The sequence below is a fragment of the Pseudorhodoplanes sp. genome, assembly GCF_059499825.1.
Genome location: NZ_JCABZI010000011.1, coordinates 110,924 through 166,923, shown reverse-complemented (window position 1 = coordinate 166,923; position 56,000 = coordinate 110,924). Strand labels below are relative to the sequence as shown.

The 56,000-nt window shown below is 63.9% G+C and carries 55 protein-coding genes and 1 tRNA gene (2 of these 56 running past the window's edge); 43 read left to right on the top strand and 13 right to left on the bottom strand.

Annotated elements, in window-relative coordinates:
- Both AC5I5I_RS16905 and AC5I5I_RS16900 read left to right on the top strand, forming a co-directional pair.
- Positions 1-610: the end of an efflux RND transporter permease subunit gene (locus tag AC5I5I_RS16905; RefSeq protein ID WP_495975088.1), read on the top strand. Its footprint begins 2,528 nt before the window's first position; only the last 610 of its 3,138 coding nucleotides appear in the window; the start codon falls outside the window, past its left edge; the stop codon is at positions 608-610.
- A gap of 97 nt (positions 611-707) precedes the next feature.
- On the top strand, positions 708-1,670 hold the full coding sequence (locus tag AC5I5I_RS16900; protein WP_495975086.1) for a Bug family tripartite tricarboxylate transporter substrate binding protein: 963 nt from the start codon (positions 708-710) through the stop codon (positions 1,668-1,670).
- A gap of 44 nt (positions 1,671-1,714) precedes the next feature.
- Here the strand turns inward: AC5I5I_RS16900 and erpA are convergent, their stop codons facing one another.
- Positions 1,715-2,062, bottom strand: coding sequence for an iron-sulfur cluster insertion protein ErpA (gene erpA, locus AC5I5I_RS16895; RefSeq protein ID WP_495975084.1), 348 nt, complete (start codon positions 2,060-2,062; stop codon positions 1,715-1,717).
- Between the two features lie 119 nt (positions 2,063-2,181).
- Between erpA and AC5I5I_RS16890 the strand changes: the two genes are divergently transcribed.
- The 14 genes from AC5I5I_RS16890 (at position 2,182) to AC5I5I_RS16825 (ending at position 17,410) form a co-directional block, all read left to right on the top strand.
- Positions 2,182-3,387: a deoxyguanosinetriphosphate triphosphohydrolase gene (locus tag AC5I5I_RS16890; RefSeq protein WP_495975082.1), complete on the top strand. Its 1,206-nt coding sequence runs from the start codon at positions 2,182-2,184 to the stop codon at positions 3,385-3,387.
- 51 nt (positions 3,388-3,438) lie between these two features.
- Complete coding sequence (gene argS, locus AC5I5I_RS16885) at positions 3,439-5,229, top strand: arginine--tRNA ligase (protein WP_495975080.1); 1,791 nt, start codon at positions 3,439-3,441, stop codon at positions 5,227-5,229.
- A gap of 141 nt (positions 5,230-5,370) precedes the next feature.
- A complete protein-coding gene (locus AC5I5I_RS16880; protein ID WP_495975078.1) occupies positions 5,371-7,143 on the top strand; it encodes an SPOR domain-containing protein in 1,773 nt (590 codons plus the stop codon).
- Between the two features lie 85 nt (positions 7,144-7,228).
- On the top strand, positions 7,229-8,257 hold the full coding sequence (gene nagZ / locus AC5I5I_RS16875; RefSeq protein ID WP_495975077.1) for a beta-N-acetylhexosaminidase: 1,029 nt from the start codon (positions 7,229-7,231) through the stop codon (positions 8,255-8,257).
- Positions 8,257-9,072 (top strand): segregation and condensation protein A, encoded by an 816-nt coding sequence (locus AC5I5I_RS16870; RefSeq protein ID WP_495975076.1) that lies wholly within the window; start codon positions 8,257-8,259, stop codon positions 9,070-9,072. The genes nagZ and AC5I5I_RS16870 overlap by 1 nt, the downstream gene beginning before the upstream one ends.
- Positions 9,073-9,172: 100 nt before the next feature.
- A complete protein-coding gene (gene scpB, locus AC5I5I_RS16865; protein ID WP_495975075.1) occupies positions 9,173-9,955 on the top strand; it encodes an SMC-Scp complex subunit ScpB in 783 nt (260 codons plus the stop codon).
- Positions 9,956-11,053, top strand: coding sequence for an ABC transporter ATP-binding protein (locus tag AC5I5I_RS16860; RefSeq protein ID WP_495975074.1), 1,098 nt, complete (start codon positions 9,956-9,958; stop codon positions 11,051-11,053).
- 80 nt (positions 11,054-11,133) lie between these two features.
- Entirely contained in the window at positions 11,134-11,385 is a 252-nt protein-coding gene (locus AC5I5I_RS16855; RefSeq protein WP_495975073.1) for a twin-arginine translocase TatA/TatE family subunit, read from the top strand.
- Between the two features lie 80 nt (positions 11,386-11,465).
- Positions 11,466-11,957: a Sec-independent protein translocase protein TatB gene (tatB, locus tag AC5I5I_RS16850; RefSeq protein ID WP_495975072.1), complete on the top strand. Its 492-nt coding sequence runs from the start codon at positions 11,466-11,468 to the stop codon at positions 11,955-11,957.
- Positions 11,954-12,775 carry a twin-arginine translocase subunit TatC gene (tatC, locus tag AC5I5I_RS16845; protein ID WP_495975071.1) on the top strand — a complete coding sequence of 274 codons (822 nt, stop codon included), beginning with the start codon at positions 11,954-11,956 and terminating at the stop codon, positions 12,773-12,775. Before tatB ends, tatC begins: the two co-directional genes overlap by 4 nt.
- A 172-nt stretch (positions 12,776-12,947) precedes the next feature.
- Entirely contained in the window at positions 12,948-14,315 is a 1,368-nt protein-coding gene (serS, locus tag AC5I5I_RS16840) for a serine--tRNA ligase (protein WP_495975070.1), read from the top strand.
- Between the two features lie 18 nt (positions 14,316-14,333).
- Positions 14,334-15,098, top strand: a complete 765-nt coding sequence (surE, locus tag AC5I5I_RS16835) for a 5'/3'-nucleotidase SurE (protein WP_495975069.1) — start codon at positions 14,334-14,336, stop codon at positions 15,096-15,098.
- A 116-nt stretch (positions 15,099-15,214) separates the two neighbouring features.
- Positions 15,215-15,868, top strand: a complete 654-nt coding sequence (locus AC5I5I_RS16830; RefSeq protein WP_495975068.1) for a protein-L-isoaspartate(D-aspartate) O-methyltransferase — start codon at positions 15,215-15,217, stop codon at positions 15,866-15,868.
- Positions 15,869-16,012: 144 nt separating this feature from the next.
- Entirely contained in the window at positions 16,013-17,410 is a 1,398-nt protein-coding gene (locus AC5I5I_RS16825) for a peptidoglycan DD-metalloendopeptidase family protein (RefSeq protein ID WP_495975067.1), read from the top strand.
- Positions 17,411-17,446: 36 nt separating this feature from the next.
- Here AC5I5I_RS16825 and AC5I5I_RS16820 read toward each other — a convergent pair whose 3' ends face one another.
- Positions 17,447-18,376: an ATP-binding protein gene (locus AC5I5I_RS16820; protein ID WP_495975066.1), complete on the bottom strand. Its 930-nt coding sequence runs from the start codon at positions 18,374-18,376 to the stop codon at positions 17,447-17,449.
- 202 nt (positions 18,377-18,578) lie between these two features.
- Here AC5I5I_RS16820 and yajC point away from each other — a divergent pair, with 202 nt between their 5' ends.
- The 5 genes from yajC to AC5I5I_RS16795 all read left to right on the top strand — a co-directional run bounded on the left by yajC (position 18,579) and on the right by AC5I5I_RS16795 (position 22,729).
- A complete protein-coding gene (yajC, locus tag AC5I5I_RS16815) occupies positions 18,579-18,911 on the top strand; it encodes a preprotein translocase subunit YajC (protein ID WP_495975065.1) in 333 nt (110 codons plus the stop codon).
- A gap of 69 nt (positions 18,912-18,980) precedes the next feature.
- Positions 18,981-20,588 carry a protein translocase subunit SecD gene (gene secD / locus AC5I5I_RS16810; RefSeq protein WP_495975064.1) on the top strand — a complete coding sequence of 536 codons (1,608 nt, stop codon included), beginning with the start codon at positions 18,981-18,983 and terminating at the stop codon, positions 20,586-20,588.
- 67 nt (positions 20,589-20,655) lie between these two features.
- Positions 20,656-21,627, top strand: a complete 972-nt coding sequence (gene secF / locus AC5I5I_RS16805; protein ID WP_495975328.1) for a protein translocase subunit SecF — start codon at positions 20,656-20,658, stop codon at positions 21,625-21,627.
- Between the two features lie 2 nt (positions 21,628-21,629).
- Positions 21,630-22,013, top strand: coding sequence for an Mth938-like domain-containing protein (locus AC5I5I_RS16800; protein ID WP_495975063.1), 384 nt, complete (start codon positions 21,630-21,632; stop codon positions 22,011-22,013).
- Between the two features lie 23 nt (positions 22,014-22,036).
- On the top strand, positions 22,037-22,729 hold the full coding sequence (locus AC5I5I_RS16795; protein ID WP_495975062.1) for a phytoene/squalene synthase family protein: 693 nt from the start codon (positions 22,037-22,039) through the stop codon (positions 22,727-22,729).
- A gap of 24 nt (positions 22,730-22,753) precedes the next feature.
- Here AC5I5I_RS16795 and AC5I5I_RS16790 read toward each other — a convergent pair whose 3' ends face one another.
- The 4 genes from AC5I5I_RS16790 to AC5I5I_RS16775 form a co-directional block, all read right to left on the bottom strand.
- Positions 22,754-23,827 carry an AMP-binding enzyme gene (locus AC5I5I_RS16790; protein ID WP_495975061.1) on the bottom strand — a complete coding sequence of 358 codons (1,074 nt, stop codon included), beginning with the start codon at positions 23,825-23,827 and terminating at the stop codon, positions 22,754-22,756.
- A gap of 60 nt (positions 23,828-23,887) precedes the next feature.
- Entirely contained in the window at positions 23,888-25,303 is a 1,416-nt protein-coding gene (trmFO, locus tag AC5I5I_RS16785) for a methylenetetrahydrofolate--tRNA-(uracil(54)-C(5))-methyltransferase (FADH(2)-oxidizing) TrmFO (protein ID WP_495975060.1), read from the bottom strand.
- Positions 25,304-25,458: 155 nt separating this feature from the next.
- Positions 25,459-25,620 carry a DUF1127 domain-containing protein gene (locus AC5I5I_RS16780; protein ID WP_495975059.1) on the bottom strand — a complete coding sequence of 54 codons (162 nt, stop codon included), beginning with the start codon at positions 25,618-25,620 and terminating at the stop codon, positions 25,459-25,461.
- A gap of 289 nt (positions 25,621-25,909) precedes the next feature.
- A complete protein-coding gene (locus AC5I5I_RS16775; RefSeq protein WP_495975058.1) occupies positions 25,910-26,932 on the bottom strand; it encodes a PAS domain-containing protein in 1,023 nt (340 codons plus the stop codon).
- A 178-nt stretch (positions 26,933-27,110) separates the two neighbouring features.
- On the opposite strand from AC5I5I_RS16775, the gene AC5I5I_RS16770 reads away from it, so the two are divergent.
- The 5 genes from AC5I5I_RS16770 to gatB all read left to right on the top strand — a co-directional run bounded on the left by AC5I5I_RS16770 (position 27,111) and on the right by gatB (position 31,405).
- A complete protein-coding gene (locus AC5I5I_RS16770; protein WP_495975057.1) occupies positions 27,111-27,812 on the top strand; it encodes a haloacid dehalogenase type II in 702 nt (233 codons plus the stop codon).
- Between the two features lie 105 nt (positions 27,813-27,917).
- Positions 27,918-28,205: an Asp-tRNA(Asn)/Glu-tRNA(Gln) amidotransferase subunit GatC gene (gene gatC / locus AC5I5I_RS16765; RefSeq protein WP_495975056.1), complete on the top strand. Its 288-nt coding sequence runs from the start codon at positions 27,918-27,920 to the stop codon at positions 28,203-28,205.
- A 13-nt stretch (positions 28,206-28,218) separates the two neighbouring features.
- A complete protein-coding gene (locus tag AC5I5I_RS16760) occupies positions 28,219-28,464 on the top strand; it encodes a hypothetical protein (protein WP_495975055.1) in 246 nt (81 codons plus the stop codon).
- A complete protein-coding gene (gatA, locus tag AC5I5I_RS16755; protein WP_495975054.1) occupies positions 28,461-29,936 on the top strand; it encodes an Asp-tRNA(Asn)/Glu-tRNA(Gln) amidotransferase subunit GatA in 1,476 nt (491 codons plus the stop codon). The genes AC5I5I_RS16760 and gatA overlap by 4 nt, the downstream gene beginning before the upstream one ends.
- Complete coding sequence (gene gatB / locus AC5I5I_RS16750; protein ID WP_495975053.1) at positions 29,936-31,405, top strand: Asp-tRNA(Asn)/Glu-tRNA(Gln) amidotransferase subunit GatB; 1,470 nt, start codon at positions 29,936-29,938, stop codon at positions 31,403-31,405. The genes gatA and gatB overlap by 1 nt, the downstream gene beginning before the upstream one ends.
- A 1,018-nt stretch (positions 31,406-32,423) precedes the next feature.
- Here gatB and AC5I5I_RS16745 read toward each other — a convergent pair.
- Positions 32,424-32,804, bottom strand: a complete 381-nt coding sequence (locus tag AC5I5I_RS16745; protein ID WP_495975052.1) for a hypothetical protein — start codon at positions 32,802-32,804, stop codon at positions 32,424-32,426.
- A 141-nt stretch (positions 32,805-32,945) separates the two neighbouring features.
- Between AC5I5I_RS16745 and AC5I5I_RS16740 the strand changes: the two genes are divergently transcribed.
- From AC5I5I_RS16740 to AC5I5I_RS16720, 5 genes are all read left to right on the top strand, one after another.
- Positions 32,946-33,794 carry a glutathione S-transferase N-terminal domain-containing protein gene (locus tag AC5I5I_RS16740; RefSeq protein ID WP_495975051.1) on the top strand — a complete coding sequence of 283 codons (849 nt, stop codon included), beginning with the start codon at positions 32,946-32,948 and terminating at the stop codon, positions 33,792-33,794.
- Positions 33,795-34,206: 412 nt separating this feature from the next.
- Positions 34,207-34,476: an SEL1-like repeat protein gene (locus AC5I5I_RS16735; protein ID WP_495975050.1), complete on the top strand. Its 270-nt coding sequence runs from the start codon at positions 34,207-34,209 to the stop codon at positions 34,474-34,476.
- 65 nt (positions 34,477-34,541) lie between these two features.
- Positions 34,542-34,632, top strand: a tRNA-Ser gene (locus AC5I5I_RS16730).
- Positions 34,633-35,100: 468 nt separating this feature from the next.
- A complete protein-coding gene (locus tag AC5I5I_RS16725) occupies positions 35,101-36,663 on the top strand; it encodes a porin (RefSeq protein WP_495975049.1) in 1,563 nt (520 codons plus the stop codon).
- A gap of 263 nt (positions 36,664-36,926) precedes the next feature.
- Positions 36,927-37,658 (top strand): superoxide dismutase, encoded by a 732-nt coding sequence (locus AC5I5I_RS16720; protein ID WP_495975048.1) that lies wholly within the window; start codon positions 36,927-36,929, stop codon positions 37,656-37,658.
- Between the two features lie 57 nt (positions 37,659-37,715).
- On the opposite strand, the gene smpB is transcribed toward AC5I5I_RS16720, so the two are convergent.
- On the bottom strand, positions 37,716-38,189 hold the full coding sequence (smpB, locus tag AC5I5I_RS16715) for an SsrA-binding protein SmpB (protein ID WP_495975047.1): 474 nt from the start codon (positions 38,187-38,189) through the stop codon (positions 37,716-37,718).
- Positions 38,190-38,197: 8 nt separating this feature from the next.
- Positions 38,198-39,088 carry a 4-hydroxy-tetrahydrodipicolinate synthase gene (gene dapA, locus AC5I5I_RS16710; protein WP_495975046.1) on the bottom strand — a complete coding sequence of 297 codons (891 nt, stop codon included), beginning with the start codon at positions 39,086-39,088 and terminating at the stop codon, positions 38,198-38,200.
- A 275-nt stretch (positions 39,089-39,363) separates the two neighbouring features.
- Here dapA and AC5I5I_RS16705 point away from each other — a divergent pair, with 275 nt between their 5' ends.
- Positions 39,364-41,733: a transglycosylase SLT domain-containing protein gene (locus AC5I5I_RS16705; protein WP_495975044.1), complete on the top strand. Its 2,370-nt coding sequence runs from the start codon at positions 39,364-39,366 to the stop codon at positions 41,731-41,733.
- A 46-nt stretch (positions 41,734-41,779) separates the two neighbouring features.
- On the top strand, positions 41,780-42,688 hold the full coding sequence (locus tag AC5I5I_RS16700; RefSeq protein ID WP_495975042.1) for an alpha/beta fold hydrolase: 909 nt from the start codon (positions 41,780-41,782) through the stop codon (positions 42,686-42,688).
- 225 nt (positions 42,689-42,913) lie between these two features.
- On the opposite strand, the gene AC5I5I_RS16695 is transcribed toward AC5I5I_RS16700, so the two are convergent.
- Positions 42,914-44,353, bottom strand: coding sequence for a porin (locus tag AC5I5I_RS16695; RefSeq protein WP_495975040.1), 1,440 nt, complete (start codon positions 44,351-44,353; stop codon positions 42,914-42,916).
- A 419-nt stretch (positions 44,354-44,772) separates the two neighbouring features.
- Entirely contained in the window at positions 44,773-45,993 is a 1,221-nt protein-coding gene (locus tag AC5I5I_RS16690) for a tyrosine-type recombinase/integrase (RefSeq protein ID WP_495975038.1), read from the bottom strand.
- Between the two features lie 173 nt (positions 45,994-46,166).
- On the opposite strand from AC5I5I_RS16690, the gene AC5I5I_RS16685 reads away from it, so the two are divergent.
- Positions 46,167-46,487, top strand: coding sequence for a helix-turn-helix domain-containing protein (locus AC5I5I_RS16685; RefSeq protein ID WP_495975036.1), 321 nt, complete (start codon positions 46,167-46,169; stop codon positions 46,485-46,487).
- 21 nt (positions 46,488-46,508) lie between these two features.
- Here AC5I5I_RS16685 and AC5I5I_RS16680 read toward each other — a convergent pair whose 3' ends face one another.
- The gene (locus AC5I5I_RS16680) at positions 46,509-47,201 is read right to left on the bottom strand and encodes a uracil-DNA glycosylase (RefSeq protein WP_495975034.1); all 693 of its coding nucleotides are present in this window, start codon (positions 47,199-47,201) and stop codon (positions 46,509-46,511) included.
- Complete coding sequence (locus AC5I5I_RS16675; protein WP_495975032.1) at positions 47,179-47,826, bottom strand: LabA-like NYN domain-containing protein; 648 nt, start codon at positions 47,824-47,826, stop codon at positions 47,179-47,181. Before AC5I5I_RS16675 ends, AC5I5I_RS16680 begins: the two co-directional genes overlap by 23 nt.
- 333 nt (positions 47,827-48,159) lie before the next feature.
- On the opposite strand from AC5I5I_RS16675, the gene rpoZ reads away from it, so the two are divergent.
- The 9 genes from rpoZ to recO form a co-directional block, all read left to right on the top strand.
- Positions 48,160-48,546: a DNA-directed RNA polymerase subunit omega gene (gene rpoZ, locus AC5I5I_RS16670; protein ID WP_325611148.1), complete on the top strand. Its 387-nt coding sequence runs from the start codon at positions 48,160-48,162 to the stop codon at positions 48,544-48,546.
- A gap of 169 nt (positions 48,547-48,715) precedes the next feature.
- Complete coding sequence (locus tag AC5I5I_RS16665) at positions 48,716-51,010, top strand: RelA/SpoT family protein (RefSeq protein ID WP_495975327.1); 2,295 nt, start codon at positions 48,716-48,718, stop codon at positions 51,008-51,010.
- A 13-nt stretch (positions 51,011-51,023) separates the two neighbouring features.
- On the top strand, positions 51,024-51,785 hold the full coding sequence (locus AC5I5I_RS16660; RefSeq protein ID WP_495975030.1) for a pyridoxine 5'-phosphate synthase: 762 nt from the start codon (positions 51,024-51,026) through the stop codon (positions 51,783-51,785).
- 7 nt (positions 51,786-51,792) lie between these two features.
- Positions 51,793-52,227 (top strand): holo-ACP synthase, encoded by a 435-nt coding sequence (acpS, locus tag AC5I5I_RS16655; protein WP_495975029.1) that lies wholly within the window; start codon positions 51,793-51,795, stop codon positions 52,225-52,227.
- Between the two features lie 102 nt (positions 52,228-52,329).
- Positions 52,330-53,082: a signal peptidase I gene (lepB, locus tag AC5I5I_RS16650; RefSeq protein ID WP_495975027.1), complete on the top strand. Its 753-nt coding sequence runs from the start codon at positions 52,330-52,332 to the stop codon at positions 53,080-53,082.
- Entirely contained in the window at positions 53,079-53,930 is an 852-nt protein-coding gene (gene rnc, locus AC5I5I_RS16645) for a ribonuclease III (RefSeq protein ID WP_495975025.1), read from the top strand. Before lepB ends, rnc begins: the two co-directional genes overlap by 4 nt.
- Positions 53,923-54,852, top strand: coding sequence for a GTPase Era (era, locus tag AC5I5I_RS16640; protein WP_495975023.1), 930 nt, complete (start codon positions 53,923-53,925; stop codon positions 54,850-54,852). Before rnc ends, era begins: the two co-directional genes overlap by 8 nt.
- Positions 54,853-54,872: 20 nt before the next feature.
- Positions 54,873-55,643 (top strand): exodeoxyribonuclease III, encoded by a 771-nt coding sequence (locus AC5I5I_RS16635; protein WP_495975021.1) that lies wholly within the window; start codon positions 54,873-54,875, stop codon positions 55,641-55,643.
- A gap of 47 nt (positions 55,644-55,690) precedes the next feature.
- Positions 55,691-56,000, top strand: the beginning of a protein-coding gene (gene recO / locus AC5I5I_RS16630; protein WP_495975019.1) for a DNA repair protein RecO. Its footprint extends 425 nt past the window's final position; 310 of the gene's 735 nt are visible here — the first part of the coding sequence; the start codon lies at positions 55,691-55,693; the stop codon falls past the right edge of the window.

Genomic DNA, 56,000 nt, shown 5'->3' with positions numbered 1-56,000 from the left:
GTCGAGCTGGCAGGGTGCGACGCAGGTGTTCGAAGACGTGAAGAAGGGGCAGGGCCTGCTGATTCTCGCAGCCGTGTTCGCCGCCTATGTGGTGCTCGGCATCCTGTATGAAAGCTTCATTCACCCGATCACCATCATTTCGGGTCTGCCGTCCGCCGGCATCGGCGCGATCCTGACGCTGTGGCTGTTCGGCATGGACCTGTCGGTGATTGCGATCATCGGCATCATCATGCTGGTCGGTATCGTGAAGAAGAACGCGATCATGATGATCGACTTCGCGATCGATCGGCGGCGCGTCGGACTTTCAGCCGAAGCCGCGATCCGCGAAGCCGCGCTGCTGCGTTTTCGTCCGATCATGATGACGACACTGGCCGCGATTTTCGGCGCGCTGCCGATTGCGCTCGGCGCCGGCGCCGGTGCGGAGCTTCGTCAGCCGCTCGGCATCGCGGTGGTCGGCGGACTGTGCCTGTCGCAATTGCTGACGCTCTACATCACGCCGGTGATCTACATCTATCTCGACCGCTTCGACCGCATGCTCAAGCATCGGCTGGAGCCGCAACTGGTCGAGGTGCCCGACGTGGAGCGACCGCGCGCGGTCGCCGCGGAGTAGGCCGCGCGATCGTCGTCGGCTCGTTGTTGACCCGCGCAATGCGGGCGCGACGGCATGGTTCTTGCTGTCATGTCTCCGAACCCTTCGGAGACAATGCATGCGTCGCTATCCGCTTTTTGCCCTGCTCATTTTGCTGGCAGCACCGCCCTCGGCCTTTGCAGATTCGTGGCCGTCGAAGCCGATCAAGGCGGTGGTGCCGTTCGGCGCCGGCTCCGCGACCGATATCATCCCGCGCATCGTGTTCGAACAATTGCAGGCCCAGCTCGGCCAGTCGATCGTGGTGGAGAACCGCGGCGGGGCCGGCGGCACCATCGGCGCGGCGCAGGTCGTGAAGTCAGACCCCGACGGCTATACGTGGCTGGTGCACTCCTCGGCGCATACCGTTGCGCCCGCGCTTTACCCCAATCTGCCGTTCAAGGCGGACAGCGATCTCGTTCCGATGTCGATGATCGGCAGCGTGCCCAATGTGCTGATCATCTCGCCTGAAAAGGGCATCAAGACGATTCAGGACTTCGTCGCCTACGGCAAAGCCAATCCGGGCAAGCTGAACTTCGCCTCGCTGGGCGTCGGCTCGGCCGTTCACATGAGCGCGGAGCGTTTCCGCGCCAGTGCGGGCTATGACGCCGTGCATATTCCGTTCAAGGGGGGCGCCGAGGCGCTGTCAGAGGTAATCGCCGGTCGGGTCGATTACTATTTCTGCCCGATTGCGACGGCGCTGCCGCACATCCAGTCGGGCAAGCTGCTCGCGTTGGCGGTGAGCTCCAAGTCGCGTGCCCCGCTGTTGCCCGACGTGCCCACGACGCTTGAAGCCGGTTTTCCCGATTCGGATTACACGCTGTGGGTTGGCATTCTCGGACCGACCGGCACCCCGAAGGGCGTGACCGAGAAGCTGAATGGCGAAATGACGAAGGCGCTGGCTGCGCCCGCCTTGCGCGAGAAGCTCGACAAGATCGGTGTGCAGACGATGCCGATGTCTCCGGAAGAGTTCGGAGCCCTGATCAACGCGGAGATAAAGACCTACGGTGACTTCGTGAAGAAAAGCGGGATCAAGGTGAACTGAGGTGTCTTCATCCGGGCGCGCCTGACCGGCGCGGCCCGGACCCGCTACAGCGAGAAGCTGGTGCCGCAACCGCAGGACGACTTGGCGTTCGGATTGTTAATCTTGAACGCGGCGCCGATCAGGTCGTCGACGAAATCGATCTCCGAGCCGGCCAGAAACCCGACCGAAACAGGGTCGATCAGGATCGTCGCATTCTCCCGCCCGAGCGCGAGATCGTCGTCGGCGCGCTCGCGCTCGACGTCGAACTTGTACTGAAAGCCCGAACAGCCGCCGCCCTCGACGCTGACTCGCAACATCGCGCCCGCCGGTTCCTTCGACAGGATCTTTGCGATCTTCGAAACGGCGCGTTCGGTGACGGAGACGCTTCCAGCGGTCATGGTGGCTTCGGTCATACCCGATAGTTAGGTGCGCCGGCCGGTTCCGTCAATTCGCGCAAGGCTGCTCCAGCCGGGCGCCGGGCCGTAACGGGGATGGGCCTTGCGCCCGGCGCATGCGGGCGTAAACCAGCCGCATGGCGATCCAGTCCGCTCCGCGTGCGCACTATGCCTCCGACCCGGCGTTGAGCCGGGGCCGGATCGTCGCGGAGCCGTCGAGCCCCAGCCGTAACGATTTCCGGCGAGATTGCGACCGCATCATTCATTCCGCCGCCTTCCGCCGGCTGAAATACAAGACCCAGGTGTTCGTGTTCCACGAGGGCGACCATTACCGCACCCGGCTCACCCACACCCTGGAAGTGCAGCAGATTGCCCGCTCGCTGGCCCGGGTGCTCGGTCTCGACGAGGATCTCGCCGAGGCGCTGTCGCTCGCCCATGACCTCGGCCATCCGCCATTCGGGCATATCGGCGAACGTGCGCTGGATGAAGAGCTCGCGCCCTATGGCGGCTTCGACCACAACGCGCAGGCGCTGCGGATCGTGACCGCGTTGGAGCGCCGCTATGCCGATTTCGACGGCCTCAATCTCACCTGGGAAACGCTGGAGGGCTTGGTCAAGCATAACGGCCCGCTGACCGACCGCAGCGGCAAGGCGACCGGCCGCTATCGCGAGCGGGGCGTGCCGCAAACGATCCGAGATTTCCAGGCGATCTGTGACCTGCAACTGTGGAGCTATGCCAGCGCCGAGGCGCAGGTCGCCGCCATCTCCGACGACATCGCCTATGACGCCCACGACATCGACGACGGCCTGCGGGCCGGCCTGTTCACGATCGACGACCTCGATCAGGTGCCGTTCGCCGGCGGCATCGTGCGCGAGATTCGCAGGCTTTATCCGGGACTGGAACCGGCGCGCTTCGCGCATGAACTGATCCGCCGGCTGATCACCTGGATGATCGAGGACGTCGCGGCGGAATCCGCGCGCCGGCTGGACGCACTGGCGCCGATGTCCGCCGACGACCTCCGCAACGCGCCGGATGCCGTCATCGCCTTTTCCGCCGCGATGGCCGAGGCCGAACGCGGGATCAAGGATTTCCTGTTCCCGCGCATGTATCGTCATGAGCGGGTCATGCGGGTCATGGATGAGGCCGCGATCGTCGTGCGCGACCTGTTCCGGCATTTCACGGAGCGGCCGGGCGACATGCCGGACGAATGGCGCAGCGGACTTGCCGGGGCTGACGCGGCTGTGCGCGCGCGTCGCGTCGGCGACTTCATCGCCGGCATGACCGACCGCTTCGCGCTTCAGGAGCACCGGCGCTTCTTTGACTTGACCCCGGAACTGCGTTAGTCCGCGCCCGCTCATCCGACCCTTGCGTCGGTCCGACCTTTGCGAAAGCCGATGGCGAACCACATCCATTACGACAATCTGTTTGCCACCATGCTTGGCCGCGTCGTTGCCGCGAACGAGGCGTTGATCGCGGCCGGCGTATTGCCCGGCGGCATTGACCTCTCGCGCATCGCGGTCGAACCGCCGCGCGATCCGAGCCATGGCGACATGGCGACTAACGCAGCGATGGTGCTGGCCAAGGATGCCGGCCGGAAGCCACGCGAACTCGCCGACGCGCTGGCCGAAAAGCTGCGCGTCGATCCGCTGATCGAGAAGGTCGACATCGCGGGGCCCGGCTTCATCAACATGACCTTGAAGCATGCGACCTGGCTCGGCGCGTTGCGCGCGGCGATCGCGGCCGGCACCGATTTCGGCCAGAGCCGCATCGGTCGGCGCAACAAGGTCAACGTGGAATATGTGTCGGCCAATCCAACCGGGCCGATGCATGTCGGTCATTGCCGGGGCGCGGTATTTGGCGACGCGCTGGCGAGCCTGCTGGCCTTTGCCGAATACGACGTCACCCGCGAATTCTACATCAACGATGCCGGCGCGCAGGTCGATGTGCTCGCGCGCTCCGCTTATCTCCGTTACCGCGAGGCGCTGGGCGAAGACATCGGCGCGATCCCGGAGGGGCTTTATCCGGGTGACTATCTGAAGCCGGTCGGCGTGGCGCTCGCCGAAACATACGGTCGCGATCTCAACCAGAAACCGGAAAGCGATTGGCTGCCGATCGTGCGCCAGACCGCGATCGACATGATGATGACGATGATCCGGGAGGATCTCGCGGCGCTGAACGTCAAGCACGACGTGTTCTTCTCGGAGCGCTCGCTCATCACCGGTGAAGACAAGGTCGGCGCCGTCATCGCGCAGTTGCAAAGCGAAGGCGAAGTCTATGAAGGCCGGCTGCCGCCGCCGAAAGGCGCACCCGCCGACGATTACGAAGACCGCGAACAGACGTTGTTCCGCTCCACCGATTTCGGCGACGACGTCGATCGTCCGCTGAAGAAATCGGACGGCAGCTACACCTATTTCGCCTCCGACATTGCCTATCACAAATCCAAGTTCGACCGCGGCTTCCGCGACATGATCGACGTCTGGGGCGCCGATCATGGCGGCTATATCAAGCGCATGCAGGCGGCGGTAAAGGCGATCAGCAAGGGCGAGGCGGCGCTCGACGTCAAGATCGTGCAACTGGTGAAGCTGTTGCGCGGCGGCGAGCCCGTGAAAATGTCCAAGCGCTCGGGCGAGTTCGTGACCTTGCGGGAAGTCGTGGACGAGGTCGGCTCCGACGCCGTGCGCTTCATGATGCTCTATCGCAAGAACGACGCCCCGCTCGATTTCGACATGGCCAAGGTCAAGGAACAGTCGAAGGACAATCCGGTCTTCTATGTGCAGTACGGCCATGCCCGCGGACATTCGATCTTCCGCCAGGCGCGCGAGGCGTTCCCGACCCTGCCCGACAACGCCGAGGGGCGGCTGGCGCTGCTCTCGGGTGCAGCGATCGAGCGGCTGACCGATGCCGGGGAAATGTCGATCATCCGCAAGATCGCGCTCTATCCGCGGCTGATCGAAACCGCCGCCCAAGCCCATGAGCCGCACCGAATCGCTTTCTATCTTTATGAATTGGCAAGCGATTTCCATGCCCATTTTACCCAGGGAAAAGGCTTGCCTCATTTACGCTTCATTAGACAAGATGATGAACAGTTAACCGTGGCGCGTCTGGCATTGGTCCAGGCCGTCATCACCGTGTTTGCCTCGGGTCTCGGACTGCTTGGCGTGGGGGCGCCGGAGGAGATGCGGTGAGGTCGCGTGTTGCGGCGGGTTCTTGTGGGGCAATCGCTTTTTGATTGAGAGCCTCGTGGGGCGTGCCGCTGTGTAACGTCGAAGTGGATGCAGCTAGAGGGACGGCTGCATCGAACCGGCCCGGTCGAAGAAGGTCGCAGAATGGCGGATAACGATCGTACGCGCGGTTATCGCGACAACGAAACAATCCGACGGCCGAGGCCGTCATCGGATCAGCCGGCAGGCGATCCGCTCGCCGAACTCGCGCGGCTGATCGGTCAGCAGAACGAGTCGGACCCGTATCCACAGCAGACGCGCGCGCCTGCGCCCCAGGTCGGACGGCCAGTCTCCGATCAGGATTTCGCCGCGCCGGATCCGTATGAGCATCAGCCGAACCAGCGTGCTCCGCACTGGCGTCCGTCCTATGCGGCGGATCAGGGCGGGACAGCCGTGGTCTATGGCGACAGCCGCTACGATCCGCGCCGCGCTACCGGTGCGCAACAGGCCCAACCGTCGGCCGAGGCCTATTCGTCGGATCAGGCCTATCCGTCCGATCAACCTTATTCGCCCGACCTCGATGCCGCGTCCTATGCCGATCCGCGTCAGGCGACGACAGCCTATCCGGGTCAGTACGACGATCCACGCTACGGCGATCAGCCTTACGCGGCCGATCCTCGCTATGCCGAACCCGATTATGACGACCCGCGCTACGCAGCGCCGCGCTATGGCGATCAGTCATATGGCGCCGCTCAGGGCTATTCCGATCGAGGCTATACCGATCAGGATTATGGCGATGCGCGTTACGCCAACGGGGCCGGGCACGGCTATGCCGATCCGCGTTATCCCGATCCGCATTTCGGGGCGCAGGATCATGCGCCGTCCTATCCGAAGGCCCCGGATGGATATGCGCCATTCGCCGCCGATCAGGGCTATCCGGCTTACGCCGATCGGGCCGGCGGGCTGCCCCACGGCCAGCCTTATGCCAATGCCCATTTCGGTGCGCCGCCTCCGCCCGCTGCCATGGCGGAAGCCGGTAGCGGTTATTCGCGGGCGAAGCGGCACGGCGGGATGGTCACCGTTCTGGCTGTGCTGGCGCTGGCGGTGGTCGGAACTGCCGCTGCCTTTGGCTATCGGGCGGTGTTCAGCGGGGCGGGCAATGTGGCTCCGCCGCCGGTGATCAAGGCCGATGTCCGGCCCTCGAAAGTGGTTCCGGCGACCGATCCGAACAACAAGCCGATCCAGGACCGGATCGGCGTGAAGACCGAAAAGATCGTTCCGCGTCAGGAAGAGCCGGTGCAGCAGGCCGCGCCCGGACAGCCCCGTGTCATCTCCCCGTTCCTGGCCGGTCAGAACCCGCAGGCTTTCCCGCCGGCGAGTGCGAATGTGGCGCCGACCGGCGGTACCGCGCCCTCCGGCGCCGAGCCCAAGCGGATCCGTACGGTGCCGATCAAGCCGCAGCAGGGCAGCGAAGCGCCCGCGCAGCGCAACACCCGTAGCGCCAGCCCGGCGGCTCAGCAGGATACCGCGGATCAGGCGCCGATGGCGCTCGCCCCCACGGGTTCGGTGTCGCCGCAGCGCCCGGGCGCGCGGGAGGCCCATGCGGCCCTGACCCCGCGCGATACTGGAGCCAGCGGCGGATCGCCGTTCCCGACGCCCTTGCCGGGCAGTCCGGCCAGCGCGCCGGCTAGCGGTCCTTTTGCCGTGCAGGTGACGTCCCAGCGCAGTGAGGCCGATGCGCAGGCTTCCTTCAAGTCGCTGCAGCAGCAATTCCCCTCCGTCCTGGGCAATCGTCAGCCTCTGATCCGGCGGGCCGATCTGGGCGATCGCGGAACTTATTACCGGGCTCAGATCCCGTTCTCGAGCCAGAGTGCGGCCAACGAATTCTGCTCGAGCCTGAAGGCGGCCGGCGGCCAGTGCGTCGTCGCACGGAACTAAATCTCCATTGGATAGCGGCCGTCTGCCGGACGAAGAGCCAGGTGGTTGCTTGACCCCTGAGTCCCGCAGCGGCTAAGCCGCGCCGATGACCGCGCGCGCATTCATTTCCGGCCTGGCCGGCACGGCGATCGGCGCCGATGAGATCGAATTCTTCCGGGAGGCCAGCCCGTGGGGATTGATCCTGTTCAAGCGCAACATCGACAACCCGGCTCAAGTCAAAGCGCTGACCGCTCATTTCCGGGATATCGTCGGTTGGGACGCTCCTGTTCTGGTGGATCAGGAGGGTGGCCGTGTACAGCGACTGGGACCGCCGCATTGGCCGGTTTATCCGCCCGGCGCCGCCTATGCGGCGCTCTATGAACGCGACCGGGCCACTGGCCTTGAGGGCGCGCGGTTGGGCGGCCGGCTGATCGCCGAGGATCTCGTGGCGCTTGGCATCGACGTCGATTGTGTGCCGGTTGCCGATGTTCCGGTCGCCGGCGCTGACCGGGTGATTGGCGATCGGGCCTTCGGCGATACGCCGGAGCAGGTCGCAACGCTTGCGGGCGCACAGGCCGAGGGGCTGATGGCCGCAGGCGTGTTGCCGGTGCTGAAGCATCTGCCGGGCCATGGGCGCGCAACCGCCGACAGCCATCTCGACCTGCCGGTGGTGCATACCGATCGCGCCACGCTGGAAGCGACCGACTTTGCGGCTTTCAGGCCGCTGTCAAGGCTCCCCCTTGGCATGACCGCACATGTTGTGTTCAGCGCCATCGACAAGGCCCAACCGGCGACCACATCGGCGATAATGATCGGCAACGTGATTCGCGGATGGATCGGTTTCGAAGGACTGCTGATGAGCGACGATGTGTCGATGGGAGCCTTGTCCGGCAGCCTGGCCGAACGCAGCCATGCTGCGCTCGCGGCCGGCTGCGATCTCGTGCTTCACTGCAACGGCAATCTCGACGAGATGCGGCAGGTGGCCGGCGCCTCTCGGTTGCTTGAAGGCGAAGCCGCCGCGCGAGCGGATCGCGCACTGGCGCTGCGGCGCAATCGTGTCGACATCGATGTTGCCGCGGCGCGGGCGCGCTTTGCCGAACTCATGAACCAGCCTGCGGCGGGAGCGATTGTCTGATGACCGCCGAGATCATTCCCTTCAATCCCGACCTCGCCGAACGCGCGCCCGACGAGCCCGCGCTGGTGGTCGATGTCGAGGGCTTCGAAGGCCCGCTCGATCTACTGCTCACGCTCGCCCGCCAGCAGAAGGTCGATCTCGCGAAGATTTCCATTCTGGCGCTGGCCGACCAGTATCTCACCTTCATCGAACACGCCCGCAAGCTTCGGCTCGAGCTGGCGGCCGATTATCTGGTGATGGCGGCATGGCTCGCCTATCTAAAGTCGCGCCTGCTGCTGCCGGACGAGAAACAGACCGAAGGCCAGAGCGCCGAGGACATGGCGACCGCGCTGGCCTTCCGGCTGAAGCGGCTTGAGGCATTCCGTGTGGTGGCGCAGAAGCTGATGGATCTGCCGCAGCTTGAGCGCGACACCTTCAGCCGCGGTGCGCCCGAGCCGATCAAGAACGTCAAGCATCCGCAATGGACCGCAAGCCTCTACGATCTGCTGTCGGCTTACTCCGTGCAGCGTCAGAAGACCGCGCTGAACCAGGTCCGGTTCAAGAAGCGGCAGGTCTGGACATTGGCCGAGGCGCGGCAACAGATCGAGCGCCTGATCGGCACGACCGAGGACTGGAGCAGGCTCGATCAGTTCCTGATTTCCTATCTGGTCGAACCGTCCATGGTCGCGACTGTCACGGCGTCGAGTTTTGCCTCCGCGCTCGAACTGGTGCGCGAAGGCGCAATCGAATTGCAGCAGCACGCAGCCTTTGCGCCGCTCTATATCCGCAAGAGCAAGGGCAAGGCTCCGGAGAATTCCGGCGCGGCGGCGCATTAGCGTCCGCGCCTGATGGTGATGGTCCCGGGAATGCCCCGGACAAGGCAGACAGGCTTTTCTATCGAACGGTTCTCCGGTCGGAGAGGGGAGTGACAGAAGGATGCAAGGCTTGGCCCGCAAACTGATGGACGACGAGGAGGAGACTCCCGAGGCGATCCGCCAGCCGCAAGTACGGCCGGACGAATTGCGCATTCTCGAAGCGCTGCTGTTCGCCTCCAAGGAGCCGCTCGACGAGAAGACGCTGGCGGAGCGCATGCCGGAGGGCGTCGACCTCGCGCAGACGCTGGCGATGCTCAAGGACGAATACGCGCCGCGCGGCGTCAATCTGGTGAAGGTCAACGGCAAATGGACCTTCCGCACCGCCAATGACCTGGCCTGGCTGCTCACCCGCGAAGCGATCCAGCCGCGCAAGCTGTCGCGCGCGGCGATCGAGACGCTGGCGGTCATCGCCTATCACCAGCCGGTCACGCGCGCCGAGGTGGAAGACATCCGCGGCGTCACCATGTCGAAGGGCACCATCGACGTGCTGCTCGAAACCGGTTGGATCCGGCCGCGCGGACGCCGCAAGGTGCCGGGCCGCCCGATCACCTACGGGACCACGGAGGCCTTCATCTCGCATTTCGGGCTCGAGCAATTGACCGACCTGCCGGGCCTCGATGAACTGAAGGGCTCCGGCATGCTGGACGGGCATCTGCCGCCGAATTTCTCGGTGCCGATCCCGAGCGACGATCCGGCGTTGCGCGAGGACGAGGACCCGCTGGAGCCGGGCGATCTTGACCTGGGGCTCGCGCCGCGTGCTGAATCCGAGCAGACACAGGAGCAGCCGGCAGACTCTTCGGCTGACGTCCCCGCCGGGGAGCCTGAGGGCCGGCCAGAGGAGTAGATGGCGGCACCCGCCAGTGAGCGTATAGACGCCGGCAGCACGCCAGCCTCGATTGCGGCAAAGCTGTCCTTCGATCATGTGACGCATCGCTACGGCGATGTCGTCGCCGTGCGCGATGTCTCGCTGGACGTCGAGCCGGGCGAGATCATGTGCCTGCTCGGGCGTTCCGGCTGCGGCAAGACCACGCTGCTGCGGCTTGCCGCCGGCGTCGAGGAGCCAAGCCAGGGCCGCATCCTGATCAACGATCGTCCGGTCTCGGAAGGCCCGACTTTCCTGCCGCCCGAGCGTCGCGGCGTCGGCCTGATGTTCCAGGATTTCGCGCTATTCCCGCATCTCACCAATCTCGCCAATGTCATGTTCGGCCTCAAATCGCTCAAGCGGTCGGAGGCCGAGCGGGAGGCGATGCGCGCGCTCGACCGCGTCGGGCTTGCCGCACACGCAGCGTCCTATCCGCACATGCTGTCGGGCGGCGAACAGCAGCGCGTCGCGTTGGCGCGCGCCGTTGCGCCACGGCCGAGCGTGCTGCTGATGGACGAGCCGTTTTCGGGCCTTGATCGCAGGCTGCGCGACGAGGTGCGCGACGACACCATGAATGTGCTGCGCGAAGCCCGTGTCACCTGCATCGTCGTCACCCACGATCCGGAAGAGGCGTTGCGGATGGGCGACCGGATCGCGCTGATGAACCGGGGATCGGTGGTCCAGAGCGGCAGCCCGGAACAGCTCTACACGCAGCCGCGGGACCTGTTCGTCGCGCGCTTCTTCTGCGAATTGAACGAGATTGCCGGAATTGTGCGCGGCGGGATGGTCGAGACCCAGGTCGGTCGCTTTGCCGCACCGGGTCTGGCCGAGGGTTCGGCTGCGGCGGTGGCGATCCGGCCGCAGGCCTTGCGCCTCAGGGCTGGTGGGGCGGGGGCGAGGGCGCGCATCCAGCATCGCCAGTTTCTGGGCCATGTTGACCTGGTTGAAGTGGCGGTTGAGGGGCTTGATTTTCCGCTCAAGGGCCGTCTTTTGCGCGATGCCATCCCGCAGATTAACGATGATCTGCGTCTGGAATGCGACCCAGCCGAAGTCCTTGTTTTTGCCGCCTCTCAAGCCTAGTTTCCGGACATGTCCCGGCGCGTCCCGCCTTGTTGCGGAACAAGGCGCGCCTTCCGGCGATCACGCGGAGGTTTCGCGCTATGGGTTCACTCAGCATCTGGCACTGGATCGTCGTCTTGGTTGTGGTGCTGCTCCTGTTCGGGCGCGGCAAGATTTCCGAATTGATGGGCGACATGGCGCAGGGCATCAAGGCCTTCAAGAAGGGCATGTCGGAGGACGACACGGTCGCCAAGACCGACGACAAGTCCGGCGAGTCGATGAAGACCATCAATGCCGGCACCGACATGAAGCAGCAGGCGGAAACCCAGAAGAAATTCGAGGGTACGGTCTAAGGCAGGACGGCACCGTCGACGCTCGCGGTGTGAAGGGGCGCCATCCGAAAGGGTTGGGCGCCCCTTGGAGTTGAAGGTCCATGTTCGACTTAAGCTGGGGCGAGCTTCTCATCATCGGCATGGTTGCGCTGATCGCCATCGGGCCAAAGGAATTGCCCGGCGTGCTGCGCGGGATCGGCCATTGGATGGGCAAGGTGCGGCGCATGGCGTCGGATTTCCAGGACCAGTTCCGGGAAGCGATGCGCGAGGCCGAGGTCGCGGATCTGAAGAAGCAATTTGACGAGGCCAGCGCCAAGGCGACGTCGGCTTTCACCAACCCGCTTGAGACGGCTCACAAAGAGGTTGAAGCCGCGCTCGGCAGCGAACCCAAAGCCACTGACCGCGCCGCCGTATCGTCATCGGTCTCGACCGCCGACCCCGGCGCCATCGAGCCTTCGGCCAGTACGCCGGCGCCTGAGCCGGATCGTCCATCCATTCAAGACCTCGCGATCCCCGAGCCGGCAGCGGCCGCAGCCGACGCGCGACCCTTGGACATCACGCCAGACAGCGCAAAGCCCGGCGGTGCCGCATGAGCAACCGCGAGCCCGAGGACGAAGACGAGATCGAGCAGAGCAAGGCCCCGCTGCTCGACCATCTGATCGAATTGCGCTCGCGCCTGATCAAGGCGGTGATCGCTTTCGCCATTGCGTTCGTCTTCTGCTTCGCCTTCGCCAAGCAGATCTACAACATCCTGGTCTGGCCGTTCGTCTGGGTAGCCGGCGTCGAGAATTCGAAATTCATCTACACGGCGCTGCTCGAATACTTCCTGACCCAGCTCAAGATCGCGATGTTCGGTGCGGCGTTCATCGCCTTCCCGGTGATCGCCACGCAGATTTACATGTTCGTCGCGCCCGGCCTTTACCGCAACGAGCGCCAGGCCTTCGTGCCGTATCTGATTGCGACCCCGATCTTCTTCTTCCTCGGCTCGATGGTCGTCTACTTTGTCGTGATGCCGCTCTTGGTGCGGTTCTCGCTTGGCATGCAGCAGACCGGAGAGGGGCAGGCCGAGATCGCGCTATTGCCCAAGGTCGGCGAATATCTGTCGCTGATGATGACGCTGGTATTTGCTTTCGGCGCCGCCTTCCAGTTGCCGGTCATCCTGACCCTGCTGGCACGCATCGGCGTCATCACCTCGCAGCAGTTGCGCGAGAAGCGCCGCTATTTCATTGTCGGCGCCTTCGTACTCGCAGCGGTGCTGACGCCGCCCGACGTGATCAGCCAGCTCTCGCTCGCGATCCCGCTGATGCTGCTCTACGAGGGCGCGATCTGGTCGTCGCGGCTGGTGGAGAGGAAGGCGCAGCCGCCGCAGGCAGCCGCCGAGGCGACACCGGCCGAAGGCGCGGGCGGGTAGGCAGTCATATGCGCGGCGTGTTGGCGAACAGCCTGAATTAATGATACGCCGCAGTCTTTCCACCGTCATGGCCTGGCTTGACCCGGCCATCCACGTCTTCTTCGATGAAGCTCCGCAAGACGTGGATGCCCGGCACAAGGCCGGGCATGATGAATCGAGATAACGGTTCGCCATGCACGACATCAAATGGATCCGCGACAACCCGGCCGAGTTCGACCGGCGTCTGATGCGCCGGAACACCGACTTCAAGGGCACGGCGCAACGCCTGATCGATCTTGACGAAACGCGCCGCAAAGCCATCACCGACGCCGAGACCGCGCAGGCCCGGCGCAATGCGGCGTCCAAGGAGATCGGCGGCGCCAAGAAGGCCGGCCGCAACGACATTGCCGATGCGCTGATGGCCGAGGTCAACGCGCTGAAGGAGACGCAGCCGAAGCTCGAGGCCGACGCCAAGGCCGCCGACGAGGCGCTGCAGAAGGCGCTGGCCGAACTGCCGAACCTGCCGCTGGACGAAGCGCCGGACGGCGCCGACGAGCACGGCAATGTCGAGCATCATAAATTCGGAGCCAAACGCGACTACAGGGACTCGCAGGGCAACGACTTCACGCCGAAGCAGCATTTCGAACTGGGCGAAGCGCTCGGCATGATGGATTTCGAACTGGCCGCCAAGCTCTCAGGCGCGCGCTTCGTGGTGCTGACCGGCGGCCTTGCGCGCCTTGAGCGCGCTTTGGGTCAGTTCATGCTCGATCTGCACACCCAGGAACATGGCTATACCGAGGTCAATCCGCCGATCCTGGTGCGCGACGAAGCGATGTTCGGCACGGCGCAGTTGCCGAAGTTTGCGGACGACCAGTTTGCTGTGTACGCGGGCCTTGCGGGTAGGCATCTCAAGCAAGGGATGACACTGACTGACGAAGAGGCAATCAGCGGAAACTTATGGTTGGTACCGACCGCCGAAGTCCCGCTGACCAATCTCGTCCGCGAGGACATCACCGACGAAGCGAAACTGCCGATGCGGCTCACCGCCTGCACGCCTTGCTTCCGCGCCGAAGCGGGAGCGGCGGGACGCGACACCCGCGGCATGATCCGCCAGCATCAATTCACCAAGGTCGAACTCGTCTCCATCACCACGCCCGAACAGGCGATGGACGAACACGAGCGCATGACCGCATCGGCGGAGGAAGTGCTGCGCCGGCTCGGCCTGCATTATCGCGTGGTCACGCTCTGCACCGGCGACATGGGCTTCGCCTCGCAGAAGACCTACGACATCGAGGTCTGGCTGCCGGGCCAGAACATGTTCCGCGAAATCTCGTCCTGCTCGGTCTGCGGCGACTTCCAGGCGCGGCGCATGAACGCGCGCTACAAGGGCGCGGACGGCAAGTCGAAGGGTTTCGTCGCGACGCTGAACGGTTCCGGCGTCGCGGTCGGCCGCGCGCTGATTGCGGTGATGGAAACCTACCAGCAGGCCGACGGCTCGATTGTGGTGCCGGACGCGCTCAAGCCCTATATGGGCGGCATGACAGTCATTGAGAAGAAATAGGGACGGGGCAGGTCTGGAATGAGAATCCTCGTCACCAACGACGACGGCATCCATGCCGAAGGGCTGAAAGTCTGCGAGGACATCGCCCGCGCGCTGTCCGAAGATGTCTGGGTGGTCGCGCCCGAAACCGACAATTCCGGCGTCTCGCATTCGCTGTCGCTGAACGATCCGCTGCGGCTGCGCGAGGTGGGTCCGCGGCATTTCGCGGTCAAGGGCACGCCGACCGATTGTGTGATCATGGCGGTCCGCCACATCATCGCCGACCACAAGCCGGATCTGATCCTGTCCGGCGTCAATCGCGGCCAGAATGTCGCGGAGGATGTGGGCTATTCCGGCACCGTCGCCGGCGCGCTGGAAGGCACCGTGCTCAACATCCCGTCGATCGCGCTGTCGCAGGCCTACGGCCCTGGCAATCGCGACAATCTTCACTGGAACACCGGCCGCAAATTCGGGCCGGACGTGGTGCGGAAGATCCTGGCGACCGGTATCCCGAAGGGTTCGCTGGTCAACGTGAATTTCCCCGATTGCCACGCCGACAGCGTGCAGGGGCTCTCGGTGACCGCGCAGGGCCGTCGCGACCAGGAATTGCTGAGGATCGAGCCGCGCTTCGATGGCCGCACCAATCCGTATTTCTGGATCGCGTTTGCGCGCAAGGGCAAACCGGTGCCTGTCGACGGCACCGACCTCTCGGCGCTCGATCAGAACCGTATTTCGGTGACGCCGCTGCGGCTCGACCAGACCGACACGGCGTTCATGACGAAGCTTGCGGAAGAGTTTGACTAAGACGCTTTACGTTTGCGGCGCGTCGCCACACTCTATCCGCCGCGAAAGCGGGGACCCAGAGCCACGGACGCTGGATTCCCGCTTCGCGGGAATGGAGCGGCGGAGAGAGATGGGTCATGTGGCCATCGAAGAACAAGAATATCGATCGCATGGAATTCCTGCTGACGCTGCGGCGTCGCGGAATTACCGACGGCGCGGTGCTGCGCGCGATGGACGAGGTGCCGCGCGAGATGTTCGTGTCCGAGGACACCAAGGCGCAGGCCTATCAGGATCACGCGCTGCCGATCGAGTGCGGCCAGACCATCAGCCAGCCCTATGTCGTCGCCTATATGACCGAGTTGCTGGAACTGGCCTCGCACCATCGCGTGCTGGAGATCGGCACCGGCTCCGGCTATCAGGCGGCGGTGCTGTCGCGGATCGCCGCCCATGTGGTGTCGATCGAACGCTACCGCACGCTGGCGGAGAAGGCGCGCAAGGCCTTCGACCGTATCGGCTACACCAATATCGATGTTATCCTCGGCGACGGCTTCGAAGGCGCGCCGCAGCTTGCACCGTTCGACCGCATCATCGTCACCGCCGCCGCCGAAACGATCCCCGACGCGCTGGTCGGACAACTGGCCGATGGCGGCGTCATGGTGCTGCCGGTCGGACCGCGCAACGCGCCGCAGCATATCGTACGGCTGCGCAAGAGCGGCGAGGGGATCGAGCGCGAGGACCTGATCGCGGTGCGCTTCGTCCCGCTGGTGGAAGGGCAGGCGAAGGAATTGTGACGACAAGTAATTGGTAACGCTGTTTGTTCACCGCGGATCGTGCGGTCCATTAAGGTTTACGCATACCCTTCGCTTAAAGCCTTATTTACCCCGTGGGTGTTTAACTCAACTCGCTGTTCCGTTGCGTTCGAGTGAGTTGTAAACATGCGTTTTGCTGAGCCCGTTCGCTCGCCCGCCGTGTCGCGTCTGGCTGTCTGCGCAGCTCTCGCCCTTGCGACCGCCGCGTGCTCGAGCGATGCCAATCGCATCGATCAGCCGTTCACCAATCCGTTCACGCCGACGCCGACAACCACCGGATCGGTCGCTCCGCAGCAGCCTGCGCCCGCTCCGGCCTATGGCCAGGTCCAGAGCCAGCCGCTGCCGCCGCAATATTCGCAAGCCTCCCCGCAATATCAGCAGCCGTCGCAGCCTTATCGGCCGGCGCCCGCCTATCAGGCGCCGCAGGCCGCCGTGCAGCCGGCCGCCTATCGTCCGCAGACCGATGCGACCGCTTCATCGTCGCAGAAGAACTGGGACTGGAACGGCGGTACGCCGATCACGGTCGGGCAGAATGAGACGATCCAGACGGTGTCGCGCCGCTATGGCGTTCCGGCGATCGTGATCGCCGAAGCCAACGGCATGACGACCGGCACGCCGATCTATCCGGGCCAGCGCCTTGTCATCCCGAAATACGGCGATGCAGGCCGTTCGGCGCCGCAAGTCGCGGCTGCTCCCGCCGTCACCGGCAGCGTCCGGCAATCGCCGCCCACGCGACCGCTCGCGACACAGGGGCAGGTGCATACCGTCGGTCCGGGCGAGACCATGTTCAGCATCGGCCGGCGGTATAATGTCAGCCCGCTCACGCTGGCTCAGGCCAACCAGCTGCCGCCACACCACAAGCTGCGGATGGGCGAGCGACTCACCATCCCGGGGACGGTCGCGCGCACGCAGCCTCAACCGCAGATCCCGTCGCAGCCGCAGCGTTCGGCGCAGGTCGCGCAGAACCCGGCACCGGCTCCTGTCATGGCGCCGGCTCCTGCGATGGCGCCGGCCCAGCGCGTCGCCGAGGCCCATTCCCAGCCGATGCCGAGCGCTCGCGCCATTACGCCGGCAAAGGAGACTCCGAGCCCAATCGAGCAGGCCAAGGAGGACAAGGAAGAGCAGGTTGCGTCCAACAATGCCGCCGGCTTCCGCTGGCCGGTGCGTGGCCGCATCATCGCCGGTTTCGGCCCGAAGCCGACCGGGCAGCAGAATGACGGCATCAATATCGCGGTTCCGGAAGGCACCCCGGTCAGGGCGTCGGACGACGGCGTCGTCGCCTATTCGGGCAACGAGCTGAAGGGATACGGCAATCTCGTCCTGGTGCGCCATGCCAATGGCCATGTCACGGCCTATGCGCATGCGAGCGAATTGCTGGTGAAGCGCGGCGATACCGTCAAGCGCGGGCAGACGATCGCCAAGTCCGGCCAGACCGGCAACGTGTCCTCGCCACAGCTGCATTTCGAAATCCGCAAGGGCGCGACCCCGGTCGACCCGATGCAGTTCCTGACCGGCGCGAGCTGAGTCCCGTCGGTCCGGCCGGCTGCCAGCGAAGGAGCGTCAGGACAACCTGACGCCTTTCCGTCCGGCGTAATCCTGGATGAACTGCCAGGCCACCCGGCCCGAGCGCGAGCCGCGGGTGGTCGACCATTCCAGCGCCTCGCGCCGCAGGTCCTCGGGATCGCCGGGGACGTCGAAGTGCTTCACATAGCCTTCCACCATCGCCAGGAACTCGTCCTGGCTGCACTTGTGGAAGCCGAGCCAGAGTCCGAACCGGTCCGACAGCGAGACCTTCTCCTCGACCGCTTCGCCCGGATTGATGGCGGTGGAACGCTCGTTCTCCATCATGTCGCGCGACATCAGGTGGCGGCGGTTGGAGGTGGCGTAGAGGATCACGTTCTCGGGCCGCCCCTCGATACCGCCCTCGAGTACCGCCTTGAGCGATTTGTAGGTGGTATCGTCGCCATCGAAGGAGAGGTCGTCGCAGAAGACGATGAAGCGGTAGGGCGCCTCGCGCAGCATCGCCATCAGGACCGGCAGGCTTTCGATATCCTCGCGGTGGATTTCGATCAGCTTAAGCTGGCCGCGCTTGCCGGACGCAGCGTTCACATCCGCATGGGCGGCTTTGACCAGTGAGGACTTTCCCATCCCGCGCGCGCCCCAGAGCAGGGCATTGTTGGCCGGCAGCCCCTTCGCAAATCGCTCGGTATTCTCGATCAGGGTATCGCGCATCCGGTCGATCCCCTTGAGCAGGCCGAGATCGACGCGATTGACCCGCTTCACCGGCACCAGAACGCCGCCGCGATCGGCATGCCAGACGAACGCGTCGGCTGCGCCGAAATCGGGTTTTGCGCCTGCGGCCGGCGACAGCCGCTCGAGTGCCGCGGCGATTCGGTCGAGCGTATCGGGGGCAGCTGCGGCGGTCTGCCGACGTGCCGGCGCGGCGGCGGGCCGCTTGACGCGTTTGGCGGGCTTTCTGACGTTGCGCATGCGGTCGCGCGTCCTCTTGCATTGACTTGCCGCACCCCTTAGCTGGGCCTAAAAAGGCCTGCAAGGCCAGTGATTTGCCGGCGGCTTGCGGCATCTTGGCTTAAACTGGCCGCAACATTGCAATTGGGCGGGCGGCAGCTATAGTCCGCGCCGTTTTGGGCGCGGTGTTCGCGCCGGACGACACGCTCAAAGAGGCCGTTCGATGCTGATTTCGCCCGCTTATGCGCAGGCCGCCGGTGGTGATGCCAACTCGATGCTGGTGTCCCTCCTGCCGTTCGTTTTGATTTTTGTGATCATGTATTTTCTGATCCTTCGCCCGCAGCAGAAGCGGGTGAAGATGCATCAGGAGATGGTCAAGAACGTACGCCGCGGCGATACCGTCGTCACCTCGGGCGGGCTGATCGGGAAGGTGACCAAGGTCATCGATGACGACCAGCTCGAGGTCGAGCTTGCCGATGGCGTCCGTATCCGGCAGGTGCGCCAGATGATCAGCGACGTGCGCGCCAAAGGCGAACCGGTGAAGGACGAGAGCTGAAGGCAGTTTCCGGCGTACAGGGGCGCGCCTGACTATTCCGCCACAACGACGCCATAACGGACCAGGTTGATGCTTTACATTTCGCGCTGGAAGATGCTGGCGATCATCGTGATTACGCTGATCGTATGCAGCTTCGCGATTCCCAATTTCTTCCCGAAGGACGTCGTCGAGTCCTGGCCGAAATGGGCGCAGCGGCACATCGTGCTCGGGCTCGATCTGCAGGGCGGCTCGCACATCCTGCTCGAGGTCGATGCCGGCGCCGTGCGCAAGGAAAAGGTGGAAGCGCTGCGTGACGATGTCCGGCGCGTGGTGCGCGAGAACCGTCTGGGCAGCCCGGCGTCGGTGACGGTGCGCGGCAACACGGTTGAGTTCCGCGTGCGCGACGGCGCCGATCAGAAAGTTGCAGCGCAGAAGTTCCAGGAATTGTCGCAGCCGCTCGGCGGACTGCTTCAGGCGACCGGCCAGCGCAGCATCGACGTGGTCGATGCCGGCGGCGGTCTGTTCCGCCTGACCGTGACCGAGCCCGCCATGCTCGAGCGCATCCGCCAGTCGGTCGATCAGTCGATCCAGATCATCGAGCGGCGCGTCAATGAACTCGGAACGGTCGAGCCTTCGATCGCCCGCCAGGGCGTCGACCGGGTGCTGGTCCAGGTACCGGGCCTGCAGGATCCGCAGCGCCTGAAGGACCTGCTCGGCAAGACCGCCAAGCTCTCGTTCCGGATGGTCGACATGACCACCACGCCGGATCAGGCCGAGACCGGCAAGCTTCCGCCCGATTCCGAATTGTTGCGCGGCAGCCAGAGCGAGAACAGGCAGCCTTATGTCATTGAGAAGCGCGTCGTGGTCTCGGGCGAAGACCTGGTCGATGCGCAGCCCGGCTTCGATCAGCGCACCAGCGAGCCGGTCGTCAATTTCCGCTTCAACAACAACGGCGCCCGGCGCTTCGCGGAAGCGACGCAGGCCAATGTCGGGCGGCCGTTCGCGATCGTGCTCGACAACGAGGTGATCTCGGCGCCGGTGATCCGCGAGCCGATCATCGGTGGCTCGGGCCAGATCTCCGGCAGCTTCACGGTGCAGGCGGCGAACGATCTCGCGATCCTGCTGCGCGCCGGCGCGCTGCCGGCGCCACTCACCATCATCGAGGAACGCACCGTCGGTCCCGGCCTGGGTCAGGATTCGATTGAAAACGGGGTGCGCGCGGCCTGGATCGGCTCGCTCGCCGTCGTGGTCTTCATGTTCGCGACTTACGGGCTGTTCGGGCTGTTCGCCAATATCGCGGTGGCGATCAACGTCGCGATGATCTTCGGCATCCTGTCGCTGCTCAATGCCACCCTGACGCTGCCCGGCATCTGCGGCATCGTGCTGACCGTCGGCATCGCGGTAGATTCGAACGTGCTGATCTATGAACGCATCCGCGAGGAGGTGAGGGCGGGACGCTCCGCGCTGAACGCGCTCGATGCCGGCTTCACCCGCGCGCTCGCGACCATCCTCGATTCCAACATCACGACCTTCATTGCCGCCGCCGTGCTGTTCTATATCGGAACCGGACCGGTGCGCGGTTTCGCGGTGACGCTCGGCATCGGCATCATGACGACCGTTTTCACCGCCTTCACCCTGACCCGATTGATGGTGGCTCTGTGGGTGCGCTGGTTCCGCCCCCGCACCGTCCCGATCTGAGCTTTAGAGAAACCCCGTGCGCATTCCTCTTCTCCGTATCGTTCCCGACGATACCAAGTTCGACTTCATGCGCTTCCGGCGCATCAGCTTTCCGATTTCGGCCGTGCTGTCGATCGCGGCGATCCTGCTGTTCTTCTTGAACGGTCTCAATCTCGGCGTCGACTTCGTTGGCGGCACGCTGATCGAGGTGCAGTCGAAGTCCGGACCGGCCGATATTTCGAAGATGCGCGCGACGGTCGGGTCGCTCAATCTCGGTGAGGCGCAGCTTCAGCAATTCGGTGCTGCGACTGACGTCCTGATCCGCATTCCGCAACAGCCCGGCGGCGAACTTGCGCAGCAGGAAGCGGCGCAAAAGGTCCGTGCAGCGCTCGGCAACGAGGTCGAAGTCCGTCGTATCGAGGTGGTCGGACCGCGCGTGTCGACCGAACTTCTGGCCTACGGCATGCTGGGTCTGCTGCTCGCGATCTGCGGCATCTTCATTTACCTCTGGTTCCGGTTCGAATGGCAGTTCGCCCTCGGCGCCATGATCGCCAACGTCCACGACCTCGTGCTGACGATCGGCTTTCTGTCGCTGATGCAGATCGATTTCGATCTGAACGGCATTGCCGCGTTGATGACCATTTTGGGTTATTCGCTGAACGATACGGTCGTGATCTACGACCGTATCCGCGAAATGCTGCGGCGCTACAAGAAGATGCCGATGGACGACCTGCTGAACATTTCGGTCAATTCGACCTTGTCGCGCTCGGTCATCACCCACGTCACCGTGACCCTTGCGCTGCTCGCGCTGTTCTTCTTCGGCGGTCATGCGATCCACGCCTTCACCGCGACCATGCTGTTCGGCGTCGTGCTGGTCGGCACCTACACCTCGATTTTCATCGCGGCGCCGATCCTGATCTATCTGGGCGTCGGTCTCGGCCGGCAGGAGGCTGACGAGCCTACGCCGGCGAAATTCGAGCCGGAAGCTGCTGCCAAGGTTGCGACCGGCAAGTCCTCAGCAAAGATAGCTGCGGCGAAGCCCGCCGCCGCCAAGCGCTGAGCTTGGACCGGCCGGCCGGAACGCCTCATTACCCGCGGCCGGCGCCGATCGAAACCTATGGACGCGGCGGTTTCCGCTTTGCAGGGATGTCGCATCGCGGATCGCTGCTGCTGCTGCCGAGCGGGATCTGGGTCTGGCCAGTGACCGAACCCGCGGCAATTACGGCGGAAGCGCTCGCTCCGGTGATGGCGGAGTCCGACCGGATCGGTCTGCTTCTGATCGGAACCGGTTCGGCGCGCTGGCCGTTGCCGATTGAACTGATGCAGCTATGCGCCGCGCATGGGATTTCAGCGGAGACCAGCCGGACCGGTCAGGCTGCCAACACCTATAATCTGCTTCTGGATGAGGGACGCCGCGTCGCCGCGGCACTGATCGCGGTCGATTGAAGCGATCCTACGGTCCAACACGCATGACCGACGAGAGCGATTATTGCGAGAGCCTGGTGCGAGAGGCCGACAAGGATCGCTTCCTTGCGACCCTGTTCGCGCCGGCTTCCTGTCGGTCGGACCTGCTGACCCTCTATGCTTTCGATGTTGAAACGGCCGCGGTGGCGCATCGCGTGCGCGATCCGGTGGCGGGGGAAATCAGGTTGCAATGGTGGCACGACGCGCTGTCCCGGGACGGCGGCGCAGCGGGGCACCCGGTCGTCGATGCCCTGTCGGCGCTTTTGCATCGTCATGACATCGACCGCGGCATCGTTCTCGAACTGATCGATGCACGGCGACGCGCCCTGTATGCCGATGGGGAGATCACCGAGGCCGAGTTCGAACTTGCGGCCTCGGGAAGTGCCGGTGCGGTCGTCCAGCTCGCGGCACAGATACTAGATGGTCCGCCGGTCGACGCGACGCGACTTGCCGCGCATCATGCCGGGGTGGCTGCGACGGCAGCCCAGGTTGCGCCAGATGCGGTCGGGTTCGATGTGCAGGCAATGTCGGATCGGCATCGCGATGCAGTCAGGGCGCTGATCCCGAAATTGCCGGGCGCGGTGCTGCCAGCCTTGTTGCCGCTCACGCTCGTGGTGGATGGCCGCATGTCGCTGCCGCAATGGCGCAAGCAATGGATTTTGTGGCGGGCATCGAAACGTCTGGCGCGCTGGGTTTGAACCGAGCCGCTTGGGCAGGTGTTGTCAGAACGCGAAGCGGTCCCGCAGATTTTGCCGGCCGGCGACGATACGGGCGACCACTTCCTTCTCGGTTTCGCTCGCCAGCAGAGGGTCGATCAGATCGATCTGATTCATCGCCACCAGTTGCAGAATATCGAGTCGGACCGCGCCGGAGCTGTCGCGCGGCAGGCGCTCGACCACCTGCAGGCGTTCCGGCGCGGTGACACGCTGCGGGTTGTCGGTGACAAAGCGAACGAGATCGCTTTCGGCCACGCGCTCGCCTTCGACAAAGGCATAGAGACCGGTGCCGGTGCGCCGGTCCGGAAACGCCACGATCACGGCGTCGCGCACGCCGTCATATTGCTTGAGCCTCGCGGTGAGTCGGGGCGCATCGTTGACGAAACGCGGGCCGGAGCCTTCGCGATCGGTGAAATTGAGCAGGCCGCGCGTGATCCAGTAATAGACCTTCTTGCCGGTCGCCATCCAGATCCGCGTCGGCAGGGTTTTGCGTGCAAGGATCCGCTTTTCGGTGGCGGTCAGGGACGCGCCAGCATAGCGGCGCTTGTGCTTGAGCATGTGCCGCAGGTCTTCATAGGCGGCCATGCGATAGAGCCGTCCACGCCGGCTGAAATGGGTCGCAAGCTGAAAGTCGGTGAGCGAGGCATACCCGGTCGGCGTCCGCAGCCAGTTCTGTTCCTTGGCCAGGTCGTTATGGGTCAGGCCTTCGCGATGGATGGCGCGCAGCGCCCGGCGTGCCGAGCGGAAGAAATTGAGGTCGCCTTCCGGCTTGGCAAGTTGCAACGGCAAGCCGTCGATCCAGCTGCGGACCAGCACCTTGTTGCCGAGATAGAGCAGGGTCGGGGCGATCCCGATCGAGCCTGCGATCGCAAGCCCGCGCGCTTCTCGCTTCAGGAAGTGCCGCGCGATGCCGTAGCTCCACCAGGGAACGACATCGATCCGGCGCAGCACCGCCTCGACATCGCCGTTGGGCGTCACGAAGGTGCCGCGCTCGACGGTGGAGAACACGTCCTGCTTCAGAATGACCCGGCTGCGAAAGCGGCCGGTGAGTTCGGAGGGGGTGGAATCGTGATCGGTCATCGTTCGGGCTGCTGGTCGCGCGGCAGGACTTCTAGCACGGGATCGGGTTGCAGGGGCCGGTCATGCTGCGGCCGTCGCCGCGTTGCGCGCCCACCCGTCGAGGTCTGACAGCGCGCGGGCGGTGAGGGCGCGCTTTTTTGCCTGGGTCTTGGCGGGCCCGCGCAGCCGTTCCCCGGTTTCCGATCGCGTCGGCGCCTGCTGCAGCGGTGGAAACAGGCCGAAATTGATGTTCATTGGCTGGAAACTGCGCGGGCCGGCATCGATGGTTTCGATATGGCCGCCGGTGATGTGGCCCAGCAGCGCGCCGTGCGCCGTGGTGGGCGGCGGCGGCATCGCCTGAATTCCAATCCGCTCGGCGGCGGCAAAGCGGCCGGCAAGCAGGCCGATCGCTGCGGATTCGACATAGCCTTCGCAGCCGGTGATCTGTCCGGCGAAGCGCAGACGCGGCATCGCGCGCAGCCGCAATTGCGGGTCGAGAAGCACCGGTGAATTCAGATAAGTATTGCGGTGCAGCCCGCCCAGCCGGGCGAATTCGGCGCCCTCGAGCCCGGGGATGGTCCGGAACAGCCGCACCTGCTCGCCGTGTTTCAGTTTGGTCTGGAAACCGACCATATTGAAGAGGGTGCCGAGCTTATTGTCCTGCCGCAGCTGGACCACGGCATAGGCCTTGCGATCCGGGGCGTGCGGATTGGTCAGCCCGAATGGCTTCATCGGACCGTGCCGCAGCGTCTCCCGTCCGCGCTCCGCCATCACCTCGATCGGCAGGCAGCCGTCGAAATAAGGCGTCGAGGCCTCCCACTCGTGAAACGAGACCTTTTCGGCAGCCGCCAGCGCATCGACGAAGGCATCGTATTGCGCGCGGTCCAGCGGGCAATTGACGTAATCGGCGCCCGAGCCGCCGGGGCCCGGCTTGTCGTAGCGCGATTGTAGCCACGCAACCGACATGTCGATGCTCTCGCGATGCACGATCGGCGCAATCGCGTCGAAGAAGGCGAGCGATTTTTCGCCGGTGAGATTGCGGATCGACTCGGCCATCGCGGGAGATGTGAGGGGGCCGGTGGCGATGATGACGTTGTCCCAGTCCGCGGGCGGGATGCCGTCGATCTCCTGACGGTCCACCTCAATCAACGGATGGGCTTCGATCGCCCGCGTGACCGCCGCGGAAAAGCCGTTGCGGTCGACCGCGAGCGCACCGCCGGCCGGCACCTGGTTTTCGTCCGCTGCGCGCATGATCAGCGAACCGACGCGCCGCATCTCCTCATGCAACACACCGATCGCGCTGGTTTCGCGATCGTCGGAGCGGAAGGAATTGGAGCAGACCAGTTCGGCCAGGCCGTCGGTGTGATGCGCCGCGGTTTTTCGGACGGGCCGCATTTCGTGCAGCACCACGGGGACGCCCTGGGCTGCGATTTGCCAGGCGGCTTCGCACCCGGCGAGACCGCCGCCGACGACATGGACAGGGTTGGAACGCGACATGGCGCCTCCCTAGGGGAAGCGGAGCGCCTCGGCAATAAGAAGCCGGTCAGGCCGCACGGGCGACCGGGAGTCTTTGCTTGGCTGTGCCTCAAAAGGCGACGCCCAGCCTTGGCAGGCTGGGCGTTGGCTTCAGGTTGTCCTGACTAAGGTCTCAATCAGGCCGCGCGCTCGGCATTGTCCCAGGCGATGCGCGGGATGTCGGAACGGCTGATTCCGATGTCGGCGAGCTCGCGGTCGCCGAGGCGGGACAGCTCCTGGAGGCTGTTCCCATAAGCGCGCCACTGGCGCAGGAAACGGACGAAGTGAGAGAGGAACATGGCTGGCATCCCTTTGAAAGATCAGATGAACCGCAACTGATTCTGAAAACCAAAATAGTGATCTATGGTGCGGTGCAACAGGTTTTATGTTGCGATGCAGCTATGCGGTGTTTGCATAATGCGGGTCATATTTCGTTAAAGTCTGATGCAAATTGAGCGTGGCTTGGGCGAATTGCTCGGTAATGCAGCGTTTGAGTGTCTGGAATTTTGCATAGGTCCAATGGCTCGAAGGGCCTGAAGCGCCGCTGCGTCGCGGGCGACAGGGGCTTGGCTCGTGGAAGCGGCCGAGTCAGGCAGGGCGGACGCCTGGCCGGCCGCTGGGTGGGAACAGGAACTCGACCCCACCCGCTTCGAGGGCCGCCTGAAGCGGTTTGAGCGAGTCCTCCCGTCCCGGCGGAGGCCCATTCATTTCCTCGAGCCGCCGGATGGTCGAGCTCGACACGCTTGCCGCTTGTGAGAGTTCGCGAACCGACCAGTTGAGGATCCCGCGCGCGGCGCGCAATTGTGCGCCGGTCAGCACGGAATTCGCCGTGTCCAGCGATGCCGGCCAGACCTTGCGGTCATGGATGTCCGACGACAGTCCGACCCATTCGCGCACGGCGCCGGTTTCGAGCACGATCGGCGCGGCGCGCGACAGCATCCACCGGTATTCGCCATCCGGCTGCTGGACGCGATGCTCGACCGCGTAGTCCCGTTTTGTTGCCAGTGCCTCGGACCACGCCTGAAGTGTTTGTTCGCGATCGTCCGGATGCACGAGGTCGATCCAGCGCAGGCCCAGCAAGCCGGCCGGATTTTCACCGCGAAGCTCTCGCCAGTTGCGGATGTCGAGAATCTTGCCGTCGGAATCCGCCGTCCAGACGAAGGCGTTGGTGGCCGACACCAGCGCCCGGAAGCGCGAATCCACGGCCTCCTTGGCGAGAGCCAATTCACGCTGCGAGGTGACGTCGAGCATGACGCCGAACGCCCGCGTCGGTTTGCCTGACTTGTTGAGATGCACTTCGGTGCGGCTGGACAGCCATCGCAGCTTCCCGTTCGGCTGGATGATCCGCAATTCGCGATCGAGGGGCAGGCCTTCGTTGACGATCCGGTCGAACTCGCCGGACGGGCGGCGATCGTCCGGATGCATCAATTCGACGATCGCCTCGTACGATGGCTCGATGGAACCGGGCTGCAGTCCGAGCAGCTCATAAAATCCGTCGGACCAGGACATTTTGCCTGTGGCGAAGTCGACGCTCCAGACTCCAGCGTGACTTTTCTTTTCGAGGAAACTCAGGGTTTCCTGTGCGCCGAAGTCATCAAACCTCGGGACCATTACACCCTCCATCAAACGGGAAATGGGCAGGCACTGGCAGGACGAAAATTTCAGGCTCCGGCAGCGTATCACTGAAAAATTTGTGTGGGCAACTGCTATTAACGATAAATTGTGCGGTGGGCTGACCGCTTCGGAGTAGCCACTTGTGGTCTCCGCCTGATTACGCTCAGAGGTAGGTATGGGCGAAGTGAAAGCGCTGTTTTTCGATATCTTCGGTACGGTCGTGGACTGGCGCAGTGGGGTCGCCCGCGAAGCCGAGACCATCCTCCGGCCGGCCGGCTACGAACGCGACTGGATCGCCTTCGCCGATGCGTGGCGGGCGGAGTATCAGCCCGCAATGGAAGAGGTGCGGACCGGCCGCGTCGCGTTCAGCAAGCTCGACAGTCTGCACCGGCGCAATCTCGACCGGATCCGGCCGCGCTTCGGTCTCTCGGACCTGAGCGAGGACCTTTGCGGCACGCTCAACACCGCCTGGCATCGTCTTCCGGCCTGGCCCGATGTGGGGCAGGGCCTCAAACTGCTGAGCGAGCGGTTTCTGCTGGCGCCAGTCTCGAACGGCAATATCGGCATGATGGTTCGTCTCGCGCGCCATAACGGGTTTCCGTGGGACGCGATTCTCGGCGCCGAAATCGCCGGCGACTACAAGCCGAAGCCGCGTGTCTACGAATCCGCCTGCGCCGCCCTCGATCTGTCGCCCGGCGAATGCATGATGGTGGCTGCGCACAGTTCCGATCTCGCCGCCGCTGCGGCTTGCGGGTTGCGGACCGCCCATGTCGCGCGTCCCGACGAATATGGACCGTCCACCGGCGAGCCCGGCCCAACTGTTCCAGTCAATGTGGCCGCGCGCGACTTCATCGAACTCGCGCGCCTGCTCAAGTGAACCCGCACCCGGCGCAACGGCTCCGCCCACGCGGCCCGCTTCCGTTGCTTGCGCAAAGCGGCCTCTGCTATAGCTCGGTTCCAGACAGCCGCATGGAGTGAATGCATGTCGGTCGACGCTTCGACCGTTCGCCGGATTGCCCATCTGTCCCGGATCGCCGTGGCGGACGGGGAGGTCGAGCATTTGCGCGGTGAACTGAACGCGATCCTGGCTTTCGTCGAGCAACTCGGCGAGGTCAATGTGGAGGGCGTGGAGCCGATGACCTCGGTGACGCCGATGGTGATGAAGAAGCGCGAGGACAAGGTGACCGATGGCGGGATCGTGGACGACATTCTCCGCAACGCGCCGCTGACCGAAGGTCACTATTTCGCCGTGCCCAAGGTGGTCGAGTGAAGGTTATCGCCTGATGTGCCTCGCCTGCGAAGAAGCCGACATGTATTACCGCTGGCAGCTCATCCAGCAGATCGCCAAGGGCGAGATGCCGGAGGGGCACAGCGAAGACGAATTGTGCGCGATGGGGCTTCCGCTTCCCGGCGAAATCGAAGTGGTCGAGGAGCCGGACGGTACCAAGGTTGTTCGCCAGAAGGCGCCGGACAACAAATCGCCTGACAACAAGGCGCAGGCCTTTGCCTGCGACAGTCCCGACGCATGAGCGACCTTACGGCCCTGACGATTGCTGCGGCGCGCGACGGACTTAAATCGAAGAGCTTCAGCGCAGCGGAACTGACCGAAGCGCATGTCGCCGCGCTCGAGAAGGCGCGCGCGCTGAATGCTTATGTGCTGGAAACGCCGGATCACGCCCGCCAGCGGGCCAAAGAGGCCGACGCCCGTATCGCGTCCGGCGATGCCGGCCCGCTCGAAGGCATCCCGATTGGCGTCAAGGACCTGTTCTGCACGCGTGATGTGCGAACGACCGCATGCTCGAACATCCTCGGCAACTTCAACCCGCCCTATGAGTCGACGGTGACCGCGCAGCTCTGGCGCGACGGCGCCGTCATGCTGGGCAAAACCAATAACGACGAATTCGCCATGGGCTCGTCCAACGAGACCTCGGCCTTCGGTCCGGTGACGTCGCCATGGCGGCGCAAGGGCTCGAATACGCCATTGGTGCCTGGCGGGTCGTCCGGCGGTTCGGCGGCTGCTGTCGCCGCGCGGCTTTGTCTCGGCGCAACCGGCACCGATACCGGCGGCTCGATCCGCCAGCCCGCCGCTTTCACCGGCATCGTCGGCATCAAGCCGACCTATGGCCGCTGTTCGCGCTGGGGGATCGTCGCCTTCGCTTCATCGCTCGATCAGGCCGGCCCATTCACGCGCACCGTTCGCGATAACGCCATCCTGCTCCGCTCGATGGCGGGGCACGATCCCAAGGACACCACCAGCGCCGATATCGCCGTGCCGGATTACGAGGCGGCGGTCGGCCAGTCGGTGAAAGGCATGCGTATCGGCATTCCAAAGGAATACCGGATCGACGGCATGCCGCCGGAAATCGAGACGCTGTGGGAGCAGGGCGCGGCCTGGCTGAAGAATGCCGGCGCCGAGATGGTCGACATCTCCCTGCCGCACACCAAATACGCGCTGCCGGCCTATTACATCGTGGCGCCGGCGGAAGCCTCTTCCAATCTCGCGCGCTATGACGGCGTGCGCTACGGCTTGCGGGAACAAGGCCGCGACGTCACCGGAATGTACGAGGCGACGCGTGCGGCGGGCTTCGGCGCCGAAGTGCGACGCCGCGTGATGATCGGCACTTATGTTCTGTCAGCCGGTTACTACGACGCTTATTATTTGCGGGCGCAGAAGGTGCGAACGCTGATCAAGCGGGACTTTGAGAATGTCTTCGCGGCGGGCGTGGATGCGATCCTGACCCCGGCGACTCCGTCAGCCGCCTTCGGCATCGGCGAGAAGAGCGGCGCCGACCCGATCGAGATGTACCTCAACGACGTCTTCACGGTCACGGTGAACATGGCCGGGCTGCCGGGCATCGCCGTTCCGGCCGGGCTGTCGACGGAAGGGCTGCCGCTTGGCCTGCAACTCATCGGCCGCCCGTTCGACGAGGCGACGCTGTTTTCGCTGGGCGAGGTGATCGAAAAGGCGGCCGGGCATTATCCGGTCGAGGCGTGGTGGTGATGGCGACACCAGCGAAAAGCCCGAACCTGATCCGTGGTGCCACCGGCGATTGGGAAGTCGTCATCGGCATGGAGGTGCATGCGCAGGTTACCTCGGAGTCCAAACTGTTCTCCGGCGCTGCGACCGCGTTCGGCGGCGAACCCAATTCGCACGTCTCGCTGGTCGACGCGGCGATGCCCGGCATGCTTCCGGTCATCAACGAGGAATGCGTGCGGCAGGCGATCCGTACCGGTCTCGGACTGAAGGCACAGATCAACAAGCGATCGGTGTTCGACCGCAAGAACTATTTTTATCCCGATTTGCCGCAGGGCTACCAGATCAGCCAGTACAAGTCGCCGATCGTGGGCGAGGGCGTGGTGAGCGTCGATTTGCCGGACGGCAGCGGCATCGATGTCAGGATCGAACGCGTCCATCTCGAACAGGATGCTGGCAAGAGCATCCACGATCAGCATCCCACCTTGTCGCTGGTGGACCTGAACCGTTCCGGTGTCGCCCTGATGGAGATCGTGTCGAAGCCGGACATCCGCTCGTCCGAGCAGGCCAAGGCCTTTGTGACCAAGCTGCGGTCCATCCTTCGTTACCTCGGCACCTGCGATGGCGACATGGAGAAGGGCAACCTTCGCGCCGACGTTAACGTGTCCGTACGCCGGCCGGGCGACGAACTCGGCACGCGCTGCGAGATCAAGAACGTCAATTCGATCCGCTTCATCGGCCAGGCGATCGAATACGAGGCGCGCCGCCAGATCGAGATCGTCGAGGACGGCGGCGCGATCGTGCAGGAAACGCGGCTGTTCGATCCCGGAAAGGGCGAGACCCGGTCGATGCGCTCCAAGGAAGAGGCGCATGACTACCGCTATTTCCCCGATCCCGACCTGTTGCCGCTGGAATTCGACGACGCCTATGTCGATGCGCTCAAGGCGAGCCTTCCGGAACTGCCGGACGAAAAGAAGAAGAGGTTCGTGTCGGCCTACGGGCTGCAGGCCTATGACGCCGAGGTTCTGATCGCGGAAAAGGAGAGCGCCGACTATTTCGAGGCGGTTGCGAAGGGGCGTGACGCCAAGTCCGCCGCCAATTGGGTGATCAATGAACTCGCCGGCCGTCTCAACAAGGAAGGCAAGGGCATCGCGGCATCACCGGTATCGGCTGGACAACTCGCTGCGATCCTCGACCTGATCGGCGAAAAGACAATTTCCGGCAAGATCGCCAAGGATCTGTTCGAGATCGTCTGGAACGAAGGCGGCGATCCGCGCGCCATCGTCGAGCAGCGCGGCATGAAGCAGGTCACCGACACCGGTGCGATCGAAAAAGTGGTCGACGAGATCGTTGCCGCGAACCCGGACAAGGTTGCGGATGCGAAGACAAATCCGAAAGCGATCGGCTGGTTTGTCGGCCAGGTGATGAAATCGTCCGGCGGCAAGGCCAATCCGCAGACCGTGAACGAGATCCTGAAGGCAAAGCTCGGCCTTTGACCGACCAGGCGACCGCGATCGAAGCCGTCTTCTACTCCGTTTGAAGTCTACCGGCGCCCGCGCGGCGCGTTTGCGGCAAATGTCGTCCCGTTTTGGGGCAGAGCAACATCGCATTGCGAGCGCGACGCGTTCTTGCGAGCGGTGCATCCCGGATCATGCGCAACGGGTTCCGCACCGCGGTCAAAATGCTCCGTCGCGGCTATGCATGGCGGCTTCGGACGATCATTCGAGGCGTGAGATGCCTTCACCGAAGTCGGCGCGTCGCGAATCGCCGACGCCGATTCGTGCGGTTTGCGATCCAATCCGGCGTCGACCAACCCGTTTTTGCATCATCCCCAAAAAAAATATTTGACCGCCGGCGCGGCAACAAGCTTGACAGCGCAAGCGTTGGAATTGCGCGACTGATGATCGCGAGCGCGATGCGATACGGTTTGAATCGCATGCGCGCGACCAACGAATCGTCCTTATTTTATCGATACAAGTTGAATGGCACCGATGTGTGCACGTTGCGATGAATTGCATCGTTCGCTCGACGATGCATTCGGCGATCGCATGTTGCGTTCGGCATCGCTCGATGCAGCCGATGACGTGTGCGAGTACACGTTTCGTTAAGTGGAGTCGCTGTTTCTTGCATTCTGGTGTAATCGGAATGCCGTGCATGTCGATTCGCGACGGCACATTTTCGATAGCGCCATCTCTAACTTGGAGGGCACAATGGCGAAACGTAAGAAGGCAGCGCCGAAGAAGGCAAAGGCTGCGAAGAAGACGAAGCGCGCTAAGAAGCGGAAGTAGGCGCGAGACGTTTTCGATCCACGTTACAAAGCCGGCGACGTCGATACGCGCGATCACAATCGTGCATGACATCGCCGGCTCTCGTAACGACGGAGGGCGTCGGCGAGACGATAATAAGTCTCTCCGACGCCCTCGGTCTGTCTGGGCCCTGGTTTCTCTGATCTCGTTCTTCCCGTCCCGCTTTTGTCGCTTCCCGGATTTGTCCGTCTGAAGCGGTGTCGGGACCTTAGCCTGCCTTTGCCTTCAGGCGCGTATTGCACGCACTCCAGAATTTCGGCCAGGTCATGCTCTTCTCGACTGTCCCGGCCTTGCGCGCCTCGCGCCATTCCGCACCGCATTGCTTCTGACGATCCCTGACCGCGGCGCGTGCGGCTGACGCCTTCGCCTTTTTCTCGGCACGGGACTTCTTTGCTTCCGCGCGCTTGGCCTTTCGCTCTTCGGCCTTCTTTGTCTTGGACGTGTCGTTGTCGGTCGTTTCCTTTGCCGCGGGCGCCTGCGCCTGCGCCGGTGCGCCCTGCAGCACCGTGCATGTCAACGCCGCCGCGACCGTCGCAGCCAATATTGCCTTGCTCATTTTGACTTTGCTGACCTTGCTGACCTTGCTCATCGCTACGCTCCCTTGCACAACCCTGCGTGCCTTGGCGGAAACACTATGCCCTGGCGGTGGGGCGGTCCATATGGCGAGGTTGCGACTGCGGCGCCGCCGCCTTAGGTGTCGACCGTCGATCGTGACATGCAGGAGAAAGCGATGACGCGCAGACCGGCCAAGAAGGCAAAGGCGAAATCAGCGGGCAGGGCGCGGACCGTTGCTCCCAAGCGCAGCTCGTCCGCAAAGTCCGGTACGAGCCCGAAGCGCAAGGCGACGCCGGCAAAGCGCAAGGCCCCGGCGGCAAAGCGGCAACGCCCGATCGAACTCCATTACTGGCCGACGCCGAATGGCTGGAAAATCTCGATCATGCTCGAGGAGTGCCGGCTGCCTTACGTCATGAAGCCGGTCAACATCTCCACCGGCGACCAGTTCAAGCCGGAATTTCTGGCGATCTCTCCAAACAATCGCATGCCGGCGATCGTCGATCCCGACGGGCCCGGCGGCCGGCCGATCTCGGTCTTCGAGTCGGGTGCGATCCTGCAGTATCTCGGCCGCAAGACCGGGAAATTCTATCCGGCGGACGAGCGTGCGCGGACCGCGGTGGATGAGTGGCTGTTCTGGCAGATGGGCGGGCTTGGGCCGATGTCGGGGCAGGCGCATCACTTCCGGATCTATGCACCGGAAAAGCTGCAATATGCCATCGACCGATACACCAACGAGGTGCATCGCCTGTTCGGGGTCATGAATATCCGGCTCAAGGATCGCCCGTTCCTGGCCGGCAAGTATTCGATCGCCGACATGGCTTGCGTCGGCTGGGTGTCGCGCTGGGAACGGCAGGGGCAGGACATCAATGAGTTTCCGCATCTGAAGCGATGGCTGGAAACGCTGATGGCGCGGCCGGCGGTCGAGCGCGGCATCAAGCTGCGTGTGGAAGAGGCGTCGCAGGTCGACATGAAGGATCCGAACGTCCAGGCGCTCCTGTTCCGGCAGCGGGCACGCAGCGGCTAACGTCCGACTTCGGTTTTGGCTGAAGCGGCACTGCGCACCCAGCGCGCTCTCTCTTTCGAAGAGAGAGACGACCGGAGATTGCTGCCGCTTCTACATGTCAGCGAACCGCTCCGAGGAGAACCGCGCCTTCAGGACGGCGCGGCTCTCCAGAGATCTCCTGATACAGCGGCATGCTGAATTGGTTAGGGCCGCGACAAGATTGAAGGTTTTCGAACCGTAACCGCGATTGCAGAAACCCCTGATTTTAGCTGCGAATCGCATTCTCGCGCCGGCTCACTCCGATCGCGGCTTAACGCTCGATTCATCGCGACGCTTAAACTGCCATTCAAATTTTCCGCGACATCATCGCCATCGTCCGAATGGGGGACGTTATCCGCCGGCTACAGGCGGAACAGATGACAGGGGAATGATGATGGCGCGTTTTGAATTGGCTTCACCCGACATCGTGGCGTCGGGGCAGGGATCGGCGAGTGCGGATCTGTTCTACGATCTGGGCATCCGCTACTCGGTCGGCACCTGCGTGCCGGCCGATCTGGTCGCCGCGCATAAATGGTTCAACATCGCCGCGCTGAAAGGATGCAGCGACGCGATCCGGTTGCGCCAGGAAATCGCGGCCAACATGTCTCCGTCCGAGATCGCCGCGGCCCAGCGCGCGGCCCGCGACTGGCTGACCTCGCACTAATTTATGGGCGGGGGCTGGGTTCCCGGTTGCTTGCGGGGGCGGTCTTGGGCATATCCAGTGGTACCGGAGACGTGGCCGAGTGGCTGAAGGCACTCGTTTGCTAAATGAGCATACCCCAAAAGGGTATCGAGGGTTCGAATCCCTCCGTCTCCGCCACTCACGTCTCAGCCAATGACCGATTCTCGTTTTTGGGCGGTTTTGACCGGTCCAAGGGCCGACCCGACCGGGTTCCAGCCGCATGGCTTTTTTCGCGGCACGTCCGGATGGAGGTTCGGCGGAACGATGTCCATGGTCCGTTGCGATCGAAAATGTTATTCATTGTCAGATGCTTATCTGGCATTATGAAGTTCCGCGAGGTGGTCCCGAAGCGCGTGCCATTTGTGCAACAGGGGCTTGAAAACATTCAAAACTGCCTGTGCATGAGGCGTTTCCGGATTGCACGGTGAGGGACGTACGATAATCTGCACTGGCGACGGAGGGGGCGTCCCCAAGTCGTGCTGCTGGGTTGTCTCTCGGGGGTTTCGAAAGAGAGCCAAGCAGTTCGCGGGGAATAGGGGAACCTCATTGGGTGGCTTTCACCCAGCGGAGTTTGAGCCCTCCCTAAAGCAAACTTGGAGGTTCAACATGAAGATGGTGAAAAGCCTTCTCCTCGGCTCCGCTGCCGGTTTGATTGCAGTGGCTGGGGCGCAGGCGGCCGATCTTCCCGTAAAGGCCAAAGCGGTCGAATACGTGAAGATCTGCAGCCTGTACGGCGTCGGCTATTATTATATCCCGGGTACCGATACCTGCATCAAGATCGGCGGCTATGTCCGTCTTGAAGCCTATCACAACGCCGCGGGTGGTCTCTACTCGGAAGGCACCCCGCAGGGTGCATTCACTCGTCATACGTCGGACTTCGCCATGCAGGCTCGTTTCCGCATGTCGGCTGACGTTCGCACCCAGACCGAATACGGCACGCTGCGTTCGTATTTCGCCTTCGGTCTGAATGCACTCAACAGCGCGGGCGGCGCCTACGAGACCTCAGGTCCGACCCTCGCTGTGGCGATGGAACGCGCCTTCATCCAGTTCGCCGGCTTCACGCTCGGCCGCTCGGATACCTTCTTCGCGTTCTATAACGGCGCGGCTTACGGCCTGGTGCCGTTCGGCTTCGACGGTTCGTCCGGCCCGTCCGGCCTGAACGTGGCTGCCTATACCTGGCAGTTCGGCAACGGCCTGTCGGCGACCTTCTCGGTTGAAGATCAGATCGGCCACTCTGCCGGCGTGATCGACCTCAACACCAACGGGTTGATGGGTGGCGCTTCTGTCGGTGGCGGCAACATCTTCCAACCAAACGGCGGTGGGGACCAGCAGGGCGGACACATCCCTGACCTCGTTGCCAACCTGCGTGTCGACCAGGCTTGGGGTTCTGCCCAGATCATGGGTGCCCTGCACAACGTGGGTGCTCGCTACAACACAACCCTGCCTGCTGACGCGACCTGCGCTACCGGCGGTCCCAACACCAACCTCTGCGGCTATCCCAGCAACGAGTGGGGCTGGGCGGTCGGTGCCGGCATGACCCTGAAGATGCCTTGGGATGCCAAGGACACCCTCTCCGGTCAGATCGCTTATGCCGAAGGCGCGAGCAGGTATGTTGCCTTCACCTACGGCAACCGCAGCCTGCATCGTGACGAAGGTGTTTCCATCGGCGCCTTCAACGATGCCGTGTTCGCCAGCGGTAATGCTCAGACGGCCGGTGTCGGCAACACTCTCGAGCTGACCAAGACCTGGGGCGGCACGCTCGCCTTCGAGCATTACTGGACCCCGACCCTGCGTACCTCCTGGGTCGCCGGTTACCTCGAAGTCGAATATTCCGACGCTGCGAAGCAACTGCTGGTTAATCGCGGTTCTGCTTCCTGTGCCGGAAACGGTGTGGCGCTGACAAACAACGGCGCTGCTGCGGCCAACGCGCGCTGCGCGGATGCTGATTGGTCGATGTGGCGCCTTGCCTCTCGCACCATGTGGAACCCCGTGCAGAACCTCGATGTGGGTCTCGAAGTGGCCTACACCCAGGTCAACACGGCGTTCGGCGGTGAGGCTACACTTGCTGCCAACCAAGGTGGGTCCGGCTTGTCGGGCGGTCGCTACACCCTCGACGACAACGCTTACTGGACTGCCACGTTCCGCGTGCAGCGCAACTTCTGGCCATGAGCCAGGACTGGCTGTGATCTGACGATCATTGCCTGACCTAAACGGAGCCCCCGGTCGCAAGACCGGGGGCTCTGCTTTTGTGGACACGGTCTGCTTCCGGCGCACGCACTTTGTCACTTCCCTGTGAGAGCCTCTCGTACGCGGCTTGAAACCTTATAGGCTTCAGACAGTCGTCATGCTGATCGCGGCCTGTCGCACCGCGATCGCCAGCGTGCTCAATTGTGCTCCCTGGAGCGAATCGCGATCCGAGCAGAGGAATCCTCATGAACAGACGCCAAAGCCTGAAATTGATCGCGAGTGCCGCCGGCGTTGCGGCCGCAGGCAGCCTGCTGAGCAGGCCGGCTGCCCTCGCGCAGACTGCGCCCGCATCCGGCCCCTTCAAGCTACCGCCGCTCGGATATGCGTACGATGCGCTCGAGCCCAATATCGACGCGCAGACCATGACCATCCATCATCAGCGGCATCACGGCGCCTTCATCGCCAATCTCAACGGGCTGGTGGGGAAATATCCCGAGCTCGCGAATTTCGTCGAAAATCCCGCAGCGCTGCTCAGTGACCTGTCGAAGGTCCCGCTCGATGTCCGTACGCCGGTTCGCAACAATCTCGGCGGGCATTGGAATCACACATTTTTCTGGGAATTGATGACGCCGGGCGGTGCCAAGGAACCCACCGGAGATCTGAAAGCGGCCATCGACCGCGACCTGAAGTCCAGCAACGAGATGACCGACAGGCTCAACGCCGCGGGACTCGGCCGCTTCGGGTCCGGCTGGGCCTGGCTGGTCGTGACCAAGGACAAGAAGCTCGATATCGTCAACACGCCGTACCAGGACACGCCACATATGGAGCTGGCGGCGAAGCCGGTGCTGGGCGTCGACGTGTGGGAACACGCCTATTATCTGAAATACCAGAACCGCCGCGCCGACTATCTCAAGGCCTGGTGGAACACCGTGAACTGGGACAAGGCCGGCGACAATTTCAAGAAAGCGATGGGCTGATTCAGCTGCGCGTCCAGACCCGCGGTTGCCGAAACGCGCCGCGGGTCACGCGTGACCTCAGCCCTTGGCGCGGAGCAGGCGGCCGCGCTCGCGATCCCAGCTTCGCTTTTTCAGAGTATCGCGCTTGTCGTGCAGCTTCTTGCCGCGTGCGAGCGCGATCTCGACCTTTGCGCGCCCCTTCTCGTTGAAATAGAGCTTCAGCGGTACGACCGTGAAGCCCTGCCGGTCGACCGCGCCGATCAGCTTGTTGATCTGGCGCTTGTGCAGCAGGAGTTTGCGCGGCCGCTTCGGCGCATGGTTGTCGCGGCCGGCCTGCGAATATTCCGTGATGGTGGAGTTGATCAGCCAGAGCTCGCCGTCGCGTGAATCCGCATAGGATTCCGCAATCGTCGCCTTGCCGGCGCGGAGCGATTTGACCTCGCTACCGGTCAGCGCGACGCCGGCCTCGAAGGTTTCGCCGATCTCGTAATTGAAGCGCGCCTTGCGGTTGTCGGCGACGATCTTGAGCGGACGCTCTTTTGCCTGAGCCATTCGCTTCGCTAGTTCAACAGGCCCGCATGCACCATCGCATCGCGGATCGCGGCCTTGGTGCCGGACGTCACCGGCAGGAGCGGCAACCGCACCTCTTCATTGCCGCGCCCGAGCAGCGACAGGCCGCATTTCGCACCCGCCAGTCCGGGCTCCATGAAGATCGCGTGGTGCAGCGGCACAAGGCGGTCCTGCACCGTCAGGCCTTGCCGATAATCACCCGCCAGCGTCGTGTCCTGCAGCTGCTTGCACAAGGCCGGCGCCACGTTCGACACCACCGAGATGCAGCCATGGCCGCCCGCGGCGTTGAAGGCCAGCGCGGTCATGTCCTCGCCGGAGAGCTGGATGAAGTCGTCGCCCATGGCCTGCCGTTGCAGCGACACACGCGCGAGGTTGCCGGTCGCGTCCTTCACGCCGGCGATGTTCTTCAGCTCGAACAAGCGCTTCATCGTATCGACCGACATGTCGACCACCGAGCGCGGCGGGATATTGTAGATGATGATCGGGATGCCGATCGCATCGTTCACGGCCTTGAAATGGTGGACCATGCCCTCCTGGGTGGGCTTGTTGTAATAGGGCGTCACCACAAGAACGGCGTCGGCGCCGGCCTTCTCGCCGTGCTTCGCAAGTGCGACCGCTTCCGAGGTCGAGTTGGAGCCGGCGCCGGCAATCACAGGCACGCGGCCTCGCGCCTGGTCGACGCACCATTCCACCACCTTGTGATGCTCAGGATGCGACAGCGTCGGACTCTCGCCCGTGGTCCCGCACGGAACCAGGCCGTCGGTGCCCTCGGCAATCTGCCACTCGACCAGGTCGCGGAAGGCTTTTTCGTCAAGCTGGCCGTCGCGAAACGGCGTCACCAGAGCGGTGAACGACCCCCGGAACTTTCCGCTAGCTGTCATGTCTGAACCCCGGACGGCATCATTTCGAGTGGATCATGCGACCCTGATCGCCACGGTTACCCGGGCGCAGGAATTGCGATCAATAGCGGGTCGCCCCGGGGCTTGAAAGCGAATGTTCTTGACGAAACGGATCGCGGTTGGTGATGCCGTCCCCATGCCGCGGTGTCGCCGCTTTCCGGTGGCAGTCACGCCTTGTGAATCGGTAAACGGTTCCTCAGCATATTCAAGGCAATAGCAAACCTGCACCATCCGATTCGGAAGGCGAGGGCTTCGATTTGACACGCAAAGGCTCGTTCACGGCCGTTATGGCCGGCTTTGCCGCATTGCTGGCCGCCGCGGCCGTCGTACAGGCGGCGCCTAAAACGAAGACAGACGAGGCGACGGCCGCCAAGGCCCGGACGGGGGCGGAAAAAAAGGCGCCGTCGAAGAAGGCCGCCGAGAAAAAGCCCGCGAAGAAGGCTGCCAAGGACAGTCCGGCGAAAAAGAACGCGGCCAAACCCGGTGCCAAGTCCGCATCGAAGTCGGCCGCCAAAGCCCCGGTGCCTCTGCCCAAGCGCCGTCCCGCCGAAAGCGCGACGGCCGCCGGCGCATTCCCCACTCCGATCGGCACGGCGCCGATCCTGCCGTCGGGCCTGGTGCCGGCCGTCACTGCGAGCGCACCGGCATTGGTGGCGCCGCAGCGCGAAGCGGCGCTGACGCCTCCCACGTCCCGGTTTCCCTCGGCGCTCGTTCCCGCCGCGCCGATTTCGGCCGATACCCTGGCTGCGGTGAAGAAGGCGGTCGAGTTGACCCGGCGCCGTCGCAACAGCGAGGCAACGGCGGTCGCGTCAACAGTGACCGACCCGGTCGCGGTCAAGCTGATCGAATGGCTGGTCCTGCGTGCCGAAAACGACGATTTCGACTTCCAGCGCTATGCGGGTTTTGCCACCGAGAATCCGACCTGGCCGAACATCAATCAGTTCCGGCGCAAGGCCGAGGCCGCGTTATTCCAGAACGGCGTGAACGATGCTGTCATCCGTCGCTATTTCGCCATCACCACACCGCTGACGGCGAAAGGCAAGCTGGCCTTGGCGCGCGCTCTGCTGTCGCAAGGCGACCGGGCCCAGGCGCAGCAACTCGTGCGCGAGACCTGGCGCACCGATGCCCTGAGCGCCGACATGGAACGTCAGGTGCTCGACAATTTCGGGTCGCTGCTGTCGGGCGGCGATCACAAGGTCCGGATGGATCGGCGCCTCTATGCCGACGACGAAGGCGCGGCCCTGCGCGCAGCTCAGCGGCTCGGAGCAGCGCAGGTCGCGATCGTGCGGGCATATGCAGCCTTGTCCGACAAGTCGCCGAAGGCGAAGGCGTTGCTCGACGCCGTTCCCAGCGAGGTGCGCGGCGATACGGCCTACCTGTTCGCCCGGGCGCGCTATCTGCGGCGCGCGGACCAGATCGACGAGGCCGCCAAAGCCGTGCTTGCGGCTTCGTCTGCGGCCAGCGCCGTGCACGATCCAGACGAATGGTGGGAAGAGCGGCGGTTGCTGGCGCGCAAGCTGCTCGATGCCGGCGAGCACCGCACCGCGTTCCGGGTCGCGCGGGAGGCCGCAATGCCCGAAAAGGAAGGGTCGCGGGTCGAGCATCTGTTCACGGCGGGCTGGATCGCGTTCCGTTTCCTCAACGACCCGGCAACCGCAAAGCCGCTCTTTGCAGCAACCATCCAGGTCGCCGAGCATCCGGCATCGCGGTCCCGCGGCCATTACTGGCATGCCAGAGCCTCCGAAGCGCTCGGTCAGACCGCCGAAGCGCGCACCCATTACGAGCGCGCGGCGCAGTTTTCGAGCACCTATTACGGCCAGATCGCGCATGCGCGTCTGGGCGGCTCCGAATTGCGGCTGCCGCCGCCGCCGCAGGCGCATCCGCAGGCCCACCGGCTCGAAATCGTCCGCGCGATGGAAATGCTTTACGCGATCGACGAGCGCGATCTGGTGGCGTCCGCGGCCGTCGACATGGCCGACCGCGCGGTCGATCCGGCCGGACTTGCCAGCGTCGCCGCGCTGGCGGAGCGCAAAGCCGACGCGCGCACCCTGGTCCTGCTCGGACGCACCGCCGTGAGCCGCAACCTGCCGTTCGAATATTACGCCTATCCCACCGCAGGCCTGCCGAAGTTCACGCCGATCGGCCCGCCGGTCGAACCGCATGTCGCCTACGCGATCGCGCGCCAGGAAAGCGGCTTCAACCCGCGCGCCCGATCGAGCGCGAATGCGCAGGGGCTGATGCAGGTGCTGCCGGGGACCGCGAAGCTGGTCGCCAAGCGCAACGGCATCCCGTTCGACCCGAAAAAGCTCTACGATCCGATCTACAACGTGCAGATCGGCGCCGCCGAACTCGGCCACGCCATCGGAAATTATCGTGGCTCCTACATTCTCACCTTCGTTGCCTACAATGCCGGACCGGGCCGCGTCCGCGAATGGGTCGAACGTTTCGGCGATCCCCGCGATCCCAAGATTGATCCGATCGACTGGGTGGAGCGAATTCCGTTCTCGGAAACGCGCAACTACGTCCAGCGGGTGATGGAGAACATGCAGGTCTATCGCGTGCGGTTCGGCGCGTCCCGGAACCTGATGATCGAAGCCGACCTGCGGCGCGGCATGGCGGCAAACTGACGACGGGATCGTTTGCCGTCGGCGTCGTGGGCATTAGACTGACCGGATGCCGGATCCAGCAGCCTCGTTGACTGTCGACAGCCGTTTCATCTCGGCGGCGGATGGCCTGTCGCTGCATGTGCGCTGCTATGAGCCGGCAGCGGCTTCCACCTACATGCCGGTGCTGTGCCTGCCGGGCCTCACGCGCAACGAGGCCGACTTCACTCCATTGGCGACGTATCTGGCCACGGATCGCACCTTTCCGCGCCGGGTGTTTGCGCTCGATTCGCGGGGCCGCGGCCGGTCCGCCTACGATCCGGACTGGCGCAATTACAATCCGGCGGTCGAACTTGCGGACGTGCTCGCGGTGATCGCCGCGCTTGGCCTTCACCGCGCCGCGTTCGTCGGGACGTCGAGGGGCGGGATTTTGACCATGTTGCTGGCGGCGGTGCGGCCGGAATTGATCGCAGGCGCCGTGCTGAACGATATCGGGCCGGTAATCGAACCGGCCGGCCTCGAACGTATCAAGCGCTATGCCGGGAAAATCCAGCAGCCGCGCGACTTTGCCGAGGGCGCGAGCCTGCTGCGGGACCTGTTCGGCGCGCAATTTCCGCGCCTCGACCAGGCCGCGTGGGTCGCCTGGGCGCATCGCAGCTGGCGGCAGGACAAGGGGGAGCTCATCGGCCGATACGATCAGGCGCTTGCCAACACCCTCGACGGCGTCACACCGGATCAGCCGATGCCGGATCTGTGGGCGCAGTTCGATGCGTTGCCGCCGGTCCCGCTGATGGTGGTACGCGGTGGCTTGTCTGACATTTTGTCAGCGGAGACGGTCGAGGCAATGCGGGCGCGCCGGCCGGATATCGAGGTGCTCGAGGTGCCGGACCAGGGCCACGCGCCGCTGCTGGCGGAGCCCGAGATCATGTCACGGATATCGACGTTCCTCGCGCGCTGCGACAAGCCTGCCTCGCGATAGGGTCTGATGGCGCAACTGGCGCCGTTCTTCATCGCTGCGGTTCGTAGCCGCAACAGCAATCGCCCTTCACGTCCGAGCGACCTGCGCTTCGAGCCCGCTTGCACATCAAGTGCTCGCCGGAGCGAGCTCTGAAAAGCAGTCCCCGAAAAGCAGAACCCCCGGTCTTGCGACCGGGGGCTCCATTTCAGATCAGGCAATGATCGTCAGATCACAGCCGGTCGTGGCTCATGGCCAGAAGTTGCGCTGCACGCGGAACGTGGCAGTCCAGTACGAGTTGTCGTCGATGTTGTAGGTACCGCCCGACAGGCCCGAACCACCCTGGTTCGGATTGAGGACAGCGGTACCGCCGAAGGCCGTGTTGACGTTGGTATAGGCAACTTCAACACCCACATCGAGGTTCTGCACCGGATTCCACATCGTGCGCGAGGCAAGGCGCCACATCGACCAGTCGGGATTGCTGCACTGGGCGTTGTTTGCCAGGGTGATGCCGTTACCAGCGCAGGCCCCAGCGCCGCGGTTGACGAGCAGCTGCTTCGCATTGTCGCTGTACTCGACTTCCAGGTAACCGGCGACCCAGGAGGTACGCAGGCTCGGGGTCCAGTAATGCTCGAAGGCGAGCGTGCCGCCCCAGGTCTTGGTCAACTCGAGAGAGTTGCCGACACCGGCCGTCGCCGCATTGCCGCTGGCAAACACGGCGTCGTTGAAGGCGCCGATGGAGACGCCATCGTCACGATGCAGGCTGCGATTGTTGTAGGTGAAGGCAACGTACTTGCTCGCACCTTCGGCGAAGGCGATCTGACCAGAGAGGGTGTCCTTGGGATCCCAAGGCATCTTCAGGGTCATGCCGGCGCCGACCGCCCATCCCCACTTGTCGTCGGGATAGCCGCAGAGGTTGGTGTTGCCACCGCCGCCAGCGCAGGTCGCGTCAGCAGGCAGGGTGGTGTTGTAGCGCGCACCGACCTGATGCAGGGCACCCATGATCTGGGCCGAACCCCAAGCCTGGTCGACACGGAGGTTGGCGACCAGATCAGGCATCTTGGCGCCCGCTTGATCGCCGCCGCCGTTCGGCAGGAACAAGTTGCCGCCACCGACGGTTCCACCGCCCATCAACCCGTTGGTGTTGAGTTCGATTACGCCGGCAGAGTGAGCGATCGCGTCTTCGACCGAGAAGGTCGCCGACAGGCCGTTGCCGAACTGCCAGGTATAAGCCGCCACGTTCAGGCCGGACGGGCCGGACGAACCGTCGAAGCCGAACGGCACCAGGCCGTAAGCCGCGCCGTTATAGAACGCGAAGAAGGTATCCGAGCGGCCGAGCGTGAAGCCGGCGAACTGGATGAAGGCGCGTTCCATCGCCACAGCGAGGGTCGGACCTGAGGTCTCGTAGGCGCCGCCCGCGCTGTTGAGTGCATTCAGACCGAAGGCGAAATACGAACGCAGCGTGCCGTATTCGGTCTGGGTGCGAACGTCAGCCGACATGCGGAAACGAGCCTGCATGGCGTAGGTCGAGCCATGACGCGTGAAGGAGCCCTGCGGGGTGCCTTCCGCATACAGACCGCCGGCATCGTTGTGGTAGGCCTCGAGACGGACATAGCCGCCGATCTTGATGCAGGTGTCGGTACCCGGGATGTAGTAGTAGCCGACGCCATACAAGCTACAGATCTTCACGTATTCTACTGATCTCTCCTGTCCGGCAAAAAAGTACGAGTGATTTCAGGCGTTTAGCCGCATGCCTGCCGGGCTGTCCCGGTCAAAATGCGGAGGCCGCACAGGGGATGGACTGGGTGCAGAAACGCACGGCCGGCATCGGAATCGATTTTATTCCTGCAGGCATATTGTCGCAGGGGGCGGAGTCGTGCTGCGGAGCCGATCGGCGTTCTAGGTATGGCCTAGGTGGGCGCATTTTTCGGCGCAACGAAGCCGCATGGCGCGCACGAGGCCTCGCCACGCCCAGAGGCCGACGGGAGCCTTTAGGCGAACAATTCGATTGCTTCTCGGATGAGTTGATAGCGCGACAATTCGCGCGGGGGTGCGCACACGGCCATCGGGCCGGCGCAGAAAAGCTAAATGATGAAGAGCTGGGCCGGTTAGGCCGTGGCCTGCTCGAGCGGCTGAACGGTTGCGGCGATCTCGATGGGCGCCGCCGGAGCTTTGACCGCACCAGCGATCACATTGGCCACGACCTCGGCCGCACTGTTCAGCGTGTCCTGCGCCAGATGCGCATAGCGCTGCGTGGTGCGCGGCTGCGTGTGCCCGAGAAGCCCTTGTACGACGTAAAGCGACACGCCTTCATTCACGAGAAAGCTCGCAAAGGAATGCCTCAGGTCGTGCAGCCTGAGGTCGTCGAGAATGGCTCGCTGCTTGATCCGGGTCCACGGAAAGTGGAGCGACGGGCAGGGGCGGCCGGTGATCGGCGAGGGGAAGATGTAGGGATTGCCATCCACGCGAGGGATCGCTCGCAACAGCGCCATGGCCTGGCCGTTCAATGCGATCACGCGCGGCTTGCCGGATTTGGAGACGGGCACCAGCAGGGTGCGCCGCTCCCAGTCGATGTAGTCCCACTTCGCGTGCGAGACCTCGTTACGACGGGCACCGGTGAGCAGCAGCATCATGATGGTGTGCGCGGCGCTGCGGTTCTCGTCGATATTGATCGAAGCGATCAGACGCTTCGTTTCCTCAGGCGTGAGGAAGCGGTCGCGCTGCACGTCCGGAGCGGTATTGAGCCCCGCGGTCGGATTTTCGCGAACGCCTGCGATCTTCCACTTGCGCGCCAGGTTGAAGATGAAGCGGATCAGGATCAGCACCCGATTGGTCGTGCCGCTCGCATAACCCTTGTCGCGCATCTGCTGGATGAGATCGGCAATCGCATCGCCGGAGATTTCGTCGATCGGTTTGGAGCCGAGCAGCGGCAGGATGTGGACGCGAAAGACGGTCTCGTCGGTGCGCCAGCTTCGCTTGTAGGCCTTCACATGCGGCAGGTAGCGGTCGCGCACCAGTTGGGCCAGCGTCGGGATTTCCCGCAACTCCCGTCGGCGAGCCTGCGGATCGGCGCCGAGCAGGGCCTGGGCCAGGATCAGACGCGCCTTCTTCCGCGCCTGATCGAGCGAAAGGACATCGGCCGGACCGATCTTGAATTGCCGCTCGCGACCGCGCTCGTCGGCATAGCGCTGATAGAACGTCTTCCCGCCCGAACGTCTGACCTCCAGCATGAAGCCCCGTTGATCGGAATCGAAATAGTCGATCTTGGCTTTGGCCGGATCGCAGTTCGCGTTCTCGATGAAGGTTTTGGACAGGGCGACTTTGGGCATGGGACCCTTAAACGCAACTTTAATGAAGCGGATGTCACACCAGATGACATTCCCTCGTCAAGTCATTGGAAAACAAAAGATATTTTGAGCGACAGGGATGTCAGGTGTGACGAATTGCGCGTCGTTATTCGTGAGTTATGTGTCATAAGAAATGACATGCGCGGAGGGCCGCAATGATCGGCGACAATCGGCGCAAGAAATTCTCGGTCGTGCTGAACATGGCTGCAATGAACGAAGAGCGCCGCGAATTTGCGTCCAAGGTCCGTGCGGCGCGCGCGTTGTTGGGCTGGAGCCAGGCCGAGCTCGGTCAGCGGGTGGGCGTCACGCAGCGCTCGATCAATCGGCTGGAGCAGGCCGGTGTGGATGTGCGTCGTTCGACTGCGGTTGCGATCGAGGGCGTGCTGCGAGACGAGGGAATTTCCTTCGAGATGGTGCCGTCCGGCGGCTTTCGCATCATGGTGCAGCCGCGGCGAAAGCGAAGCCCGATCGACTGAGCAATCCTTCGGCGGGATTCTCTACGCGCTGTGTGGCAGAGCGCTGTCGACAAAGGCGCGCGTCGCTGCAAACACCGCCCTGAACATGTCGGGCGTAAGCACACCGGTATTGGTGTTGTAACGTGAGCAGTGATAGCTGTCGAAAAGCGTGATGCGTCCGATCGCGTTCGCTGCGCCATGACCGAATTTCACCGCAGACTTGCGCGCGCCCAGCGCGGTGACCGCGGCATCATGCGCGATCCGTCCAAGCGCAACGATCGCCCGTAAATCCGCCATCTCCGCGATCGTGGCTTCCAGAAACGAGCGGCAGGTCAGAATCTCTGCCGGCAGAGGCTTGTTCTCGGGCGGAACGCAGCGCACCGCATTGGTGATGCGTGCATCGATGAGTTCGAGATTATCGTCGACGCGCGCACCGAACTGTCCGCGGGCGAAGCCGTATTCGACCAGCGTTGCGTAGAGCAGGTCGCCGGCATAATCGCCGGTAAAGGGGCGGCCGGTCCGGTTCGCGCCCTGCAATCCGGGCGCGAGACCGACGATCAGGAGGCGAGCGGAGAGGGGTCCGAACGAGGCGACTGGCGCATTGAACCAGCCCGGCTCGCGATCGCGCCATTGCGACCGGAACGCGACCAGCCGCGGACAGAGCGGGCAGTCCCGGCCCGGTTTACCGCTGTCGCGAATGTAGGCCGGATTCTCAGTCCTCGAAGTCGTCGCCATCGGGGCCGATATTGGCGCGTTGCGTCGGCCGCTGCAAAAATTGCGGGGTATGTTGGCGTGGCTCGCGGCCCTCGCGCGGCTCCCGGGCTGGACGCTCGGACGGGTCGCGGCCGATCTTGGATTGGAGGGTGATGATGTCGACGAACTCATCGGCCTGACGGCGCAATTCGTCGGCGATCATGGGCGGCTGCGACGACATGGTGGAGACCACCGTGACCCGCACGCCGCGCCGCTGCACCGCCTCGATCAGCGAACGGAAATCGCCGTCGCCCGAAAACAGCACCATGTGGTCGATCGAACCCGCCAGTTCCATGGCGTCGACCGCCAGTTCGATATCCATGTTGCCCTTGACCTTGCGTCGGCCGGTCTGGTCGACGAACTCCTTGGTCGCCTTGGTCACGACGGTGTAGCCATTGTAGTCGAGCCAGTCGATCAACGGGCGAATCGATGAATATTCCTGATCTTCGATCACCGCCGTGTAATAGAACGCCCGCAAAAGATACCCGCGCGACTGGAATTCACGCAGCAGGCGCTTGTAGTCGATGTCGAAATTCAAAGATCGCGCGGTCGCGTAAAGGTTGGCACCGTCAATAAAAAGCGCTGTCTTTTCGAGATTCGATCCCATTGCGTAGTCTGATCCTTGTTAATCCGCCGGAGCGGCTTGCCGCCCGGATGGCGTTGGTCACGTAATGCGTCGGGTTGGCGGCAAATGATGGCCGTTTTGAGCGGCGCGAGACGCGGGAAAACCATGCGAGGACGCAGCGAAATTTGAGTGTCCTTACCAATATTCTGAAGCCGTCCGTTTGGTTCCGGCGCGGTCGTTAGCAGACGCCGGGTGGGCGGTCCAAGGCAAAACGGCCAGATGGTTCAGCGTAATTTACTTCTTGCGATTCCGGGGGCATGGGGGTACCAACGCCCACAATTCCCAGTGAAAACCCCGCTTAGGAGTGACAAGCCCATGGCCCGTGTCACCGTCGAAGACTGCATTGACAAGGTTGAGAACCGCTTCGAACTCGTGCTTCTCGCGAGCCACCGCGCCCGCATGGTGTCGTCCGGTGCGCAGATCACGGTCGATCGCGACAACGACAAGAACCCGGTCGTGGCGTTGCGCGAGATCGCCGAGACCACGATCTCGCCCGGCGATCTGAAGGAAGACCTGATCCACTCCCTGCAGAAATATGTCGAGGTCGATGAGCCCGAGCCCGAAGCGCCGCTGATCGGAACCTCCGGGTCGGTCGATGCCGACGACACCGACGTCGCCATGGAGCACATGAGCGAGGAAGAGTTGCTGAAGGGCCTGGAAGGGCTGACCCCGCCCGAGGCCCAGCCCGAAGAAGAAGAATAGAGCCGCCGGTTCAGGCTCCCGCAACGAGGCCCGGCATTTGCCGGGCCTTTTTGTTTCTTAACCCTTCGCCATGACCTTGCGGGTTCGACGAAGGGCCGTGATATGATTTTCTAGGCCGCATCGTCGGCCGGAGCGAGTTATGGCGCGGTCGAACCCTCAATTGCCACGGATGCAGAACCAGGCGCGGACCCGCGCGCCACTGGAACTCAGCGCATCTGCCCTGGTATCCGCGCCCGAAAAGCCGAAGCCCGCAGCCAAGCCGCAAATGATGCGGCAATACGAACTGGTCGAACGGGTCCGCAGATACAATCCGGAGACCGACGAGGCGCTGCTCAACCGCGCCTATGTCTATGCGATGAAGGCCCATGGCGAGCAGAAGCGCGCGTCGGGTGATCCCTATTTCTCGCATCCTCTGGAAGTCGCCGCGATCCTGACCGACCTCAAGCTCGATGACGCGACGGTTGCGGCCGCCTTGCTGCACGACACCATCGAGGACACGCCGGCGACCCGGGTCGAGATCGACGAGTTGTTCGGCAAGGAAATCGGCGTCCTGGTCGAGGGCCTGACCAAGCTGAAGAAACTCGACCTCGTGACCAAGGAGGCGAAGCAGGCCGAAAACCTGCGCAAGCTGCTGCTTGCCATCGCCGACGATGTCCGCGTGCTGCTGGTCAAGCTTGCGGACCGGCTGCACAACATGCGCACGCTGCATCATGTCCCGGTCGAGACCAGGCGGCGGATGGCGGAGGAAACTCTCGACATCTACGCGCCGCTCGCCGGCCGCATGGGCATGCAGGAGATGCGCGAGGAGCTCGAGGACCTGTCGTTCCGCGAGCTCTATCCGGACGCCTATCAGGTTGTGACCGAGCGCCTGCTGACGCTTGGCCTTCGCAACAAGGACCTGATCATCGACATCGAGCAGCAGCTCACCCGCAAGCTCGCGGATCGCGGGATTGCCGCCAAGGTGAGGGGAAGGCAGAAGCGCGCCTATTCGATCTGGCGCAAGATGGAGCGCAAGTCGGTCGGCTTCGAGCAATTGTCGGATATCTTCGCCTTCCGTCTGATCGTGAACGCGGCCGCGGAATGCTATCAGGCGCTCGGTGTGGTCCACACCACATGGCCGGTCGTGCCCGGCCGGTTCAAGGATTACATCTCGACGCCGAAGCAGAACGACTATCGCTCGATCCACACCACGGTGATCGGGCCCGGCAAGCAGCGCGTCGAGTTGCAGATCCGCACCCAGGAAATGGACGACATCGCCGAATACGGCATCGCGGCGCACGCGCTCTACAAGGATGCGAGCGTGTCGCCGTCCGATATGCTGTCGCGCGAGTCGAACGCCTATGCGTGGCTGCGACGCACCATCGAATTGCTTTCGGAAGGATCCAATTCCGAAGAATTCCTCGAACATACCAAGCTCGAGCTATTCCACGACCAGGTGTTCTGCTTCACCCCGAAGGGCAAGCTGATCGCATTGCCGCGTCATGCGACGCCGATCGACTTTGCCTATGCGGTCCATACCGATGTCGGCAACATGGCGGTCGGCGCCAAGATCAACGGCAAGATCGCGCCGCTTGCATCCGAATTGCAGAATGGCGACGAGGTCGAGATCATGACCTCCAAGGCGCAAAAGGCGCCGCCCGCTGCGTGGGAGTCGATTGTCGTCACCGGCAAGGCGCGCGCCTCGATCCGCCGCGCCACGCGCGTCGCGGTGCGCGACCAATATGCCGGGCTTGGCCGCCGCATCGTCGAGCGGCTGTTTCATCGCGCCAAGAAGGATTATTCGGACGAGAAGCTGCAGGGCGCGTTGCCGCGGCTCGCGCGGTCGTCGATCGAGGAGGTCATGGCGGCTGTCGGCCGCGGCGAGATGAAGGCATCCGATGTCGCGCGCGCGATGTATCCGGATTATCTCGAAGAGCGCGCGGCACTTGCAACGCCCAAGGGCGACAGTTCGTGGCTCGGTTTGCGCCGCGCGAAATCGGTGAAAGCCAAGGTGCCGGCCGCCGACAGCGCGACGGCCATTCCGGTGCGTGGCATCAACAGCGATCTTCCGGTGCGGTTCGCGCCGAATGGCGGTGCGGTGCCGGGCGACCGCATCGTCGGCATTCTCACACCCGGCGAGGGTATTACCATCTACCCGATCCAGTCGCCGTCGCTGCAGGAATTCGAGGACCGGCCGGAGCAATGGCTCGACCTGCGCTGGGATGTCGACGAGCGCGAACCGCAACGGTTCCCGGCCCAGATCGTCGTCAAGTCGGTCAACGAGCCGGGTTCGCTGGTGCAACTTGCCCAGGTCATCGCCGAGAATGACGGCAATATCGACAATATTCGGATGGAACGTCAGTCTCCCGATTTCACCACGTTGACCATCGACCTCGAGGTCTACGATCTGAAGCATCTGACGGCGATCATCGCGCAGTTGCGGGCGAAGGCCGTGGTCGCGAGCGTGGCGCGCGTCAACGGTTGAGTGCGAGGGATTCATGCAGGCACCGTATCTGAGGCTCGGCGTCAACATCGACCATGTCGCCACCATCCGGAATGCACGCGGCGGCCGGCATCCTGATCCGGTGCGTGCTGCGAAGCTTGCGGTGGCAGCGGGCGCGGACGGGATCACTGCTCATCTGCGGGAGGATCGCCGGCACATTCGCGACGACGACATCGCGCGGCTCAAGGCCGAGATCGACAAGCCGCTGAATTTCGAAATGGCGGCGACCGAGGACATGATCGCGATTGCGCTTCGGACGCGTCCGCATGCGGCCTGTCTGGTGCCGGAACGGCGCGCCGAACGGACCACGGAAGGCGGCCTCGACGTGGTCGGTCAGCGCAACCATGTCGAGGATGCAGTCCGCTCGCTTGGCGGCGCCGGTATCCGCGTGTCGCTGTTCATCGCGGCGGACAAGGACCAGGTCGAGGCTGCGAAAGCGGTCGGCGCGCCGGTGATCGAACTCCATACCGGAGCCTGGTGCGACGCGCTCGCAGCGGGCGAGGACGATGTCGCGGCGCGCGAGTTCGAGCGCCTCCGGATCGCGGCTGGCCTGGCTAAATCGATCGGCCTCGAAGTGCATGCGGGGCATGGCCTCGATTATGCGAGCGCCGAGACCATCGCGTCGTTCCCGGAGATTGTGGAACTCAATATCGGGCATTTTCTGGTCGGGGAGGCGGTCTTCGAAGGACTGGACAATGCGATCCGGACCATGCGCGGTGCCATGGATCGCGGGCGCCGCAGCGTGAAAGCGGCATGATCCCGACATGATCCTGGGCCTCGGTTCCGACCTCGTCGATATCCGCCGCATCGAGAAGGTGCTGGCGCGGCACGGCGACCGCTTCATCCAGCGCATCTTCACGCCGGTCGAAGTGGCGAAGGCCGAACGGCGCGCCACCCGCATCGACACCTATGCGAAACGCTTCGCGGCCAAGGAGGCCTGCTCCAAGGCGCTCGGCACCGGGTTCCGCAAGGGCGTGTTCTTTCGCGACCTGGGGGTGGTGAACCTGCCGTCCGGCCGGCCGACCATGGCGCTGACCGGCGGCGCGCTGAAACGGTTGAAGGAAATCACCCCGGAAGGCTATGAAGCCCGGATCGATATCAGCCTGACCGACGAATATCCGCTCGCACAAGCAATCGTGATCATTTCGGCGGTCCCTCTAAATGTCGCGAAAGACCACCTGCCAGTCTCGATTATCTGAGCTATTTCTGATAGATGGCGGCATTCGCGCGTTCGTTGCGAAGCGCCGGTCCACCCGCTACAACGGCGCGCCAGCGCACAATCTCTCCCGGACATGAGGCCCATGAGCGTGACCAGCACCAAGCGCAAGGAAAGCGGATTCGGCGAAACCGTCCGCGTCGTCGTCCATGCGCTGATCATTGCTCTCGTGATCCGCACCTTTCTGTTCCAGCCCTTCAACATTCCTTCGGGATCGATGAAGGAGACGCTGCTGGTCGGCGACTATCTGTTCGTGTCGAAATTCTCCTACGGCTACAGCTCGTATTCGTTTCCGTTCTCACCGCCGCTATTCTCAGGCCGCATTTTCGGCTCGCCGCCCACTCGCGGCGATGTCGCTGTGTTCCGCCTGCCGAAGGATGACTCCACCGACTATATCAAGCGGGTGATCGGACTGCCCGGCGACCGCATCCAGATGAAGCAGGGCCTGCTCTTCATCAACGGCGATCCGGTGAAGCGCGAGCGGATGGACGATTATATCGAGACCGAGGAGGGGGACCGTGCGATCCGCGTGAAGCGCTGGCGCGAGACCTTGCCCAACGGCGTGAGCTATACGACGCTCGATCTGCAGGACAACGGCTTCTACGACAACACGCAGGAATACGTGGTGCCGGCCGGCCATTACTTCATGATGGGCGACAACCGCGATAACTCCACCGACAGCCGCGTGTTGAGCCAGGTCGGCTATGTTCCGTTCAGCCATCTGATCGGGCGGGCGCAGATCATCTTCTTCTCGGTCGCCGACGGCGAGCGGGCCTGGCAGGTCTGGCGCTGGCCATGGTCGGTCCGCTGGAACCGGATTTTCATGTTGGTGCGATGACCCGCGCCGCCGACAGCGCAGCGACCGCAACCGATACGCCGGTCAAGCGCAAGGCCGCCGCGGCGAAGCGGAAGTCTGCGCCGGCTGCTGCTTCTGCTGCGGACGGCGTCGCGGCCGAACGCGAAGCCGGTGCCCAGCCGGAGCCGAAGAAGCGCAAGGTCCAGCGCGCATCGCCGCTCGAGACCACCATCGGCTACCGGTTCCGTGACAAGGTGCTGCTCGAGCGCGCGCTGACCCATATTTCGGCGCTGAAGGGGCAGGGCCGCGTCGGGAGCTATCAGCGGCTCGAATTCCTCGGCGACCACGTGCTTGGCCTCGCGGTATCGGAAATGCTGTTCGAGGCCTTTCCGAAGGCGGAAGAAGGAGAGCTGTCGCGGCGTCTGGCCGATCTGGTGCGGCGCGAATCCTGCGCCGATGTCGCGCGCGCGATCGATCTCGGCGCGTCGCTGCGGCTGGGCGCGTCCGAAGTGCGCGCCGGCGGCCGCTCGCGCATCGCGATCCTGGCCGATGTCTGCGAATCCCTGATCGGCGCGGTGTTTCTCGATGGCGGCTACAAGGCGGCCAAGGCGCTGGTGTTGCGCTATTGGTCCGACCGGATGCGCAAGCCGGCGCGGCCGCTGCGCGATCCGAAGACCGTGCTGCAGGAATGGGCGCAGGCCCGCGGGCTGCCGACGCCGTCCTATCGCGAGGTGGAAAGAACCGGGCCGCATCACGATCCGGTTTTCCGGATCGCGGTGGTGCTGCCCGAACGCGACCCGGCCGAAGGCCGCGGCCGCTCCAAAAGAGCCGCGGAACAGGCCGCGGCTGCGGCGCTGCTGGCGCGCGAAGGTGTAGGGGCCGATGGCTGAAGACGTACCGGCACCGCCGGCACAGGACACCCGTTGCGGCTTTGTCGCGCTGATCGGAGCGCCCAATGCCGGCAAGTCGACCCTTATCAATGCGCTGGTGCGCAGCAAGGTCTCGATCGTCAGCCACAAGGTGCAGACCACGCGCATGCCGGTGCGCGGCATCATCATCGAAGGGGCATCTCAGCTCATCTTCGTCGACACGCCGGGCATTTTCGCGCCGAAGCGCCGGCTTGATCGCGCGATGGTGACGAGCGCCTGGGCCGGCGCGAAGGATGCCGACCTGACCGGCCTGCTGATCGATGCGCGCAAGGGCATGGACGCCGAGGCCGAGGCGATCGTGAAGCATTTGTCCGGCACCGGGGGCCGCAAATTCCTCGTTCTCAACAAGGTCGACGTGACCGAGAAGCCCGCTTTGCTCGCGTTGGCCACGGCGCTGAACGAACGGGTCAAATTCCAGGCGACCTTCATGGTGTCGGCGCTGACCGGCGACGGTGTCGACGACATGCGGTCCTGGCTTGCCGGCGAGGTGCCGCCGGGGCCGTGGCTTTATCCGGAAGATCAGATGTCGGACGCGCCGCTGCGGCAGCTCGCGGCCGAAATCACCCGCGAGAAGATGTTCAACCGCCTGCACCAGGAATTGCCCTACCAGTCCACCGTCGAGACAGAGGCCTGGGAGGAGAAGAAGGACGGCTCGGTACGGATCGAGCAGACCATCTTTGTCGAACGCGAAAGCCAGAAGAAGATCGTGATCGGCAAGGGCGGCCAGACGCTGAAGGCGATCGGCGCCGAGGCCCGCAAGGAGCTGGCCGGGATCGTCGAAGCGCCGGTGCATCTGTTCCTGTTCGTCAAGGTGCGCGAGGGCTGGGGCGACGATCCTGAACGCTATCGCGAGATGGGACTGGACTTTCCGCGGGACAGCTGAGCTGCCGGTCGAGGGCGCGGGTGAAGATCGCAACCTTCAACATCAACAACGTCAACCGCCGCCTGCCCAATCTCCTGCAATGGTTGAAGCGGACGAGGCCGGACATCGTCGGCCTGCAGGAACTCAAATGCACCGACGCGGATTTTCCTGCGGCGGCTCTGCGCAAGGCCGGCTATTCCTCGGTGTGGCGGGGGCAGAAAACCTGGAACGGCGTCGCCATCCTGTCCCGCATCGGCGAGCCGGTTGTGACCCGGATGGCGCTGCCGGGCGACCGCGACGACCTGCAAAGCCGCTATATCGAGGCTGCGGTCGACGGCATCCTGATCGGCTGCCTGTATCTGCCGAATGGCAATCCGCAGCCCGGACCCAAGTTCGACTACAAGCTGAAGTGGTTCGGCCGGCTATCGACGCATGCTCGCAAGCTATTGAAAGCCAATGTGCCCGTGGCGCTGATCGGCGACTACAACGTGGCGCCGACAGAGCTCGACATCTACCCGACCAAATCATGGGACAACGACGCGCTGGTGCAGCCGCAGAGCCGCGCTGCCTACGCCCGGCTGCTGAAACAGGGCTGGACCGATGCCCTGCGGGAAACCCATCCTGACGAGCGCATCTATACGTTCTGGGACTACAAGCGAAACCGCTGGCCGCGCGATGCCGGATTGCGGCTCGACCACATCCTGCTTGGGCCGATCCTCGGAAAGCGGTTGGAGGCCGCCGGTGTTGACCGCGTGGAGCGGGGCCGCGAGGGCGCCAGCGACCACGCCCCGGCCTGGGTGGAACTTGGCTAGCGTCCGGGCAACTCGACTTTCCGCCTCGGATCGGGTGAGGTCGCGCCATGCAATGGAGTGACGACGGATTCGTCCTCGGCATCAGGCGGCATGGCGAGACCAGTGCCATTCTGGAACTGATGACCCGGGAGCATGGGCGCCATCTCGGGCTGGTCCGGGGCGGAGCGGGCAGCCGCATGCGGCCCGTGCTGCAGCCGGCGAATGCGGTGCGGGCGCAATGGCGCGCACGTCTCGACGATCAGCTGGGGACTTACACCATCGAGCCGATGGCGTTGCGTGCCGGCGCGCTGTTTGCCGACTCGCATGCGCTGTTCGCGGTGACCCATCTTGCCGCGCTGGCGCGGCTGCTTCCGGAAC

What these genes read in the sequence shown, in the direction of transcription:
- AC5I5I_RS16900 (WP_495975086.1), top strand. Translation starts at nt 708, where the DNA reads ATGCGTCGCTATCCGCTTTTTGCCCTGCTCATTTTGCTGGCAGCACCG.
- erpA (WP_495975084.1), bottom strand. Translation starts at nt 2,062, where the DNA reads ATGACCGAAGCCACCATGACCGCTGGAAGCGTCTCCGTCACCGAACGC.
- AC5I5I_RS16890 (WP_495975082.1), top strand. Translation starts at nt 2,182, where the DNA reads ATGGCGATCCAGTCCGCTCCGCGTGCGCACTATGCCTCCGACCCGGCG.
- argS (WP_495975080.1), top strand. Translation starts at nt 3,439, where the DNA reads ATGGCGAACCACATCCATTACGACAATCTGTTTGCCACCATGCTTGGC.
- AC5I5I_RS16880 (WP_495975078.1), top strand. Translation starts at nt 5,371, where the DNA reads ATGGCGGATAACGATCGTACGCGCGGTTATCGCGACAACGAAACAATC.
- nagZ (WP_495975077.1), top strand. Translation starts at nt 7,229, where the DNA reads ATGACCGCGCGCGCATTCATTTCCGGCCTGGCCGGCACGGCGATCGGC.
- AC5I5I_RS16870 (WP_495975076.1), top strand. Translation starts at nt 8,257, where the DNA reads ATGACCGCCGAGATCATTCCCTTCAATCCCGACCTCGCCGAACGCGCG.
- scpB (WP_495975075.1), top strand. Translation starts at nt 9,173, where the DNA reads ATGCAAGGCTTGGCCCGCAAACTGATGGACGACGAGGAGGAGACTCCC.
- AC5I5I_RS16860 (WP_495975074.1), top strand. Translation starts at nt 9,956, where the DNA reads ATGGCGGCACCCGCCAGTGAGCGTATAGACGCCGGCAGCACGCCAGCC.
- AC5I5I_RS16855 (WP_495975073.1), top strand. Translation starts at nt 11,134, where the DNA reads ATGGGTTCACTCAGCATCTGGCACTGGATCGTCGTCTTGGTTGTGGTG.
- tatB (WP_495975072.1), top strand. Translation starts at nt 11,466, where the DNA reads ATGTTCGACTTAAGCTGGGGCGAGCTTCTCATCATCGGCATGGTTGCG.
- tatC (WP_495975071.1), top strand. Translation starts at nt 11,954, where the DNA reads ATGAGCAACCGCGAGCCCGAGGACGAAGACGAGATCGAGCAGAGCAAG.
- serS (WP_495975070.1), top strand. Translation starts at nt 12,948, where the DNA reads ATGCACGACATCAAATGGATCCGCGACAACCCGGCCGAGTTCGACCGG.
- surE (WP_495975069.1), top strand. Translation starts at nt 14,334, where the DNA reads ATGAGAATCCTCGTCACCAACGACGACGGCATCCATGCCGAAGGGCTG.
- AC5I5I_RS16830 (WP_495975068.1), top strand. Translation starts at nt 15,215, where the DNA reads ATGTGGCCATCGAAGAACAAGAATATCGATCGCATGGAATTCCTGCTG.
- AC5I5I_RS16825 (WP_495975067.1), top strand. Translation starts at nt 16,013, where the DNA reads ATGCGTTTTGCTGAGCCCGTTCGCTCGCCCGCCGTGTCGCGTCTGGCT.
- AC5I5I_RS16820 (WP_495975066.1), bottom strand. Translation starts at nt 18,376, where the DNA reads ATGCGCAACGTCAGAAAGCCCGCCAAACGCGTCAAGCGGCCCGCCGCC.
- yajC (WP_495975065.1), top strand. Translation starts at nt 18,579, where the DNA reads ATGCTGATTTCGCCCGCTTATGCGCAGGCCGCCGGTGGTGATGCCAAC.
- secD (WP_495975064.1), top strand. Translation starts at nt 18,981, where the DNA reads ATGCTTTACATTTCGCGCTGGAAGATGCTGGCGATCATCGTGATTACG.
- secF (WP_495975328.1), top strand. Translation starts at nt 20,656, where the DNA reads ATGCGCTTCCGGCGCATCAGCTTTCCGATTTCGGCCGTGCTGTCGATC.
- AC5I5I_RS16795 (WP_495975062.1), top strand. Translation starts at nt 22,037, where the DNA reads ATGACCGACGAGAGCGATTATTGCGAGAGCCTGGTGCGAGAGGCCGAC.
- AC5I5I_RS16790 (WP_495975061.1), bottom strand. Translation starts at nt 23,827, where the DNA reads ATGACCGATCACGATTCCACCCCCTCCGAACTCACCGGCCGCTTTCGC.
- trmFO (WP_495975060.1), bottom strand. Translation starts at nt 25,303, where the DNA reads ATGTCGCGTTCCAACCCTGTCCATGTCGTCGGCGGCGGTCTCGCCGGG.
- AC5I5I_RS16780 (WP_495975059.1), bottom strand. Translation starts at nt 25,620, where the DNA reads ATGTTCCTCTCTCACTTCGTCCGTTTCCTGCGCCAGTGGCGCGCTTAT.
- AC5I5I_RS16775 (WP_495975058.1), bottom strand. Translation starts at nt 26,932, where the DNA reads ATGGTCCCGAGGTTTGATGACTTCGGCGCACAGGAAACCCTGAGTTTC.
- AC5I5I_RS16770 (WP_495975057.1), top strand. Translation starts at nt 27,111, where the DNA reads ATGGGCGAAGTGAAAGCGCTGTTTTTCGATATCTTCGGTACGGTCGTG.
- gatC (WP_495975056.1), top strand. Translation starts at nt 27,918, where the DNA reads ATGTCGGTCGACGCTTCGACCGTTCGCCGGATTGCCCATCTGTCCCGG.
- AC5I5I_RS16760 (WP_495975055.1), top strand. Translation starts at nt 28,219, where the DNA reads ATGTGCCTCGCCTGCGAAGAAGCCGACATGTATTACCGCTGGCAGCTC.
- gatA (WP_495975054.1), top strand. Translation starts at nt 28,461, where the DNA reads ATGAGCGACCTTACGGCCCTGACGATTGCTGCGGCGCGCGACGGACTT.
- gatB (WP_495975053.1), top strand. Translation starts at nt 29,936, where the DNA reads ATGGCGACACCAGCGAAAAGCCCGAACCTGATCCGTGGTGCCACCGGC.
- AC5I5I_RS16745 (WP_495975052.1), bottom strand. Translation starts at nt 32,804, where the DNA reads ATGAGCAAGGTCAGCAAGGTCAGCAAAGTCAAAATGAGCAAGGCAATA.
- AC5I5I_RS16740 (WP_495975051.1), top strand. Translation starts at nt 32,946, where the DNA reads ATGACGCGCAGACCGGCCAAGAAGGCAAAGGCGAAATCAGCGGGCAGG.
- AC5I5I_RS16735 (WP_495975050.1), top strand. Translation starts at nt 34,207, where the DNA reads ATGGCGCGTTTTGAATTGGCTTCACCCGACATCGTGGCGTCGGGGCAG.
- AC5I5I_RS16725 (WP_495975049.1), top strand. Translation starts at nt 35,101, where the DNA reads ATGAAGATGGTGAAAAGCCTTCTCCTCGGCTCCGCTGCCGGTTTGATT.
- AC5I5I_RS16720 (WP_495975048.1), top strand. Translation starts at nt 36,927, where the DNA reads ATGAACAGACGCCAAAGCCTGAAATTGATCGCGAGTGCCGCCGGCGTT.
- smpB (WP_495975047.1), bottom strand. Translation starts at nt 38,189, where the DNA reads ATGGCTCAGGCAAAAGAGCGTCCGCTCAAGATCGTCGCCGACAACCGC.
- dapA (WP_495975046.1), bottom strand. Translation starts at nt 39,088, where the DNA reads ATGACAGCTAGCGGAAAGTTCCGGGGGTCGTTCACCGCTCTGGTGACG.
- AC5I5I_RS16700 (WP_495975042.1), top strand. Translation starts at nt 41,780, where the DNA reads ATGCCGGATCCAGCAGCCTCGTTGACTGTCGACAGCCGTTTCATCTCG.
- AC5I5I_RS16690 (WP_495975038.1), bottom strand. Translation starts at nt 45,993, where the DNA reads ATGCCCAAAGTCGCCCTGTCCAAAACCTTCATCGAGAACGCGAACTGC.
- AC5I5I_RS16685 (WP_495975036.1), top strand. Translation starts at nt 46,167, where the DNA reads ATGATCGGCGACAATCGGCGCAAGAAATTCTCGGTCGTGCTGAACATG.
- AC5I5I_RS16680 (WP_495975034.1), bottom strand. Translation starts at nt 47,201, where the DNA reads ATGGCGACGACTTCGAGGACTGAGAATCCGGCCTACATTCGCGACAGC.
- AC5I5I_RS16675 (WP_495975032.1), bottom strand. Translation starts at nt 47,826, where the DNA reads ATGGGATCGAATCTCGAAAAGACAGCGCTTTTTATTGACGGTGCCAAC.
- rpoZ (WP_325611148.1), top strand. Translation starts at nt 48,160, where the DNA reads ATGGCCCGTGTCACCGTCGAAGACTGCATTGACAAGGTTGAGAACCGC.
- AC5I5I_RS16665 (WP_495975327.1), top strand. Translation starts at nt 48,716, where the DNA reads ATGCAGAACCAGGCGCGGACCCGCGCGCCACTGGAACTCAGCGCATCT.
- AC5I5I_RS16660 (WP_495975030.1), top strand. Translation starts at nt 51,024, where the DNA reads ATGCAGGCACCGTATCTGAGGCTCGGCGTCAACATCGACCATGTCGCC.
- acpS (WP_495975029.1), top strand. Translation starts at nt 51,793, where the DNA reads ATGATCCTGGGCCTCGGTTCCGACCTCGTCGATATCCGCCGCATCGAG.
- lepB (WP_495975027.1), top strand. Translation starts at nt 52,330, where the DNA reads ATGAGCGTGACCAGCACCAAGCGCAAGGAAAGCGGATTCGGCGAAACC.
- rnc (WP_495975025.1), top strand. Translation starts at nt 53,079, where the DNA reads ATGACCCGCGCCGCCGACAGCGCAGCGACCGCAACCGATACGCCGGTC.
- era (WP_495975023.1), top strand. Translation starts at nt 53,923, where the DNA reads ATGGCTGAAGACGTACCGGCACCGCCGGCACAGGACACCCGTTGCGGC.